Below are 57,671 nucleotides of genomic sequence, written 5' to 3' on the forward strand. Positions count from 1 at the left end.
AGCTGACAGACTCATTATACGCTCATGGTATAACAGCGATAACAGATTTAATGGCAAGCCACAAGCCACTGGATTTTATGGGTATTTATATATTAGCAAGAGAAAAAGGTTTAATGCAAGATGTTGTACTGTATTATATGTGGCATGATTTAAAAATAAATCCTATTTTAAATGCGGAAAATACGAATCGCCAAAATCCTATTCATATTGGTGGAGTGAAACTGTTTTCAGATGGAAGTGTATCAGGAAGGACAGCATGGGTCGATCCAGCTTTCCTTGGGGAAGAGAATAACTACGGCATATCAACTATTTCTAAAGAAGAACTATTAGAAGCTGCGGAATACGCTAGACGGCATGGTGTACAAATAGTGGTGCATGCAATGGGAGAACAAGCGATAGACTTAATCGTCGATACGTTTTATGGAATGGAAAGTTGGATTCAGGACGGTCCGTCGATACGAATTGAACATGCTGCGATGCCTACTGAAAAAGCAATAGAACGTGCTGCTGAAATGGGAATTGCTTTTGTTCCTCAACCTATCTTTATATACGCAGAAATTGAAAGTTACTTATCGAATTTGGGAGTAGAGCGTACAAAAACAACCTATCCAGTTAAAAAGATGCTACAAGCAGGTATACCTGTTGCATTTTCTTCCGACGCCCCTGCTACTGCATGGGCAGATCCTGTAAATCCTTTTATAGGTATGAAATCAGCAGTAACAAGAGTTGCTTATGATGGCACTGATACAGGAGAAGCAGAAAAGATTGATATTGAAACGGCTATTGAATTGTACACCCGTGGAGCCCAACAAATAACTCGTATTCCATACACGGGACAACTAAAAAAAGAGTTTGAAGCTAATTTTATCGTACTCAATAAAGATATTTTGGAAATTTCTGCTGAAGAAATTGATCAAGTAAATGTAGAAGAGACGTATGTTAAGGGAGTTCTAGTATATAAAAAATAATAATTGAAAAAGCCAAGAGTTTTATAAACTCTTGGCTTTTTCTTTATTAAATTAATCATTTAGAGCCTCCTAACGTATAATCACACACAAAATTAAAGTTAAAAGCGTCTCAATGCCATTTTGAAGCATCCTAAAAATTAACATAAAAAAGCGATGAAAATCAACTTTCCAACTAATAATTAAATAAGGTTCCCAAATACATATTTGGGAACCTTATTTTGTGATAAAATGGGAGGAGAAAGGGTGGAAATAATGCAAAGAGATTTACCGAAAATAGTAAAAGATTTTTTAGTCTATTTAACGACTATTAAAGGGAAATCTTTACGAACACGAAAAGAGTATGAATATGACATCACATTATTTTTAAGATTTCTAATAGCAGTAGAAAATGAATTAGACATAGCTAAAATCGACGAAATCTTTATTAAAGATATAACGATTGATTTTATAAAGGAAGTTACTTTGGAAGATATGTATTTATTTTTGGAATACTGTGAGACGGAGCGTAATAATAGTGCTGCTACGCGCGCAAGGAAGGCAGCAACTCTTAAATCCTTTTTTAAATATTTGAAAGGGAAAAGAAGAATGTTGGACGAAAATCCAGCAGAAGGATTGGAGACGCCGAAAATCGGTAAGAAAAAGCCAATATATATGGATCAACAAGAGGCAGAAATATTTATAGCAGGAATAGAAAAAAGCAAACATTACTTTCGCAATTATAGTATGATTATGTTCTTTTTAAATTTAGGTCTTCGAGTTTCGGAGCTATGCAGCTTAAATATTACTTCTGTCCAGGACAACCTATTGCATGTTATAGGTAAAGGTGATAAAGAACGTACTGTTTTCCTAAACAAAGCTTGTACCGTGTCACTTTATAAATATATGGAAAAGGAACGCCAATACATACAAGGAGCAACGACAAATGAAGCGTTGTTCCTGTCCCAAAAAGGAACTAGACTAACTCGTCAAACAGTTGCAAAAATCATCAAAAAAATCAACCAAGACTCCGGCTTAAACAAAGAAAAACTTACACCGCACAAGCTAAGACACACATCTGCAACTATTATGTATAAAAGCGGTGCAGATATTAGAAGTCTACAGCATATTTTGGGTCATGCCAGTGTATCTACTACCCAAATCTATACACATGTGGAAGATAAAGAAATGCGAAAAGTGATTGAAAACAATCCGTTCAATCTTTTAGGTTAATATAATTATATTATGTAAACTAACGGATATTGAATAAGGACAGACTTATAAAGCATAGGATGATAGTGCATAACCTATAAACATTTCTTAAGGGGGACCTCATTTGACGAATAAACAGTCTTCAGCACCTTTTGAAAAAATGATGATTGTTCGTACTGTCATACTATTAATTGCGTGGTTAAACCAATTTCTTGTCATGAAGGGGTATAGTCCGGTTAAGTTTTCTAACGAAGATGTAGAACTTGGGGTAACGTTTGGTTTTGCTTTTTTTGCTTCCATTTGGGCATGGTGGAAGAACAATGACGTGCGGTACAAAGCGCGAAGAAATACACAATATCTGAAAAATAACGGGTTAAAATAGTTGACTTCTGAGGCTGGAACAGAAGTATAAAATTTAATGTTTTCACTACAAATTTGTTTGTATGTATCTGCCAGTGAAATTCCATCCGTAATTCAAAATAATTATTCTATTTTTAGGTATAAATAATAATATTATGTGAACTAAATTCGTTTTAAAAATATTCTAGGCAAGTGATTCACTTGTCTAGAATATTTTTAATTATTTAATGTGTGTATTCGATAATTCCAAATCCGTCTGCTCCGATGCTAACTTGATTGTCTTCGATTATCGTATCTGAACTATAGAGTAAGTTATATTTTTTGCTTTTTTCAAGTGTAAATTTTTGTTCACTAGAACTTGGATTAAGTAAGACTAAAATAGATTTATTATCGTTATATTTTTTATATCCAAATATACCATTAATATCAGTAGGGTGCAGGAATGTTACAGAGCCTTCATTAGCTAGTAGTTTTTCTTTTTTTCTAAGTGCATTTAAAGTTCGGATATGGCTTTTTAGCTCAACCTGATGATTTTCTTCGTTCCAGTCCATGCATTTTCTACAGCCTGGATCTTGACCACCTGTGAGACCAATTTCGTCCCCATAATAAATACAAGGAGTGCCCATAAAGGTTAGTAGAATAGTAAATACTTGCTTCGTTTTATTAATATTATCCTCGCATTCAGTAAGAATTCTAGCTGTATCATGACTACCAACCAGATTAAACGTATAATTAGACACAGTTTTTGGATAATTGTAGTATACCTTACTCATATTCTCCACAAATTGTTTCGAATTAATGCTATTCTTTGCTAGGAGATTCAATACGTTCGTTTTAAAGGGATAATTCATTACAGCGTCAAATTGATCGCCTCTAAGCCACGGCATGGAATCATGCCAAATTTCCCCAAGGATATAAACATCCGGCTTTGCTTCTTTCACGACTTTTCTAAACTCACGCCAGAATGAATGATCTACCTCATTTGCAACATCCAGTCTCCATCCATCAATATCAAATTTATTAATCCAATAGGTACCTACATCAAGTAGATATTTTTTCACCTCAGGATTAGAAGTATTCAATTTAGGCATAGATTCAACAAACCCAAAAGTCTCATAATTAGGCTTCTCTCCTCCAACAATCGGAAAGCTGTGGATATGGAACCAATCCTTATAAGGTGAGTTTTCTCCATTAACTAATACATCTTGAAAAGGAGGGAAGTAGTAACCGCTATGATTAAATACAGCATCCAACATTACTTTAATACCTCGTTTATGACATTGGGCAATTAGTTCCTTTAATGCATCTGCATCGCCAAACTGAGGGTCCAATTCCATATATTCAATCGTATCGTATTTATGGTTCGAGTATGCTTTAAAAACTGGAGTAAAATAGATCCCATTTACTCCGATGTCTGTTAAGTGGTCTAAGTGCTGTGTAACACCTGCGAAATCACCACCGAAAAAGTTATTTACTGCTGGAGGTTCGCTTCCCCATGCTTTAACATTATCGGGATTTATAGAAGGATCACCGTTACCAAAACGCTCTGGGAATATTTGATACCAAACCGTATCTTTTACCCATTTTGGAGCATGGAACTGTTCATTTTCATGTAAGTAAGGAAAACAAAAGTAATAATCACTATCTACTGGTATACTGTCATAAAATCCTTTTTCAGTGTAAATTACTTCTTCGGCTAATGTATTTAACTTAAACCCATATCGTAATCTATTTGTTGCTGCAAAAACTTCTGTTTCCCAATAGTCATATAAACCATCATTACCAACCAAATTCATGGTAATCTCCGAATACTGCCATTGTCCATTGCTCCAAATATATGGATCACCCATTATTAATGAAACTGAATTTACATCATTTTGCTTTGTTTTGATCCGTATTTGAAGCGTTTGATCGTCTAGTAAATAAGCAAAATTATCGGTCGGTCGGTGAAAAATAGCTGTTTTTTCCATAACACATCTCCTAAAATTTATTTGCGTTTATTTTACTAAATACTTGTTAACAACAAATCACATGACAAGGGGAATTTGAGTTACCAATGAAATATTATAAAAATTTACAAAAAATAGATTGTTTCCTGCTTAAATAAATGTATAATAAAATCATAAGTTGTGCAATCGCTTTCATAGATTTATAGCATTATTATATTCTTCAAATCTTATAGAACCTAATAGAAGATTGATTAGAATATTTTTTAGTGTATTTATGATAGCGCTTTCTTTTAACTTGTTGTGCAAACGGTTGTCCAACTTAGGGGTTTAAAGTGTTCAAACAAAAATATAGGAGGGGTAAAAATGAAAAAGTCTTTAATTTTATTGTTTATGCTTATTATTACGGTTGCTTTACTTGTTGCATGTGGACCGAAAAGAGAGGAAGTAACTCCAACGAACAACGGTGAAAAAGACACAGACACTGGATCTGAAACTACAGAAGAACCAGCAAAACCAGAGAAACTGATCGTTTGGGAAGATACTGATAAATCGGTTGCACTTAAACCAGCAATCGAGTCTTTCGAAAAAGAATATGGTATTAAAGTGGAATTCAAAGAACTAGGTATGGCAGACAAAATGCGTGATCAACTCCGCTTAGATGGCCCATCTGGAACTGGTGCAGATGTAATAACTTTACCTCATGATCAAATCGGTCAACTTGTTACGGAAGGTTTGATTCAAGAAATCGAAGTTAGTGATGATGTGCTTTCAACTTTCAGTGAATCATCTGTTGGAGCGCAAAAGTACGATGGTAAACTTTACGGCTTGCCAAAAGCTACAGAAACACCAGTGTTTATATACAACAAGGCTTTGATGCCTGAAGCACCTGAGACAATGGATGATGTATATGCGTTTTCAAAAGATTTCTCAGATGGTAAAAAGTTTGGGTTCCTAGCATTATGGGATAACTTCTACTTCGCCCATGGTGTTATTGGAGGAATGGGCGGTTACGTCTTCCAAGAAAATGATGGAGCGCTTGATAGAGATGATATTGGTTTAAACAATGAAGGTGCTATCGCTGGAGCAGAATATATTCAAAAATGGTATGCAGAAGGTTTATTCCCTAAAGGAATTATTGGGGAAAGCGGTGGTTCAGCTAAAGATGGTCTATTCAATGAAGGAAAAGTTGCTTCTGTAATGGACGGTCCTTGGGCGTTCCAAAGTATGAAGGATGCAGGAATCGATATCGGTGTTGCAGCAATGCCAACACTTCCAAATGGCGAGCATATGAAAACGTTTATGGGAGTTAAAGGATGGCATGTGTCAGCTTTTACAGAACATAAATACTGGTCAACTAAATTAGTGGAATGGTTAACAAATGAAGAAAATGCAAAAATTCGTTTTGAATTAACGCAAGAAATTCCACCAGTTACAACATTGATAGAAGATCCAATTATTGCTGATAATGAAGGTGCAAAAGCAGTAGCACTTCAATCTCAATACGCTGTACCTATGCCTAATATTCCTGAAATGGCTGAAGTATGGGGACCTGCAGCATCTGCACTTCAAACAATTGCTACTGGTAAAGCAGAACCAAAAGCAGCAATGGATGATGCAGTGAAAAATATTAAAACAAATATTGAAACCAACCATCCGAATTGATAAGAAAAGCGCAAGCGCATGATCTTCGGAAATAGTCTAAGGTCGCGACATCGTGGGACACCGATAAGCGCTGGAAGGATTTAATGTAAAGGCGTTCTAAGCCTTCGCAAAATCCCGAAGCGACTCGAGGGGCTAGGCGCTGGAACTAGACAGACACCGAGTAATAAGCTGAAACTTTCTTATTCTCTAACAAGGCAAAGGCATGTTTCCTTTTAGGGAGCATGGCTTTGCTTCTATATTAGAATGTACATCGTTTACTTCATGTAATTTTGCAAGAAAATATGAGAGTATTCTCCTTTCATAGGAAAGAAGGAGGGGACATTTAATGAATAGTAATGTCACAACCAAACATAGAAAAAATGCTGGGTTATTATCTATCATCCCAGGCTTTGGACAATTTTATAATAAACAGTTTGTAAAAGGAATCATTTTCTTAGTATTAACAATCGCATTTTTTAGTAGCTTCTCTCAAACGCTAAACTGGGGATTTTGGGGCCTGATCACACTTGGAGAAATTCCAATTCTTGATCATTCCATATTCTTATTAATCGATGGCATTATTGCATTGTTGGTAGCTATCATCGGTCTTGGAATTTATGCATTCAATATTTATGATGCTTATAACAATGGAAAAAAACGCGATGAAGGATTCCTATTAAATAGTGTGAGGGAGCAGTATCATAATCTGTTGGATAACGGTTTTCCTTATCTATTGATTTCCCCTGGATTTTTATTATTAATCTTCGTAGTTATATTCCCAATTATCTTTGTAATCCTTCTATCATTTACAAACTATGATTTATATCATTCGCCACCTGCAAAACTGGTAGATTGGGTAGGAATTCAAAACTATATTGATATATTCAAATTAGATCTTTGGAGATCAACATTCTTTGGTGTGCTTGGTTGGACAATTGTTTGGACTTTTGGAGCAACAACATTACAGGTTGCAATAGGAGTCTTTCTGGCAGTTGTCATCAATCAAAAAGATTTAAAAGGGAAAGCATTTTTCCGTACTATATTGATCTTACCGTGGGCAGTACCCGCATTTGTATCGATTCTTATATTTTCGGGTATGTTCAATGAATCATTTGGTGTCGTTAATACGCAAATACTGAGTATGCTAGGCATCGATGCTATTCCTTGGATGACGGAGGAAGTATGGACTCGATTGGCACTGATCTTAATACAATCATGGCTAGGCTTCCCATTTATATTCGCGATGACAACTGGAGTGCTCCAATCTATTCCTGAGGAATTATACGAGGCTGCGAACGTTGATGGTGCCTCTCTGTTCCAGAAATTTCGTGGTATCACTCTACCAATGGTGCTATATGCAACAGCTCCTATTCTCATTACGCAATATACATTTAACTTCAATAATTTCAATGTTATCTTCCTGTTCAACGGTGGAGGTCCCGCGATACCAGGACAAAATGCTGGAGGAACGGATATCTTAATTTCTTGGATTTATCAATTGACGATGACGTCGGGACAATATGGAAAAGCTGCAGCAATTACAATGCTTCTATCACTTATCGTAGTAGCGGTAGCGTTATGGCAATTCAAACGAACCAATTCATTCAAAGAGGAGGATATGATGTAATGACTAATAAGACTGAAAGAATAATCAGACTGTCAGTTTCTTATCTTATTCTTCTAATTGCGGTGATCATAGTTATTTACCCGTTGCTATGGGTAATAGGTTCTTCATTAAACCCTGGGCAAAGTTTATCAGGTTCTACGATGTTTCCGGAAAATCCTACATTTAAACACTATATGGGCCTATTTGATACCGAAAAATCAAATTACGTTTTATGGTACTTAAATTCGATGAAAATTAGTTTAATAACGATGGTATTTGCGGTAATAAGTGTTGCGTTTACTGGTTATGCTTTCTCCCGCTACCGATTTATCGGAAGAAAAAATGGACTTCTTACCTTTTTAGTCCTTCAAATGATTCCAAACTTCGCTGCGCTAATTGCGATCTTTGTACTTGCTAATAGAACAGGTTTGTTAGATACGCATGCTGGGCTAATCCTTATTTATGTGGGTGGACAAATACCAATGAATACTTGGCTGATGAAAGGATATTTGGATACAATTCCAAAAGAACTGGATGAATCTGCGCGTATGGACGGTGCAGGTCATTTGCGAATTTTTTGGCAAATCATTATGCCATTATCTAAGCCAATCATCGCGGTAGTTGCACTGTTCTCGTTTATAGCTCCATTCGGTGATTTCATACTTGCGCGTATTATGCTACGCAGCGAAGAAAAATTCACAATGGGTGTCGGTCTATACGAATTAGTTTCTAAACAATTCGGGAATGAATTTACCACTTTTGCTGCGGGGTCCGTTTTGATAGCTATTCCGATTACAATACTTTTCCTTTCATTCCAAAAGTATTTTATCTCTGGCTTAACTGCTGGAGGTACGAAAGGTTAAATACCTTAATGAAAAGAAGTGATAAAGTATGAAAAAGAGTATTATTTTAAGCCTTTTCCTTTTACTCGTATTGACCACTATTAGTCCACAAACATTTTTCGCAAGTGTAGATCGAAAGCTGCAGGATGAGGTTATTTACATGATTATGGTGGACCGATTTAACAACGGTGATAAGAGTAATGACAAAGATGCTAATATCAACGATCCACTTGCGTATCATGGTGGAGACTTTAAAGGTATTACCGAAAAGCTAGATTATATGAAAGAAATGGGTTTTACAGCAATTTGGTTGACTCCCATTTTTGAGAATATGGATAAAGGGTACCATGGCTACTGGATAAAGGATTTTTATAAAACAAATGAGCATTTTGGTTCGATGGAAGACTTTAAAACACTTGTAGATGAAGCGCACAAAAGGGATATAAAAGTCATTCTGGATTTTGTCGTTAACCATGTTGGACCCAACCACGAGTGGTTAAATGACCCTTCTAAAAAAGACTGGTTTCATGAAAACAAGACCATTTCCAATTGGAATGACCAACAAGAAGTGGAAACAGGTTGGTTATATGATTTACCCGACTTAAACCAGGATAATCCAGCGGTTAGTAAGTATCTTTTAGATGCTGCCAAATGGTGGATTCAGGAAACAGATATCGATGGTTACAGACTGGACACAGTTAAACATGTTCCAAAGGATTTTTGGACCGAATTCTCAGCAGAAGTGAAATCAGTGAAAAAATCCTTCTTTTTAATAGGCGAGGTCTGGCATGATAACCCCAATGTCATCGTTAGCTATCAGGATACTGGTATCGATGGCTTTATGGACTTTTCCCAAAATGATGCTCTACAAACTGCTTTTGAAAAATCAAATCAATCACTGGGTTGGTTATTTTCAAATAATGATCGAAATAATAAACTTTTTAAGCGTCCGGAACTGCTTGGGCAATTTATCGACAATCATGATATGCAACGGTTCACTAATTTAGCTATTCAAAACAATCAGGATCCAGTAGCAAGGTTAAAGCTAGGCTTATCTTATTTGTTTACTGCTCCAGGCATACCAATCATCTACTATGGCACTGAAATCGCATTAGACGGAGGAAATGATCCAGATAATCGCCGTATGATGAATTTTGAGGCAGATGATGAGTTGATTGAGTATATTAAGCAACTTGGTGCAATAAGGCAGCAACAACTACCGCTTACTAGAGGAGAAATGGAGCTTCTAGTTGATGACGCAGGATTGACTGTCTTTAAGAGAACCTATGATGATGAAACAATAATAGTAGCAATTAACAATACTTCTGAAGAACAAAGCGTAGTGCTAGAAGAGATAGAAAAAGTGAATGAATTGCAAGGTTTATTAGCTGGGGAACTAGTTAGGTTAGATGAAGATGGGTATACGATTCAACTGGAAAGTGGCCAGTCCGAAATATATAAGCAAGTAAAAAACCAGGTAGATAATCGGTTACCATTAACTGTTTTGATAGGCAGTATTATTTTATTATTAGTAATCCTGTTAATTTGGTTCCAAAGGTCAAAACAAAAAAAATCGAAAAAATTATCTATTTAAGTGTGTTCCAATTTAACGGTTGTCGAAACATACGAAAGAATGAGCAGCACGAAAGGGAGACTCCAATCATGAAAGAAAAATGGTGGAAAGAAGCTGTCAGTTATCAAGTGTATCCAAGAAGTTTCAAGGATAGCAACGGGGACGGAATCGGTGATTTACGAGGAATTATTACGAAATTAGATTATTTGAAGGACTTGGGTGTTGATGTTGTTTGGGTAAGTCCTTTTTATAAATCTCCTAATGCTGATAATGGTTATGATATTAGTGATTATCAGGGCATCTCAGACGAGTTCGGGAACATGGACGATTTTGATGAATTATTAGAAGGAATTCATGCTAGAGGCATGAAACTGATTCTTGATCTAGTTATAAATCATACAAGCGATGAGCATCCTTGGTTTATTGAATCACGTTCTTCTAAAGAAAATCCGAAAAGGGATTGGTATATTTGGAAAGATGGGAAGGCTGGTCAAGAGCCGAATAACTGGGAAAGTATTTTCTCTGGAAGCGCGTGGGAGTTAGATGAGCAAACGGAGCAATATTATTTGCATTTATTTGCAACGAAGCAGCCTGACTTGAATTGGGAAAATACAGATGTGCGTTATGAGCTTTTCAAAATGGTCAATTGGTGGCTCGATAAAGGTATCGACGGTTTCCGTGTAGACGCAATTAGTCATATTAAAAAGCGTGATGGGTTCCCTGATATGCCAAATCCAAAAGGGGAACAATACGTTTCTTCCTTTGACATGCATACGAACCAAACAGGCATACAGGAGTATTTAAAAGAGCTGAAGGAACAAACTTTTGCTAAATACGATATTATGACAGTTGGAGAGGCAAATGGTGTAGGGATTGATGAAGCAGATGAGTGGGTCGGAGAAGAGAATGGAAAGTTCAATATGATTTTTCAGTTTGAACATCTCGGACTTTGGAACAAAGCGATAAATAACTCAGTTGATGTTATTGCTTTGAAACATGTGCTTACTAAATGGCAAAAAGGACTGCATAATAAAGGGTGGAATGCTCTATTCCTTGAAAACCACGATCAGACTCGCAGTGTTTCAAGCTGGGGAAATGACAAGGAATATTGGAATGATAGTGCTAAAATGCTAGCAGCTTGTTATTTCCTAATGCAAGGAACCCCATTTATTTATCAAGGTCAGGAAATTGGAATGACGAATGTACAGTTTCCTTCTATTCACGATTACGATGATATAGGCATGAAGAATTTTTATGATTTAGAAATAGCAAAAGGTCGACCTCATGAAGAAGTTATGCAAGTAATTTGGAGCAATGGCCGAGATAATTCTAGAACTCCTATGCAATGGGATAGTTCAGTAAATAGTGGATTTTCCGAAGGGGAACCATGGATGAAGGTCAATCCAAATTATAAGTCCATTAATGTGGCTAATCAACTAAACGATGAGAATTCTATTTATCATTTCTATAAAAAGATGATTCACCTTAGAAAAGAAAACCCCGTTTTTGTGTATGGAGAATATAATGTATTACAGGAAGACCATCCAGATGTGTATATTTATACGCGTGAAATCGATGATCAGTTTGCGATTATTTTGTGTAACTTTAGGCAGCATAATGCGGAAATATCATTAAAATATCTCCCACAGCGTAATACAGAACTACTATTAAATAATTATAGAGATGCACCGGAGCAGCTATCAGAAAATATTACGTTAAATCCTTATGAAGTAAGAGTATATTTATATAAGTGAATTATTATGGAGCAAGAGAGTGAGGAAATTTGAATGGCGATTACAATAAAAGATGTGGCGAAGCTAGCTAATGTTGCTCCTTCGACTGTTTCACGGGTGATTGCAAACAGTCCCCGTATAAGTGAAACCACGAAGAAACGAGTAAGGGATGCGATGGATGAACTAAAATATCATCCAAATTTTATTGCCCGAAGTTTAGCAAGTCAATCTACTAAAGTGATTGGATTAGTTTTACCTCACTCTTCTGGCGTGTTTTTTCAAAATCCATTCTTTTCAGAGGTCATACAGGGTCTGAGTGAGGGAGTGCACGACAACCACTACGCTCTTCAAATGACTAGCGGAAAAACTACGACTGATTCTTACGAAGGCGTCGTACAAATGGTAGAGGGTGGCAGGGTAGATGGCATTATTCTGCTTTACTCGATGATTGATGATCAAATTATGGAGTATTTAACGAAAAGAACATTTCCCTTCGTTGTTATTGGAAAACCGTATGACCTAGTAGATAAGATTACGCATGTCGATAACGATAATTATATGGCTGCAAAAGAAGCTACCGAATATATAATTGGACTCGGGCATAACAAAATTGGATTTATTGGGGGTAGCCCCAGTTTGACGGTAACGTTAGATCGCTTAAATGGCTATAAACAAGCGTTGAAGGAAGCTAATATTGATCTGAATGATGATTATATTATTCACGGTGACTTTCTTCGTGAAGGTGGACAGGAAGCAGTTAAAGCGCTTCTGAGAAGAACTATTCCACCAACCGCATTACTTGTAACAGATGATTTGATGGCAGTTGGTGTAGTGAATTCTTTGACGGAAATGCAAATTGATATTCCTACTGAAGTATCTCTCGTTAGCTTTAATAATGCTTTGTTTGCGGAGATGTCAAGACCACCACTCACTTCTATAGATATAAATATTAAAGAGCTAGGTTATCAAGCGGCTAGTAGCTTAATACAACTATTAAAGAATGAAAGTGAGCCAGTTAAACGGATTATTATTCCACATAAACTTGTGATTAGACAATCATGTGGTGTAGCTCCGATAAACTAATAAAAAGATACATATAATTAGTTTCAAATAATAATATTATGTAAACAAAATGCCGTTAGAATAGGAGAATATAAATGTTTTCTTTCAAGTTAAATGACAAAACAGTTTTAAAAATGCTCGATTTATCGGACACTGAACATTTGTTCGCATTAACTGTTCAATCGAAGGATACGTTGAGAGAGTGGCTTCCATTTATTGATTTTACGAGGACCTCGCAGGATACAAAGACTTTTATACAATCCACTATGAAGCAATTTAGTGAAAATAACGGTTTTCAAGCTGGTATTTGGTATGATGGGAACCTTGCAGGAGTAATTGGCTTTCATAAAATCGATTGGAATAACAAACTGACTAGTATCGGTTACTGGCTAGGTAATGATTATGTTGGATTAGGGTTAATGACCAAATCAGTAGAAGCTTTTGTAGACTATGCATTAGTAGATTTACGGTTAAATCGTGTAGAAATTCGTGCAGCTGTGGAAAACAAGAAAAGCAGAGCAATTCCGGAAAGATTAGGTTTTAAAGAGGAAGGCTGTGTAAGACAGGCAGAATGGCTTTATGACCATTATGTGGATCATGTTGTTTATGGAATGCTTGCAAGCGATTGGAAAAAGTAAAATATAAAACACTGGAGCAACTTAGCTAAAGTTGCTCCAGTGTTTATTTAGTTATAGGTGTAGTAATCTTGGGCATGAACAATATTAAATCCAATTGATTCATACAATGTTAAAGCATGTGCATTTTCGGTTTCTACCTCTAAATGAACCGAGCAGCCTTGAAGAGTATACTTTTTTATAATATGCTGAAGTACTTTTCGACCTATTCCTTTTCCACGGTTGAGGGGAAGTAGGCAAAATCCGTAGATCCAAGCTTCGTTATTCTCGACTTTTACTCTTATTTTTCCTACAGAATCATCTTGTACATCAATGATATACACGCTATTGTCCATTTCTGTGTCTACTCTGTTTTCTACTTCCAATGCACTTTTTTCATCTAATCCAAAAGATTCGATATTCAATCGTATGCGTAAAGGAAGATCCTTTTGTTCCGCTTTCCGTAAATGGAAGCCTGTAACTTCTTTTAATTCCTTTGGTTCCCACTGCATTTGATACTCAGAAAGGCTATAAATAGCATTATTACTTTTCAAAAATGCTTTTCCTTCTTCTGAACCAGCAGGAGCATTTAACAAAATTTTATGAAAACCCTGTAATTTTGCAAAAGCTATTGCTTGTTCAAATAACTTGGAGAAATGGTGTTTTCTACGTTCCCGTGGTTTTACCATGCCACAAACTTCGACTGTCGTGCCAAAGGGATACAAGCCTAGAAAAGCGATCAACTCCTCTTGATCATACAGTAGGAAATCATAATTATGGTTGGAACGAGTTTTTAACATATCCCAATTTAACTTAAGCTGAATATTGTCGTGCATTTCGCATTCTTTTTGTAGTGCTTCAATGTCTATTAATTGTTTAGTAGTTAACATAGAAACTCCTTTATGAATTAATGTTGTTCTTTATTAATATTATAACTAATCTACCTAAAATAATATGTTTTTTCTGAAAATAAAAACCAGGCAAAAGCCCGATCTTTTAAGCAACGCCCGCGGAAAGTGTCTACTGAAACAGATATCATTGGATTATTCGATTTTACTAGTCCCTTAAACCCGGTGTTAACGGGATAAAAAAACCGTTCAGTAGAGAATTTCTCTAATGAACGGTTCTTTTATCTATAAATTTTAATGCATCACTTGGACAATTATGAACAACCCTTTTGCTATCTTCTCTTAATGCACCATTAGGGTAAATCCATGGCTTTTTGTTTACATTAAAAACAGAGGGGAGGTATTTAATGCAGTTTGCGGCATGTGTGCATTTTGTGGGATGAAAGTAAATGTCTATTTCATCCCCGTAATATTTTTTATAACCTGCTTCTACTAAGTTTTTTTCTGTTTCTGCCATAGTTTACCTCCAATTTGTTTACACTTCGATAATTATAGGAAGTATCATAGGTTTTCTTTTTGTTCGACTATATAAAAGCTTTTCTATAGATTTTTTAATGTTTTGTTTTAGAACGCGTTGATTTCTATTTGTATCTCTTGTTTTTGTAATGGTAGATCGAACAGTTTGATTTACTTCATTAATAAGTTCCTCAGATTCGGGTCCATACACAAATCCACGAGAAATAGTGTCGGGTCCAGAAATTATTTTGTTGTTTGCTTTGCTGAGTGTGGTAACAATAACTAACATACCATCCTCTGAAAGTAATTTTCGGTCCCGTAAAATAATTTCACCAACATCACCGATACCAAAACCATCGACAAACACATTTCCTGCTTCTATGCTTCTCGTTTGGACTGCTTTTTCATTTTCGATATCTACTACGTCACCATTTTGAACAATGAAAATATTATTACGTTCTACGCCGACTGATTCTGCTAAACGCTGGTGGTGATGAAGCATACGATATTCACCGTGTATTGGGACGAAGTATTTTGGTTTCATCAAGGAAAGCATCAATTTTAACTCTTCCTGACAAGCATGACCAGAAACATGCATACCTGTGACATTCCCAGATCCGTAAATAACGTGAGCACCTAATGTATATAAGTTGTCAATAATTCTGGTAATACTCTTTTCATTGCCTGGTATTGGTCCAGCAGCGAAAATGACCGTATCTTCAGGAAGTACTTCTACTTGTCGATAGCTGGAACTAGCTAAACGAGACAAGGCGGCCATCGGTTCACCCTGGCTTCCCGTACATATTATCACAATATTTTCCGGATTCATTGTATTAATTTCATTTTGATTCACAAGCATACCTTCTGGAATAGTTAAATAACCTCGGTCCATTGCTACGGATACTACATTAACCATACTTCTACCTAAAAGAGCAATTTTCCTATTTGTCTTGATAGCAGCATCCACAATTGTTTGTACCCGGTGTACATTAGATGCAAACGTAGAGATAAAAATTTTTCTTGGAGCTTTTCTAAACGCTTCTTCTACATGTTCCGCAATTTTACGTTCAGACGGGGTAAAGCCTGGTCGTTCTGCATTAGTACTTTCTGATAGGAGCAGCAATACGCCATTTTGACCGAGCTCCGCCATTTTATGAAAGTCAGCGCTTTGTTCGTCTACAGGTGTCAGGTCAAATTTAAAATCTCCTGTATGTACAATTGTTCCTTGTGAAGTATGAAATGCAATTCCGAGACAATCTGGGATACTATGATTTACACGGAAAAAGGATGTTTTAATCGTGCCAAGTCTTAATTTGGAGTCCGAGTCTATTAAAAAGAGCTTCGTACTTCTAAATAAGCCATGTTCCTTTAATTTGATCTCAATTAAACCTAATGTTAAGTTTGTTGCATAAATCGGGATATTGAGTTGCTTTAGGAAATAGGGGATACCACCAATATGATCTTCATGACCATGTGTAATGATTAAAGCTCTGACTTTATCCTCGTTTTCTAATAGATATGAAATATCTTGGATAATTAAATCTATGCCTAGTAGTGTTTCGTCCGGGAATTTCGAACCACAGTCAATTACAACTATATCGTCATCCGATTGTATGACATACATATTCTTTCCAATTTCATTGACTCCACCTAACGCAAAAATAGATACTTTTGTGTTTACTGTATTCATATTTATCCTCCATTCAAAATTGCTATTCTAAGTATTACCTCATATGGTCGTTTTATAAGGGGCTTTTTAATTTACTTGAAAGGAGGGAGAAGGAAAGTGGTATAAAAAAAGAATGGTTGGCCGTGAACTATATCACGACCAACCATTCTTTTTAAGTTACTAACTCCGGAGGTAGGACTCGAACCTACGACCAATCGGTTAACAGCCGATTGCTCTACCACTGAGCTACTTCGGAATAGCAGATATGTTACAAAAATTATTATGAACTATTAGTTATGGGAATATACATCCTAATTTCCGTGAAAAATTTAATAAGAAATTATTTAACGATCAAAGCAGGGCAGTGTACTCTCTTCATCACTTTGTGACTAACGCTACCTAACACCATTTCTTGTAAACCATTCAAACCACGGCTCCCAATAACAAGTAGGTCTACTTTTTGTTCATTTGCATATCGCACTATCTCCGGACCAGGTGAACCTTTTAAAAAGGTTATTCTATATTTCACTTGCTCACTATTTAATAACTGTTCTACATTTGAAAGTTTACGTTTCCGTTCAAGTAACAATGATTCAGAGGATTGTGCATGCAGAATATCTTGCTTGGATTTGTCAAAATCTGTGACCATTACTACTTCAATAATAGAACTTGGTAAACACTTTGCTAATTTAATCGCTTCATAAGCTGCACGGACGGAGTTTTCTGAGCCATCAGCTGCTAATAGAATGTGTTGATACATAGCAATTCCTCCTTAATGTGAAGTAGTTATACCTAATAACTTTTGATAAAGCAGTTCACTTGCGGGATTCATCCCTTTTACCTTTACTATTTTACCTTGTTCTTCTAATTTAGAAACAACTTTAACTATTGCCCCTACCGAGGATTCATCCCATAAATGGCTACTCGATAGATCTATTGTAATTTGTTCGGCTGTTGCTTGTTCAATTGTTTGAACAAAATGCTGGGTAGATGCAAAGAAAAGGGGACCTTCAATAATATATATGCCATCTTGTTCTGTTATTTTCACCCTAGAGATAGAAGCAACAAAGAATAAAGCACTTAAAATAACACCTATTACAACACCTATAGCTAAATTATCTGTGTATACTACGATTGCCACAGTAGTAATCATTACAAGAGCGTCTGGACGAGGAGCTGTTACTAAGTATTTAAACGAACCCCAATCAAAAGTTCCAATACAAACCATAATCATTATCCCAACTAACACAGGCATCGGTATATCTACTACTAAATTACCTAATACAATGATTAAAAAGATTAAGAAAACCCCCGCAACTAGCGTAGAAAGACGACCTCGACCACCAGATTTCACATTAATCATCGATTGTCCAATCATTGCACAACCAGCCATGCCTCCAAAAAATCCTGTGATAAAGTTGGCAATACCTTGTCCTCGAGCCTCACGATTTTTGTCTGATTTAGTATCGGTCATATCATCTACAATCTGGGCGGTTAATAATGATTCTAGTAAACCTACAACAGCTAAAGCTAAAGAATAAGGTAAGATTATTTGAAGTGTTTCTAATGTAAACGGTACATCTGGGAGGAAGAAGCTTGGAAGACTTTGTGTTATGGTTCCAAGATCTCCAATTGTTTTTAGTTCGATTCCAAAAATAAATGTGATTGCCGTTAAAATGACAATCGCAATTAGTGGGGCAGGAACACCTTTTATAAAACGTGGTACTGTATAGACAATAACAAGAGTTACAGCGACAAAAACGTACGTGATAATTCCTTCACCTAAGATATGAGGCACCTGTGCCATAAATATTAAAATAGCCAATGCATTGACAAAGCCGATCATGACGGAATTAGGTATAAAACGCATGAGCTTAGCAATTTTAAAGACACCTAAGAAAATTTGAATGATACCTGTTAAAATAGTAGCAGCTAATAAATAATTTAATCCATGATCAGCGACCAAGTTGACCATTACAAGCGCCATGGCTCCAGTTGCAGCGGATATCATACCAGGTCTATCACCGACAAAGGCGATAATTACAGCAATACTGAATGAAGCATATAGACCAACCATTGGGTCGACTCCTGCGATGATAGAAAAAGCAATTGCTTCAGGAATAAGTGCGAGTGCGACAACAATTCCTGATAATATGTCACCTCTAATATTCCCAAACCATTGTTGTTGAATTGTTTGCATATAGGTTCTCCTTCGGATATAGTCAATAATAATGTGGTCCCAAAACCATTAGTTTTAGGACAATCTGTCATATCATAACACGACTTTTCCTAAAAGGGAATGTTTTCGGGAAAATGGAGGGAAAAATGAAGTACGGATACAAAAGACCATTAGTAAATGATGAAGAATCGAAGTTTCAGCTAAATGATATACCAAATATTGAAACCTATACAGAGCAACACCCACATATGAAAAAAAGACATGAATTAGATGCACTAGTTATGAAGCTCACAAGGGGTGATCACCTATATGTGCAAAATTTTGTGGTACTAGCGGATTCTTTAACACAATTTCAAGATTTGTTACGTGTATTTGAAAAAGACGAAGTAACTGTAACTTTTATCGATGAAGACGTTCAAAATACTGACATTTTAACAATGAAGCTGATAGAGTTACTTGAGATATTGACGGATCTACAAACAAAAATCAAACGCCATCAATCCATTTTCGGTGTACGTGAGGCGCAAAAGCAAGGAAAAATCATTGGACGTCCAAAAAAGTCGGATGATAATTTAAATAGAGCATTTATTATGTATGACAGCAAAGAATATACGCTTCAGCAGATTAAAGATGAAACAGGTATTAGTAAATCAACGTTATATCGCTATTTAGACCAGTTTAAGCATGAAAGCTAGGAAAACCCTACAACTTGAACCAAGATATGCTTAAAAGCTGTTAAATGGATAAATATAGCGAAAAAAAGAATAGTTTAAGGTGTGATAGCTATGTGGAAAATAATAAATGGAAAGTTAGTACAAACAGTTGATGAAACTAGAACGGAATATAAAACTCGAATAAGTGCTAGCTTAATAAAAAAACTTAAAATAATAGCACAAGAATCAAATTCGCATATTGGTTATTTATTAGAAAACGGGTTTGAAAATATATTAAACGAAAGTGAATTAATCTATGACAAGAAAAATAGACCGAAAGATCGCGTAGAATTTCGCACGACATGTGATAAGGATACGCTGGAAAGATTACGGTTATTTGCAAAGAGCAATAAGTTAAATTTGAATGATGTAATTGAGACAAGTGAAAGCTATATAAATTTAGAGGAAGTAAAAAATGCAAATTGGAGATATAGAATAGAAAAAGAATAAAAAAGAGTACTTAAGCTTCTTTATAAAATAGGGATGTGGTCATAATATATATTATACTAAGTTTCATCTCATATTAAAAGTATACTCGTAATAGTGAGATATCAGAGGAATTTTCGTACTTGAATACTGCTACTTTAATCTTTAATAGTGAAATAAAATTTAACTACTAATTATACCGAATATAAATTTGAATTCGCTGCGTTTTTTCTTTTGTCTTTTTAAGCCGTCACGTAAATCTGCTATTAAAACTGTTTTACCTATCCAAATTCTAAAATACAAAGAAATTGATTAGTCCTTTTATTCCTTTCTGTTCAAATTCCGTACCATCTTCTAATTCTGTTTCGGTTCTTATTAACCAGGAATTTCCTATTCCAAATTCAATGTATATCAAATATCAATTCACCCTTTATTCTTTAGCATTTGCCATTTCTTAAAGAAATATTTGGTGGAGATAAAATCATCTTTTAGGAACAAAATAACCTTTGTAAGGTGGTGTGAAAATGAGAAAAATCATTATAGTCCCTTCTGTTTTGCTCTTGTTGCTAACTCCAGCACAATATTCAAGTGCTGAGCCAGATTATTATCAGCCAGCTGAAAAATCTAAAGAAGAACTTATGATGGATTTGTTTTTTTCACTACTTTTACCAAATGTTCAAGAAGCAGTTTCTAATTACTACTCTGATTACCTTACCACCAGTCCTTTAGTTTATCCGTATCAAATCAAAATTTTGAAGATGGAAAGAACTAATGGCTATCGAGGTTACATGTTTTTAGTAACCATTGAAGTTACACCGGTCGTTGGACCGCATAATCCGGTAGGAAGAGATCAACTAACATTTTCAATAACTCCAAGTAAAATCTTGCTTAAAGAGTTTAAACACATGGAAACCTACGAGCTTCCTCCGAATTGGCAAGACATTATAAAGAAAAATTAACTAATGATAAGGTTTGAACCTTTGTCCCCTTTTGGGGATTTTTTTAATAGTCAAAATCACATTTAAATAAACCTTCACTTTATTTCCCTAAATATCTTGTATTCAATTCGGTTTCTCTAATCTCCCCTTCTACTTTTTCTACAAAATATGCCTTAGCTCTTGGTCTGGAGCTAACAGAAGCAGATAATGTTTCATTAATAAAGTGAAGAGCCACTCCATCATCTACTGCATAACCGTCCTTTAACTTTCCGGTTAAGATCGATTCGTGATATGCAGGTTTTCTTTTATTCTCTCCATCATAATGGGGACAATTACTCCCCTTTAGGAATCCTAAACAATCCAACTTATACAAAGGAGCATTCAAGGGATCAGTTAATCCTTCTTCAAACCAACAAATTGAACCGGCACTTAAACCCGCAAGTATAACTCCATTCTCATATGCTCTTTTCAAAACATTGTCCAGTCCCCATTCTTTCCACAAAACCAGCATATTTCTAGTATTTCCACCACCTACATAGATTACATCTTGTTCAAGAATATTTCTTTCTAAATCGGTATATTCTGGTTCAAATAACGATAAGTGAGAGGGTTTGCAAGGGAGAGTATTAAATGCATTATAATATCTTTCAATATAACTCGTTGCGTCTCCACTAGCTGTTGGGACGAAACAAACTCTGGGTAAATCTTTTTTCGTTTGAGCTAATATGTATGTATCAAGTAAAAGGTTTTCTGGTTCCATAGAAAAACCTCCGCCACCCATTGCAATAATCTGTCTCATTTGAAGCTTCCTCCTTTATTGTTCTTAAAATTTACCTAGATGAGGTACATTAAACTTCTCTTATAAATTATTCTTCTCTCACAATTACCATTGACGGCCGAATAATTTAAAATGGTATCTGCTAAATATCTTTAGCGCATTACAGGGATTATATCTACTATTTTTACATACTTTTATTTCATTTTAGTCTGTAGTAGTTTTTGTCCTACGTATAGACTGATGCAAAGCTATCTTTTTTTTCTCAGCAAAATCCATTCTACACATGGACCAATCAAAACTTGTTTTTTTAATTTTTTCAGTCAGATCCCATAAATTATCAATAATTCTAAGTTCTACATTTCTTTTTATAAGTTCAGCAAACAAATCATTGATCATCATTTTGTTGATTGGTACTTGTGTACTCTCACTGACAAAATAACCTGCAGCTCTATCTTGAAGATAAAAATCTGATGGATCAAATTCATATAAGAATAATTTGGTGTTCCTCATTCTATCAAACCAATTATGTTCGATTGCTACAACATGGGTTATTGTGTCTGATGAAAGGAAGTTACTTTTATCATGCACTGTTGTTTTTTCGGTACAATGATATGTTACCCTTGGACAATTTCGAGGAGTAAGATAATTTGGCAAACACTCTTCATTAATTGCCCAAACTAGGCCATTTCTCTGTTCAAGATCCTTTCTCTTAGGTAATCTTGGCATAAATATAGAAATATCATCTTCCTCACTTATATGAAACAACCTCATTTCTGCCATCCCCTTTCACCAATGCTATTTGAAGTTAAGATTTAGTATTTAGCATTATTGGACTTTGTCTAAGTTTTGTAGCCTGCTCAAACGCGTATGATAGTTTAATTAATTTCCCTTCGCTAAAAGCAGTACCTGCAAATGTAATGCCAAAAGGTTTTCCATTTTTCATATATCCAGCTGGTATTGCAATCGATGGATATCCAGCTTTTGCACAAATTGTTGATCCTATATAAGAAGGAAAAAGAATCGCATCAAGGTCATATTTTTTTAAAGCATAGTCAATACCCTGTTCTTGTGAATAATATAAATCTTCTAATTTAGCTACTAAATATTCTGGATTTCTTAAGGTATTAGGGAAAGATGCTCTTAGTTCCAATTTATTCTGTCCGTATTTTAATGCCTTATCTTTCATAGCCTTATTAAATTCAATTAACTCACTTATAGAATGAACAGGTAAATTAGATGGAAGCTGAGAAAGATAATTATCTAAACTATGTTTAAACTCATATAAAGTTACTCCCCAATTCCAATCTCTATGAAACGACGGTATATCGATGTCTTTAAGTATTTTAGCTCCCTGGTCACTAATCGTTTCTACAACATCATTAAATAAACGATCATCGTACTCATCCGAGTTTAGAAAATCACTAGATGCTTTATTAAATACACCGATTTTTGCTCCTCTTAGTCCGTTCGAATCTAAAAAAATGGAATAGTCCTGTTCCATTCTTCCTTCACTTTTATATGTGGCAGAATCATTCCTATCCACACCAGTTAAAGCTGTAAGTAAAATAGCTGCATCCGTAACAGTTCTTGCAAATGGACCCGCAGTATCCTGAGAGTAGGTAAAAGGAATAATTCCGCTTCTGCTTATTAAACCCACAGTTGGTTTAATACCTACCACGGAATTTTGGATGGCTGGGCTTAGAATGGAAGCATCTGTTTCTGTACCAACGGATAAGACAGTGAAATTTGCAGCAACTGAGACAGCAGAACCAGAGCTAGAGCCACCAACAAAAAGATCTGGATCCCCATAAGGATTTAATACCTGTCCACCTCTTGAACTGTAACCTGCCCACATTTCACTTGACATCCCGTTAGCTAACTCTGTCATATTAGTTTTTCCTAAAATCACTGCACCTGCATCACGGAGTTTTCCAACAAGGAATGCATCTTTGCTGGCAATATGATTTTCTAATGCAATAGTGCCAGCACTCGTATGCATTGAATCGCCGGTTTCAATATTGTCTTTTAAAAATACAGGAACTCCGTGCAATGGTCCCCGAATACCTTTTATTTTTCTTTCGTAATCGAGTGCCTCAGCTATGAAAATCGCATCTGGATTTATTTCAAGTATAGAGTTTAAGTTCTGTTCGTCCTGATCATACTTTGCAATTCTATGTAAATAATACATTACCAATTCTTTTGATGTTAAATCTCCATTATCCATAGCAGATTGTATTTCTTTAATCGTTAATTCTTCTGTGCAAAACTTATTAAAAATAATAGTCACAAATATTCCCCCTTGCTTGTCTATAAAATAATAATTCATAAAAGCAATAACTGTAAGAGAAAAATAAAAATAAAATCTTTATCAGGCTTTTTATTAACATCAAAAGCTTAACTTTTTCGATTAACTGCATCTTTAGTAAGCACAAAATTAATATAAAACCCCTTCCCTTCATCAAAAAAGTTCACCAACTATAAATGTGAAAGCGCTCTACATCCTATTTTATATGGTGAGGTTTTTAACTTCATTTTCTTTACAAATCTTTGGTTGAGCACGTAAAAAAAAGTCCAATCTTTCAGCATTAAAACTGACTTTATTAAACCCGAAAATAAGAATTTAGAAGAAACACAACAAATAATTACCCTAATGGTATACTCATTAGAAAAACCGGGTAATAGGATACCCGGTTTTTTAGAATAAAAGTTAGATATGCAGTTGATTGTAGCGAAGGTCGGACGCTTTCCGTGGGCACGGATCGAGCCTGTAGTCTCTCCCTCGTGCTGTCCCACTGGAGTCACCGACCTGGGCTACAATCAACAATAAGCCCTTTTATACAAGGAAAGTTCCATACAATATTGTATTTAAATGAAAGATTGATTTTAACATCAATCATTGGATTACAATTCTGATTAAAAAATTATCAGTAAATTTGCCTAATCTTCTTATGTTAAGAATAAGCCATGCTAAATCTCTCCGTATAGTACTATACATTAATTGATCTTCGTTACAGTTGCGATTCCAGCGATATAAGCGAAACCACAGAGAGTGATTCAAACGAACAAAGGACAAGAGCGCCACAATGTGATCGCAACGCCTTTGTGCCAACATCTTTTTTGCCTGAGGAGGCTCGCCCTTACCTGTGAAAGCACCCCTGTAAGGGAAATAAGTTACATTATTTATTCGAAAAGTACATTTATTACTATCACGATTTTAATATTACTACTTGTCCATAGTGATAATTCTAGTTATTTTGTTCTAAGTATACATAAACCGCCATCATTTCCTGTTTGTTTAACTCTCGAATTCGTTTGAAAATGAGCAAGTCTTCCACAAGTTCTGGCTGTATACTATCCGTAACAACATCCCTAACCTTCCCTGTCAGCCACGTATTTACTGCAATGCCTTCTACTTCTTCCTGCAGTCCCTCTTCATTGAGGCCCGTTTCATGACATTTCACACATGGAATAGTTAATTTATAGACGCCGTCATGCAAATTATCCTCCGTGATGGCTTTTTTTCCTTTACAGAACGGACACTGATGACTTTTCCTTATTTTATTAATATTAGTAACGAGTTTTTTATAACCAAAGGCTTCATAGACATAAGTAAGTTTATTGTATTTTCCATTTGTGAAATATTTATCAATAATATTTTCTCTAGTCTCTATAATGCCATCAAAATCACAGATAGTTACCTGATTTTTTTTGCTGATGGATTCAATATTGTCTTTAATATCGTCCCAAAATGGCAATACATTTTGCAATACTATTTCATAATTAGCGAAGCTGGCTAATTCCAACTCTAGCATTTTCAGGGCAACTTGTGTTTCCCTAGGAAGCAAAGAGACTTCTTCGCTTAACGTCATTTCACATCCCACTATTTCTTTCAATTTCACTAACTGTGGTAGTTCTCCAACTGTCTTAATCACTTCACCCAGAGGTTGCTTAATTATTTCACGAATATCCGTATCACCAAATTTTAGCTGTTTATGATGGTTTAACACGGAACCTTGGCAGATTGGACAAGTAATCATTTCTTTCGTTGCTTTCATTTCCTCTTTAATAACCGATTTCGAAATGAACATATACATCCCAATGATGCTATTAAAGCCTTGCCATGTTCTCTGCGTTTTTCCTGCTTTGTCATAGAATGACTTTTCCCAATACCCATATAAATACGTATGCTTTTCATCTGCCGTCATGTCATTAAAGCTTTTACTCAAATCATGTCCAAGCTCATTTTTAAGTTCTTCAAATAGGAATTGTAATTTTGGATATTGGTAATATTTTAATACTTCCATTACATCTGGATGCAACTGCCCATCCCAGAAAGGTACATTTTTGTCCTGAATAACAACATCAAAATCAAATTGTTCAATTACCCCGCGGCCAGAGCAACTTGCACAATGATTATCCTGGTTATAGAAGTCGAAGCTACGCGTATCTTTATTTGTAGGATGTGATGCAATAATATGATTGATCAAGCCACCAATTTCAAAAAGAAAGCTATATTGACTATACAAATGTCGCTCTAGGTCAATTGCAATGACAGGAGCAATTTTTTCAGATTCGTATTCACCGTATATTAAACGAGCCATAGAAGATAAGCTTTTTAAAATACCGCCCTTATAGATGTTTTCTGCTTGTTTAAAATAGCTAATCTGATTTTCTTTTAAGTGGTGAATCCCATTTTTCTGATGAACAAACGAAGGAATTTGTACAGGAGCAGCTATATGCTCGTTATCTTTCCTGCGATAATAATCATCATGACTGAGAACTTTCAGATGGGTAACCGGTGTGAGCTGTCTTTTCCCAAAATCCACGATAAAATCAGCGTTTTCTAACACATAGGCATTATGTTCTATCATAATCATAGAAACGGATTCATCCTCGAGAATAACCCTTACACTATCGATGAACTGATTTAATATGTTTTGTGATAGTCCCTTTGAAGGCTCATCAAAGATAAAAAGAGTATGTGGATTTCTATTGCTAGCAAACAGTTCAGAGACTAAATGCACACATTGAAATTCCCCATTTGATAAGGACTGTGTTTTTCTTTCTAGTGTTAAATAGCCAAGTCCTAGTTTGATCAATAAACTTAAGCGTTTATGAGCGATATCGTTATTAGGTAGTTCATCCATAATATCTTCAATCGAGCGTTCAAAAAGATCTTCTATATCGCCTTGGTATTTTGTTAGTTTCTTTTTTATATCTAGAAAAGTAGCTACAGTGGAACGGCTAGTAATGGATTGGTTTCTATTTTGTCCAACCATTACAAGTTTGTCTTTTGGATATCGCTTTACGAAGTCTTTGGCGATACACTCATTAACTAGTGTAGATTTACCACAACCAGATTCTCCCGTAAAAGTGACAATTCTATTTTTGGGAATTTGAATTTCAGCGATTTGAATATTACGGCTGAAAAGATCATGAAAGTGATAATATTCGGTAGGCATTTTCTCATTTCTTTGAGCTCTAATTGGTTTTGGACGTGGGGACTCCTCTACCAATTCACCACCATATTTTCCACTAACAGGTCCAAAGAATAGTTGCTTGTCGGTCGTGTCGAGCACTGTGTCTGAATGATCGATAAGCCATATTTGATTCTTAAAGCCTAGTTGTTTAATTTGCTCCAGAATTTTCAGCAGTGTTTCTTGATCGAGCCCAACGGAGATTTCATCAATGATAATGACGGTATTTTCACTAGCTGCCATGAATTCAGCTAAGTATAGTCGAGTTAGTTCTCCGCCCGATAACGTCCCCATAATCCGATTGATTGTTAAGTATCCAATATTCATCTGGATGATATTTTTAAGAATAAGCTGTTTTGCTTCACTTATATGTAAATCCTTTGCTAACGAAAGAATAGCTTCAATACTTAAGTTATTGATATCGGATATATTATGAGCTTTATTCATTAAATCTATCTTATATTGAAGTATTTCTGGCTTATATCGTTGGCCCTCACATTGTTTACATTCAACATTTTGGGTAGTACCACGTCCTTTACACTTAGGACACCATCCTAATTCATTATTAAACGAAAAAACCTCAGGAGAAAGATTAAATGCTTCCGCAAGTCGCACACGAATCTCTGTAAATACGCCTGTATGTGTTCCAATAGTTGAACGTGGATTAGAAGAAATAGATGATTTTCCCAGGAAAAGAACTAGAGGCATTTCTTCCATCTTGATGGCACTAAAATTCGTTTCCATAATATTTGGAAATAAATATTGATATTCAGCCTTAGGTAACAATGAAACGAGGCGTTTCTTGGATTCCTCCCCAATTGTTTGGCAAAAAGTTGTTTTACCAGATCCAGAAAGACCTGCAATTCCTAACGATGTATCTACCGGTAGTACAGTATCTAAATGGTTAATATTGTTCGCAATTAATTGTTTTATCTTCAAAGTGCTTTCCACTCCACTTCTACCATATTTCAAAAATAAGAAAGAGCACAATTCTATTTACTGAATTGCACTCTGTTGTGTAAGAATTTAATTTTACTATTCTGGTAATAATTTATCCAGTCTAATCAATATTAAAATTTTCGTCTTCACTTCTGTATTCTAATAAATCTCCAGGTTGGCAATCTAAAGCTTTGCAAATTGCTTCTAATGTGGATAATCGAACCGCTTTTGCCTTTCCATTTTTTAAGATTGAAAGGTTTGCCATCGTGATTCCAACCCTCTCTGAAAGTTCCGTCACACTCATTTTCCGTTTAGCGAGCATCACGTCAATATTTATAATTATGGCCATTTTATTCACCTCAGCTCAGACTATTAAATCATTTTCCTCTTTCAAATTGATAGCTTCTTTTAAAAGTCTTTGGAGAACTGCCGCAAAAACAGCAATCACCATCGAAGCAAAAATAGGGACCATCCCAACTATTATGAGACCTGGAGCGTCGTCTACCTCCGCCATTATATAAACGAATGGTAAGGCCACAACATACAAGCAGATAATGATGATGGCAGACCTTTTAATTTTGTTTAAAGCCTTCACAGATAAATCTGAAAATGCTTGGTTTTTGTCAATATAGCTGACAAGATTAAAAGATTGGTAGAGTGCAAAGTAAAATGGTACTGCTGATATATACATAACCAGTAACAGACCGTATACAACAAATGCCAAATCTGAACCCTTTTCTGTGGCTTCATTTGCTTCCATCGCTATCTGGGGCAGTAAAAATATACATAGAGCTAGAACTGGTAATCCCATAAGAATAACGGCTAGCTTCAAAAAGAGTGTTGATCCACGTTTCATATAAGCACCTCACTATTTATTATGCTCTCATTTTAACTCATTATTTATCGTTATACAATATATAATTGTTCTTAATCACTATTTTTTTATTGGTGTATGGTATTTTGAACTTGAGCTTAGCTACTTTTTCAATCATCCAAAAAGTCACTGAAATTAAGTATAGTTTTCTCCTTTAAAGCTAACTCTATAATGAAAGCTTAATAATGGAAGGAGCCTATTATTCCACATGAAAATTCAACTACCTTTCAATAAAAATAAAAAACGAACACCTGTAATAAAAGATGCTCCTAAAAAAGATATAGGCATGATGACTCCACTGAAAAGTGACTTTGTTCAATTGATAAAAGATGCAACAAATAATCCGGCTGACTTAATCATCAAAAATATTTCATCCAATCTTACGCTCGTCTATATTGACAAATTAGTTAATGAAGTAACTTTAAACGATCATATCATCTCCAATTTGCAGGATAAATCGATTGATACTCCAGACACTATAAAAACTACCCTTTCTATACCAGAGATAGATATTTCGACTCGATTAGAAGTGGTTATAAAAGCAATTGTAAATGGATCCGTACTTATCCAAGTAGAAGGATTTTCTGAAGTAATAATGGCTAGTATTCCTAAGCGTGAATTGCGAACTTTGACATCACCAGAAAATGAATCCCAAGTAATTGGGTCTCAAGTCGGTTTTAATGAAAGTCTTTCTACGAATATTTCCTTAGTACGACGTTATATCATGAGTCCAGATCTTTGTAACGAAAACTTCGCACTTGGAAAACGGACCAATACCTCTGTAGCACTTTTATACATGAACGGGATAGCAAATGAACAAATGGTTAACACGTTGCGCCAAAGAATTACGGATTTAGATATAGATGCATTACTCGATAGTGCGGTTCTAGCAGAAATGATTGACGATAACTCGATTACCCCCTTTCCACAAATGCTCCTGACCGAAAGACCGGACAGGTTTTGCGAGGGTCTTTTGAATGGGAAGTTGGGGGTTATAGTAGAAGGTAGTTCTATGGCGATCATATGCCCCCAATCATTTATTGAATTCTTTCAAAGTCGTGAGGATCAAAATTTAAGATGGCAAATTGCTACATTTGTTCGATTATTAAGGTTTAGTGCCATTCTTCTATCTGTATTTTTGACACCGATATATGTAGGGGCGCTGACCTTTCATTATGAAGTGATTCCTCTAGCCTTCTTGGTGCCACTTAGTGAATCGCGAGCTTTAGTTCCTTTTCCACCTGTATTTGAAGCATTACTACTTGAATTTATTATTGAATTACTAAGAGAGGCTGGAGCAAGATTACCAACAAAAATTGGTCAAACTATTGGTATCGTTGGTGGTATCGTAATTGGGACAGCAGCTGTACAAGCGGGAATAACTAGTAACATTTTGCTAATATTCGTTGCATTAAGCGCCCTGGCATCTTTCACAACTCCAAGTTATATGATGGGGAATGTTATTCGGTTCATTCGTTTTCCTATTATCATACTTGCAGGATTTTGGGGTTACTATGGAATTATGCTAGCCTTTTGTTTTATCCTTATCCATCTTTTGCGTCAAACTAGTTTGGGTGCACCATATCTGTCTCCTTTTTATCCTCCGAGATTGAAAGGTATGTCTGACAGTATTATTAGATTGCCTATACCATTCACGTCCAAAAGACCAGATATTACAAGACCAACTGATCAAGGAAAATTCAATGCTGAACCTGTAAAGCCTAAAAACACTTCAACAGAAGGTGGAAAGAATGGATAATTCAATACGACTTGAACCGAATGATATGTTTAATACATATTTACTGTTCTTTGTCATTCACAGTGCGCAAATTGGGGTTGGTGTACAAGGGTTTCAACGTATTGTGTATCAAAATGCAAAACATGATGCGTGGATTTCAGTAATACTGGCGGGAATTGCCACTCATATTGTCGCTTTTTGTATGATAAAAACTTTAGAAGCTTATGGCTCTAATGACCTCTATGGAATTCAGCAAGATATTTACGGAAAATGGTTAGGCAATTTTTTAAATGCTATTTATATTTTGTACTGTTCTATTGCGTTTTTCGCCGTTTTGCGAAATTATATAGAAGTTATTCAAGCATGGTTATTTCCTGACATAAGTACGTGGTTTCTTTCGGCTACATTAATTCTAATCACCATATATGCATTTACCGGTGGACTTCGTGTAATAGTCGGGATTTCTTTTTTTAGTGTCGTCCTTGCTCTTTGGATCTTCCCTATGTTAATTTTTCCGATGAAATTCGCTACGGTAGATAGTCTATTTCCTATTTTAGAGGCAAATGTTGGGTCTCTATTAAAAGGTGCATATTCCATGACATTTACAATTTTAGGTTTTGAGATACTAAATGTAATTTATCCCTTTATAAAAGACAAGAAAAAAACAAGCAAATATACACATTTAGCTTTGTTGGCATCTACATTTATTTACCTTTCCGTCATGTTGGTATCGATTGGGTACTACAGTGAAGGAAAACTACTTAGAACTGTTTGGGCGACATTAACATTATTTAGCTTTATCAGTTTTCCTTTTATGGAAAGATTTGAATTTGTGGCGGTATGTTTTTGGATGTTAATCATTTTGCCGAATCTTTGTCTGTATTTATGGGCAGCTTATCGCGGGGTAATACGTTTAGTAAATATAAGTGGTACGAAATTCGTTTGGATTTTCTCTTTCATTATTTTTTTAGGCACATTGCTCGTGGAGTCTCGTACCCAGATTAACATGATTAATAATCAAGTGGGTAAAGTGGGGTTTTATCTAGTGTTTGTTTATCCTATTCTCTTATATTTGTTAACCATTCTTAAAAAGAAATTTACTTCGCAGAAGGAGCAAACAAATGAGAACCCTTAGATTTTATGTCATCTTACTTCTTTTACCTAGCCTTCTTGCCGGATGTGTTGAAACAAATATCTTAGACAAAGTTGGGTTAGTTACTTTAGTTGGTTACGATGTGGGAACTGAAGAAAAAATCTCCACTACCGCAGTTGTTCGTGAAGTAAATCCGGAATTTCAAAGTAATGTGCAAGTAATTACAACTGAAAATAAAACTAGTAAAGGGAATCGAATGAAAACCAATCGTAAATTATCTAAAAAAATTATGGTCGGTCAAATGAGAGTAATCTTGTTAAGCGAAGAGTTGGCTAAGGATAACATACATCACTATATAGAGACAAACTTAGAAAATGCAAGTGTAAGTAATAGTCTTTATTTGGCCGTAGTGGAGGATCAAATGGCATCCTTACTTGAATACAAATATAAAAATATTGAAGATGTAGGGCAACATATTTATAGGTTATTAGAGCAAAACATACAACAGGAGCATATGATCTCATCCACTCTCCATGAAATTGCACATGATATGTATATGGCTGGGAATGATATTGCTATGCCAATCATAAAAAAAGACGAAGAGTTGGTAGGAATATCAGGGATCGCCCTATTTAAAGGAGATAAAATGGTGGGTAGACTCTCCGCGGAAGATAGCTTTTTTGTCAAGCTAATAAGGGATAATTTTAAGTCTGGTATATTTGAAACAGTCTTAGAAAAAGATAACATACCTAGTGACATTTTAAAAACCAAACCAAATGAAGTTTCATTAGCATTCGATGCAATTCGCTCAAAAAGAGAATTAAAGTTAGTCAATCCAACTACTCCCGAATTTGACTTGAATCTTAAAGTAAAAGCACAAATATTAGAAATTAATCCCGATGTTAATCTAGACGATCCCAAAAAAGTAGCAAAACTGGAAAAAGCGATCAGTAAAAATCTAACAAGTGATATATTAAGGATAATTGATTATGGTAAGAGTATTGAATCCGACGTTTTTGGCTTCGGCGAGAAATATAGAAGCTCTGTAAGAGGCTCTAATCTGACGAATGAAAAATGGCACGAACTATATAAAAACATGAAAGTAAATGTGAAAGTTGACTTTGTCATAATCAGGAATGGAGTATTTGAGTAATAACCAAGATTCGTTCATTTACCGCGATGTCAATCCATAAAAAAACGTTTAGATGTGGTTGTATCATAGAACAATTCTCTTCAAGGATGATTGGCAAGTTCGCAAAAGTAATCCGTCGAGTGATAGGTGGATTACTTTTTTGTATGTGAACTTACCTACTTTTACTCCACCCCAACTTTATCACTTCTGCGCTCTAATAATACAACATCGCGCCACACTCCATTTAGTTTCCCCATTTGTTTTCTCGTTCCTACTACTCCAAATCCGAATTTTTTATGTAAGTTAATACTTGCAATATTTTCTGGAAAGATCAATGCTTGGATTGTCCAGATTTTGTTTTGCTCACTGGATTCAATCACTTGTTGTAGTAATTGACTACCAACACCCTTCCCAGCTGCAACAGAAGCTATATAAATGCTTACCTCTACAACACCTGAATATGCAAGCATACTAGAAACTGGAGTTAATGCTACCCACCCTACTACTTCCCCATTCAGTTTAGCAACAAAACGGCATTTATTTAAATGATCTTTATCCCATTCCTCCCAAGTGGGAGCCTCTGTTCTGAATGTGGCATTTGCTGTTCGAATACCTTCTATGAAAATCTCTCTAACATAATCCCAATCGGAAGATATCATTTTACTAATAGTTATGTTTTGATTCATCAGTATTCCCCATTTCTCTAAATAAAAGCATTTCCAAGAAGGATTATACACCTTTGGAAATGCTTTTTAAAGAACTCTTATACAATTTGAATGCTGAATAATAGCCCAATATAAGCCACTATAACAACGAATAAACTCATGATAAAGGAAAATATGGCTGGCATTCTTTTGACGAATGAGAATAGGCTCAGTGCAAGAAAAACAGCAGATATACATAACAAGAGTATTCCATCTAGATTAAATACCATTTGAACCGCTATATTAGAAGAAACATTCCCATCATGAAACAGTAAAAATAATGAAGAAAAGCCCTCACTATTTATTGTTTCAAACAGACTATGTGGTGGTGATTGCTGACTCATAGCACCCGTAGCAGCAAAAATTAAAAGAAGTATAAAAAATTCTACTTTTGTCCACGGTCGAGCATCAAAATTTTCGTCTTTCAGTAGTCGTTTTTTCATGAGAATTCCATTTATAAACGCATATGCAATGAGTGGAATAATTAGCAGATGCTTGATCAACAGACTTTGTCCATAGGAAACTGTCCATGTATCAGGATAAGCTTCCAGCGGTGTAGAGAAACTCATTAAAGAAAATCCTGTTATGATAATTATTCCAAAACAGTATAATGCGGTTATATGAAACCATTTTAAGAACGATAACCAGTTATGCGTATTTTTGGAAAACCAAGTTGCTACAAACAGTATTCCAACCCAAATGACCACAGAGGCAAAGTGTAGGAAATGAATGATTAATCCCTTCGTGCTTTGAATAGAATTTGCATGACTTGACCAGCTTACACTTAAGATAAGTACAAAAACTAGTAAAATCCCTACAATCGAATACAAAACAGATTTCTTGCCATCAAAGAATAAAATATACAGTCCTAAGAACACCGTTACAATTAACATAAATAACCATGATTTACCTACCTCAAAGGTCAATAAAATATATTGCAGTGAATCAAATAAACCATAGTCTTCATATAAATAAATGAGCAAACTAATAAGTGGAACAAAAGAAAATAACGCTATGCCAATTACTGCAAATAATTTTAATTTTTTTGAAACAACAATAGAGGGAATTAAATCGTTTGGAAATAGAGATAAAATATAGCTCCCCATTATCAAAGCGAAGCACACATATAAAAGCGCCTCGCTTAAAGTTGTCAAAACAAACATCATTTTCTATTTCTCCGAGCCATCCACCAAGCAGCTAGTGCAATGATAATGACTAAAACTATAATAATTCCTACTGTAGAATTGGAACTCTCTTCCTCTTGTTCTGCTTCCACTGTTGTTTCCATTTCATTAGTGCTAGATTCAACCGGTTCTGCTTCATCAATTGTTTCAGTAGTTGGTTCTACTGCTTCAACTTCTTCAGGCGCTTCTAATACAAAATCAATTACACCTTCTATCGGATGACCGTCAGCCCCGATTATCTTCCAATTGATCTGATATGCCCCGTTTTCCAAGCGTTCAGTTACATTCCCAGATAATACGTTATTACTTACTGTAATATCTTCTACATTCACTGCGTCATTTGAGGAGTTCGTTAATGTGAAGGAGCTTGTTTCTTCTATCTTTGTTAAAAATGTAAGTGTAATCTCGTTTAGCTTTTCGGTTACCGTGCTACCTTGAACAGGAGTAGAGCTTTCCAAGCCAGTGTGCGCTAGTACATTATTGCTAACCAATAGTACAAAAGCAATTGTCATCCAGAATATTTTTTTCATAATTAACCTCCAAAAATTTGTACATAATTTATACCACACTATACTTATACCATAAAGCTATGAAGAAAGAATGTAGTTTGTATTTTCCGCAAACTTGAGATACCCTGTATGTGTACCACAAATTATTTATAGGAGTGATTTTAATGGCTAAATCGGCTGCCAAACGTAGACGGGAACACCTACTTCGTAATCTAGGCAAAGATGTGACAATAGCAAGAAATGAAGTTAATTTTAGTACACATGTCCGGATGACTAAATCGAAAAAAGAGAAACTACAGCAAAATTATAACAAATATAAAAAGCATTTCACAAAAGGTACAATACCTGATGGAAATGCTTTTTATTATGATACTGCTATTTTTGCGGCTTAATCAAGAGATTTGGTCTTATACGAGAGAGTCTCGTTTTTGGTTATAGATTCTCTTCATTTGTTTGTTTCCATACACGAACTAAGGGTCCATCTTTTTCGGTATCGATCACAAACGAACCATTCGAGTATCGATCCGATGGACGGAAAGAATTAACATCTATTGTTTCCTGGCCTTTTTCTGTTTCAATAATCACATGGTCATTTTTCTTAACTAATAAAACATCAAACACACGATGTGGATTTGTCTTAAGCTCTCTTAATGTAAGCACGCCTCGCTTAGCTCGAAGACCCGCTTCGATTTCACTTAATGCCATTTTTTTAACGGCACCTCTTTGCGTGATCAGCATAATATCTTCGTTGCTTTGAAGCGAAATTGGATTAACACTTACTACATAATCTCCGTCCTTTAGATTAATCGCTTTTACCCCTGCAGTTTTTACTCCAGTGATTGGCACTTCGTCTAAAGAGAAACGAACAGAATAGCTAGCATGTGTCGTGATTAATACATCATCCGATGGTGCTACTAGCTCTGCAATGATCATTTCATCACTATTTTTCAGGTTCATCGTTTTAATCGATTTTGCGTATCGTTGCACCACATAATCAGAAAGTAAGGAACGTTTAATCTGTCCATCTCTTGTTGCTGTTAAAACGCTTAAATCCTTGTCAAATGAATCAATACCCATTACTCGGATTATTTTTTCTTGTGAATCGAGTGGCACGATACTGGATATATGCTGCCCAAGGTCTTTCCAGCGTATATCCGGTAATTCATGCACTGGCTGGTAGATATAATTGCCCTTAGAAGTGAATAGCAATAGATGATTCTGCATATGGATTGATTCTTTAAACAGTAAATAATCCGATTCCTTAATAGCGAAATCTTGCCCATTAGAAGCTGTGTATGAACGTGTGCTCGTACGTTTAATGTAGCCGTCCTTCGTTACCGTTACATACACTTCTTCGTTTGGAATTAGGACATCTAAGTTCACTTTAATCTCTTCAATTTCATCTTCAATGACTGATCTACGCGGTTCAGAAAATTGTTTTCTTACAGCTAATAGTTCTTTTTTAATCACTTTCAAAAGTGCTGATTCCTTTGCAAGAATATTCTCTAATTCTTTCACTAATTTATTGAGCGTTTCTTCTTCATTTTGAAGCTCGGTAATATCAGTATTAGTTAAACGATATAATTGTAGGGAGACTATTGCTTCTGCCTGGGCTTCGGAGAATTCAAATAAGGCAATTAAGTTATTTTTTGCATCTCTTTTGTCTTTGGAAGCTCTGATTGCTTTGATCACTTCATCTAGAATCGATAGAGCTTTCATAAGTCCTGCTACAATATGGAGTCTTTCCTTTGCTTTTTTCAAATCAAATACTGTACGACGAGTCACAACTTCTTTTTGGTGTTCAATGTATGAATCTAAAAGAAGTGGTAAAGTCATCATCGTTGGTCTGCGATTATGAATAGCAATCATATTGAAATTATAAGTCACTTGTAAATCAGTATTTTTTAACAAATACTGAAGGATCCCATGAGCATCAATTTCTTTTTTCATCTCAATGACAATTCGTAAACCCGTGCGATCGGATTCGTCTCGAACCTCTGCGATTCCTTCAAGACGTTTATCATGTCTTTGTTCGTCTATTTTCTTCACTAAGTTTGCTTTGTTCACTTCAAAAGGAATTTCGGTAATAACAATTTGTTGCTTACCGCCTTTAATCGTTTCAATTTCTGTTTTGGAGCGAACGACAATTTTCCCTTTACCCGTTTCATAAGCTTTTTTGATACCCTCTACACCTTGGATAATTGCTCCTGTAGGGAAATCCGGTCCTTTAATAACAGTCATTAGCTCGTCGACTGTGGCAGCAGGATTTTCAATTCTCATCATGACAGCATCTAGTGCTTCGTGTAAAGAATGTGGTGGAATATCGGTTGCATACCCTGCTGAAATCCCAGTAGAACCATTTACGATCAAATTCGGAAACCTTGCTGGTAATACGACTGGCTCTGAGTCCGAATCATCAAAGTTCGGGATATAGTCAACCGTATTCTTGTTAATATCTCTTAGTAACTCATGAGAAATTGCAGAAAGTCTAGCTTCCGTGTAACGCATCGCTGCTGGTGGATCCCCATCAACAGAACCATTGTTCCCGTGCATTTCGACAGTCATATGGCGAAGCTTCCACTCTTGACTCATACGCACCATCGCTTCATAAACGGAACTATCTCCATGAGGATGATAGTTACCGATGACATTACCGACTGTTTTGGCGGATTTTCGGAATGGTTTATCATTTGTATTGCCTTCTTGGAACATCGCAAATAAAATGCGGCGTTGAACAGGTTTTAAGCCATCTCTAGCATCAGGTAGTGCACGATCTTGAATGATGTATTTGCTATAACGTCCAAACCGATCACCGATCACCTCTTCTAATGGCAAATTTTGATAACGTTCGGTTTGTGTCATGCTAATTCATCCTCCGTGTGTATTCTTTCATTTTCTAATATATTGGAATCATCTTCTAAGCTGAAGTTGACATTAGCTTCAATCCATTTGCGTCGTGGCTCTACTTTGTCTCCCATTAGCGTAGTCACATGTCGTTCTGCGCGTGCACCATCTTCAATAGTCACTCGAATAAGTGTTCTAGTATCAGGATTCATAGTTGTGTCCCATAATTGATCGGCATTCATTTCCCCGAGTCCTTTATAACGTTGGAGTGTATATCCTTTACCAATTCTTTTTGAAGCCGCTTCTAATTCTTTTTCTGTCCATGCATATTCGAAAACCTCTTTTTTACCAACACCTCTATATACTTTATATAGCGGTGGTAAAGCAATATAAATGTTTCCATTTTCGATTAACGGTTTCATATAACGATAGAAGAATGTCAATAAAAGTACCTGTATATGTGCACCATCTGTATCGGCATCAGTCATAATAACAATTTTGTCATAGGCAATATCTTCTATTTGGAATTCTGCTCCTACGCCACCACCAATAGCATGAATAATCGTAGCGATTTCTACATTTTTCATAATATCGGATAGATTTGCTTTTTCCGTATTGATTACTTTACCTCGTAGGGGCAGAATTGCTTGAAACGTACGATCTCGACCTTGTTTGGCAGATCCTCCAGCAGAATCTCCTTCGACTAAGTAAAGTTCATTTTTTGCTGCGTTTCTCGATTGAGCAGGTGTTAACTTACCAGATAACAATTCAGAAGGTTTACGTTTTTTTCCATTACGTGCGTCTTCTCTAGCTTTTCTCGCAGCTTCACGAGCTTGCTGTGCGCGAAGTGCTTTTCGTATAAGAGAAGATGCTAGCTCTGAATTTTCCTCTAAAATATATTGTAATTTCTCAGAAATGACGGAATCTACTGCGCTTCTAGCTTCACTAGTCCCCAGTTTACCTTTCGTCTGTCCTTCGAACTGTAGTATATTTTCTGGAATACGAATAGAAATAATAGCAGAAATACCTTCTCGAATATCGGATCCCTCTAAGTTTTTCGCTTTTTCTTTTAATAGATTGGTTTTGCGTGCGTATTCGTTAAAAACTCTTGTTAAAGCTGCTTTTGCACCTGTTTCATGCGTCCCACCATCACGAGTCCGGACATTATTTACAAAGGAAAGAATCGTTTCCGAATATCCGTCATTGAATTGAAAGGCAAATTCTACTTCAATTTCATCTTGTAAACCTTCCATGTAGAATACAGGATGCAAAACGTCTTTCTCTTCGTTCAAATAAGAAACAAACGCCTCTATTCCGGTTTCATAAAAGAATACGTCATGAGCTTCCGTACGTTCATCTATTAATTCGATTTTTAATCCTTTTAATAAAAACGCAGATTCTCTTAACCTTTCACATAATGTCTCGTAATTGTATTTCGACACAGAAAAGATACTATCATCTGGTAAGAACCGTACAGATGTACCAGTTTCTTTCGTTGTTCCCACTTGTGTTAAAGATTGAACAACTTTCCCACCATTTTCAAATCGTTGATGAAACTTTTTACCTTCACGATGTATTTCCACATCCACATAGGTAGAAAGCGCATTTACAACAGATGCACCAACACCATGCAGCCCACCACTTGTTTTGTAACCGCCTTGTCCAAACTTACCTCCTGCATGCAAAACGGTAAAAATAACTTCTGCGGTTGGTATTCCTGTTTTATGCGTCCCGGTAGGCATTCCACGTCCAAAATCACGAACGGTAATACTCTGATCTTCATGTATGGTTACGATAATATGATCCCCAAAGCCAGCAAGACTTTCATCTACGGCATTATCGACTATTTCGTAAACTAAATGATGCAAGCCTCTCGCATCCGTTGAACCAATATACATACCTGGTCTTTTACGAACTGCTTCTAAACCTTCTAAGACCTGTATGTCATCATCACTATAACTATTTACTGTTCCAACTTTACTCAAATACTTTCCCTCCAAAACAAAACATCTGTTCTTTATGCTTTCTTAAATGTACAAATGGATACGCGTTATGTCAATATTTTCAGTAGTTTACGCCAGAATTTAATTGTAAGGAAAGATTTCTCAGAATGCAAACTCCCTTTTCATGCATTCGCTATTTCGTGACAATATTCCTTCTTGACTGTCCCATTCAGTTATTGATTCTTTTTAATTGTATCACGTCTTCCACAAAGAATTGTAATCCTTTCGTGTTAGGGCATTGAATACTTACAAATGTACATGGTACACTTAAAAATGTTAAAGATTCTATTAGATTTATATTAAAGGAGTATACTATGATCATAATTCTTTTACTCTTACTCGCTTATCTTATTGGTTCTATTCCATCAGGTCTATGGGTTGGCAAACTATTTTATAATGTAGATATACGAGAGCATGGTAGTGGAAATTTAGGTGGTACAAACACATTTAGAACACTTGGTAAGAAAGCTGGTTTAATTGTTACAATAATGGACATTCTGAAAGGGACTGCTGCAACACTGCTAGGTTCTTTGACAATCTTTGAAGCAGCAAATATTCATCCACTCATCTTAGGTATTGTAGCAGTGGTTGGTCATATGTACCCCATCTTTGCTGGATTTAAAGGTGGAAAAGCTGTAGCTACCTCCGGTGGTATTTTGCTAGGTTATAATTGGCCTATTTTTGTTATTTTAGTCATTGGATTTTTGGTCGTTTTAAAATTGACGAAAATGGTGTCGTTAACTTCAATGATTTTAGCAATCGTTGCGCTTCTTTATAGTGTTATTTACTACTTTACGGTTGATAAGGATTGGCCTCTAATAATTATTGTGCTGTTACTGGGAATATTTATTTTTTATCGTCATCGTTCTAATTTGAAACGTATTAAAGCTGGTACCGAACCAAAAGTAACATGGCTTTAAAATCGATGAAAGTGTGGTGGTACGTATGAAAATACTAATTTCAGCTGACGCGATGAATTGGTTTCATAAGGAAATGGAAGCAGTAAAAGGCGACACCATTCGCTTTTTTGCCCGGTATGGTGGATCAAGTCCACTGCATGAAGGTTTTTCTTTAGGTGTTACAAAGGATACTCCATTTGAGCCAACAGTGACCTATAAAGTAGAGGAAATTTTATTTTTTATTGAAGAAACAGATGAATGGTATTTTGATGGTCATGATCTCTATGTAGAGCTAGATCCAAAAAAAGACGAACTAACATATGCATATAAAAAAGCGTAACCCTTTGTGGCTACGCTTTTTTACATGATTAGCGAAAGTAATGACTTCGTGATTCCATTCTTTTTACCATATCTTAATAAGGTTTTTTGGAATAAAGAATAGAAAATCAAGTACGAGGAGGAGATTAACCTGATCAGTAACCAAAGAAAAGATGAGCAAAAGCTTATACATAGTCTATTTCGCTCTAACTAAGGTTGGTATCTTCCTTTATGATCGAGTACATATATAAATCATCGAATTTACCACATGTATATTCATAATGTCTAAGTAACCCTTCTCTTTTAAAGCCTAGCTTTTCTACTAGTTTTTGTGAGGGAAGATTAGTCGGTTCAATTAATGCCTCAATTCTTTCTAACTGAAAGTGTTGATAACCGTACTTTACAACGGCTTCCAATGCTTCACTAGCTATTCCTCTACTCCAGTAATCTTTGCTTAATTCATATCCAACTTCAGCTCGATAATGTTTGGTAAGCATATTAAGAAAACCACAACTTCCTATAACTTTACCAGAGTCCTTTAGTGTAATTCCCCATCTAATTCCTGTACCTTCTATGTATATAGATTTATACCAACCAACTTCATCCAATACATCGTTTACTGTTTCAAAAGGTGATAACCCCATGGGTTTCACCACATCTTTATCAGATAAATATTGAAACATATCCTCAGCATCTTCCTCTATTACTTCTCTTAAAATTAATCTATTAGTTTCAAGAATTGGAAATTTATTTTGCACTGTATTTGCCACCTTCTACTCATTGTTTTGTTACTAATTCTAATCATCTTCATATAAAATATTGTCCTTTTCGGCTGCATTACTTTGAGGTTTGGTAGGAACTCAAAGCGTTTTTATAGTAATACCATCTATAATGCTTCGTTTTGAATTTTATTACCAGAAATCTTGTTAAAATTAAAGCGACCGTTGAAATAGATTAATACAACATAAGATTTTGTAGAACACGCTTAAATTCGACTTCTTACTCTAAAAAAGGATAATGATTGCTTTGTTCAAAAATATGTAAGGACGTTTCTGGAATTAATTTGCTCATTTCAATAGAGAAGTCCACAGGACACTGAACATCATGTCTTCCACAAAGAATGATAGTTCTTGTTTTGATAGCTGATAATTTGCGAGTTACATCAAAAATCAGCTGTTCTCTACTAAAAAAGTTTAATCTATTAGAAGATATTTTTTTCATGATATTTTTCGAAAAATATAGTTCATAATTTTCAGGTTTGAATAAGGATAATTGAGTTCTTTCTTTACTAAACACACTCCGCTCATCTTTTTCTAGGCTTTGAAGTTTTAAAAGTACCATCAATTCTTGCCTTCTCTTATATTTTGGATGCCCCTCATTATAAATACACTTACTAGAAGATGAGCTGCATTCTCTTGCAGAAGAGCTTACAAGTAAAAGAGATTTTAAAGAGGATGAAAAATGAATACCATATAGCACGCCAATCATTCCCCCTGTTGAATGTCCAGCGAATGTCCATGAAGAGAAACCCTTTGTTTTGCGAATTTCTTCAAGGTCAAGTACTGCATCTACCATGCTTAATTCATAGCCATGCTTTGCTTTGTCAGAGCTTCCTGCATCTTTTAAGTTAACTAAAAAAACTTTGTAATTGTCTGTAAATGTTTCGGCGAAATAGTCTCCAGAATTATTAAATTCCGAATAGTGATGAGTTATACAAACAGGTTCCCCCTCACCTTTTACAAAAACCTCAAAGTATCCACGGGAAGTTTTAATCATCTCTCTTTTCCATTTTGACATAATGAGTTTCCCCCTCTGTAAATCTATCTATTTCTTTTTCTACTAAACTGTTTACGTAAGTTTAAGTGTATTGCTTCCGCATCTTTATAATGAATTTAACATAAATATCCAACTCAACTAACTTCTTAGCGAGACTACAGTAGTGTTCTTAATAAAACTTTGTTAAATGAACAAGTAAAAACAGCCTGTGATTTCTCAATTTCACAAGCTGTTTTTATAAACTTTACTATTGATAATCACAAGTTTTTATTAAATCTTTCTAGCTGCTCCTTCAGTCCTTCTTTTTCCAAAATCTCTAATTCGTATTTACCGAATAAATCATAATGGGGAAAGCCTTCCTTGTAGTCGATCCATTCTGGCTGTAATCCATGCTGATTGCCCCAGGCGATTAACTTTTGGATATCATTGCAGCCAACTTTAGTGACAGTGTTACAGCCGGGAAATCGTTCGTCTATCCAATAATGGGTTAAAAAAGCAATTTTTCCGTTTTGAACGTCTTTTTTCCACGTATTTAATTCGTGTCGTTTTATACCAAATGCCATTTACGCATTCACCTTAGCTATTTCCGCATATTTTGCATCCCATGCTTCATGAACTTTTTTAAGAGATACAGGACGGAAGTTATCCTTTTTCACAATTACATGCTCAGAAGTTGCAGTACAAGCAACGGAACCATCTGCATGAACAATCTCATAGCCATATGTTGTACGGAGCTTACTATGTTTTTCAATCCATGTTCGGATCATAACGGTTTCCCCGTATTTAACAGGAGTTTTATAATTCACGTTTACATTCGTTACTGGGGATATGTATCCGTCCTGCTCCAGCCCTGCATACGAGAATCCTAAATCTCTGATGAGCTGGGTTCTGCCTATTTCTAACCAAATAACATAGTTCGCATGGTAAACGACCCCCATTTGATCAGTTTCGGCATAGCGTACTTCAATTTCTTTTTCACTTAAAAACATCTATGGTCACCTCAGTGCCTATTATACTAAAGAAAAATGAAAAAAACTGCTTAGGAAAACTCGTCGAATTAACCCTTGAGATAATTTTCCCCTTTAATAGATTCTAAAATGTTAGGCAATTCATTAATTGGTATAAGTTCATCAGCTGAAATAAACTTATTAAAGCCGATTTCCGTTATCTTCGTACCGAGCACATATTCCCCAACAACAATCTCTAGCAATTCTAAAGCTACTTCATAATAATCATCATTATCTTCCTGGAACCCTTTTATATAAAGCTCAAGGTAAAATGCTGGTAGTTCCGCATCATATGTATAGCTGAAAAAGACATCATCTCGCGTAAGTTCAATATCATTGCTGGTCGTTCCGTATTCATCATCATTTCGTTGGTTGAATGCAATAATTGTAAATCTGTCCATATGTGGAGCCGCACCTACTAATCGGATGACATCGGGAAAGTTTTTTCCGATGGAGCTAGCACTAATTGTAAATTCTCTTTTTTCATCGACCAATTGTTTAGGCATGGAAAAGACTAACTGTTTATTAACTTTGCTTATCAATTTATGTAAATCTCCAAAAAGCTTTTCTATATACTCATCCCGGAAATTATACAATTCTTTTTCATGGTCCTTAAAGTATTGCCAAAATGCTTCAACAGGATCTTTCTTTTTAAATAGATTCAAAAGCATGGAACTCCTCCTCCTTGTTCCTTTAAGTATAAACTAAATTAGCATCATTGTTTACATAGTAAAAAGTTCGGCTAGAATTACACCGAACCCCTCTTTTCAGTAACTATATTTGCCTCTTCCATAGCCAATTCATATAACTTCTTTTTATCAATTTTCCCTACGTCTGTTCGCGGCAATTCCTCTACAAAAATAATCTTCTTAGGAACTTTATAACTGCCTAAATAATTTTTGCAATGGGAGATTAACTCCTCCTCAAAAGAAAGCGTTGGAGCAGTTGGACAAACAAAAGCAGTTACGCATTCTCCCCATTTTTTATCCGAGACGCCTATAACTGCCGCTTCTCGAACATGCTTGTGCAACAGGAGACACTGCTCCACTTCCTGTGGATATACATTCTCCCCACCCGTAATAATCATTTCCTTTTTTCTACCGACGATATAGTAATATCCATCTCTATCGAATTTTGCTAAGTCTCCGGATCTTAACCAACCGTCTCTAAGCGTATGCTCTGTTTCATTTTCATTATTCCAGTAATGGGTGAATAAATGTTTGCCAGATATATAAAGCTCTCCAACTTCATCTACTCCACATTCAAGACCTTCCCCGTTAATAATTTTCACATCGTTGAATAGCATACTTTTCCCAACAGATCCTTTTTTACTATAAGCAAGAGACGAATCAATATAAAAATTATTAGGACCTGCTTCTGTTAATCCATATCCTTCTTTAAATAGAATCCCTTTCTCCTGAAACCTATCATAAATAGAATGAGGACATGGTGCACCACCTGCTAGAAAAACCTTTACCGTTGGAAAAGTAGCCGTTTTATAATACTCCGTCTCTAGCATGGTTTGATACATCGTTGGAACGAAAAGAGAAATGGTTGTCTTGTATGTATTTAACGCTCTCAACGCTTCCTCGGCTTGAAAACGACTTCCGATAACGACCGTTCCGCCAGCCATTAGAATCGGTATACATAAGGCATTAACCCCGCCTGTATGGAACATGGGCATATAATTTAACGTACAATCAGTATCATTGAGTCCCCAGCTGGTAATCGTATTCAATGCATTCCAGTTAACTGCATTAAAAGATAGAACAACCCCTTTTGGCTTCCCTGTAGTTCCTCCCGTGTAAATTATCATCCAAGGATCTGTAGCACTCCATTTAAGAAGAGTAGAAGGACCAACTGAAAATTCAAGTGTTTTCGTTATTAATGCTAATGATATATCCGAAAATGCTTCTCCAATGGGTTGATGCTCCTCATCACAAATAATAAGTACGGGCTTACAATCATCTAAAATATACTGTAGCTCTCTTTTACTTAAACGAAAATTAAGTGGTACGTATATAAGACCATTCATCCCACAAGCAAATAGAATGGCAAATAGTTCAATCCTGTTTTGAGACAAAACGACGATACGATCGCCTTTCCGATAATCCTGTTGCCGAAAATATTGTGACCACTTAGATATCTGACTGGTTAGCTCCTCGTAGCTCCATTTTATGCCTGTGCAACTATCAATAAGAGCAGTCTTTGTTTGACTCAGTGCTGCACGTTTATATATCCATGCTTGTTCTGTATACATATGGTACAGCCCCCTTATCACATCATAATACCGCCATCCACTTGTAATACATGACCATGCACATAACTGGATTCCTCCGAAGCTAAAAACAAATAAGCATTTGCAATATCTCTTGGTTCACCAAGTCGCTGTAAAGATACAACTGATTTCATTTGGTTAATAATGTTTTCTGGCATTTTCGCTACCATTGCAGTGTTTGTAAATCCAGGTGCTACTGCATTTACATTTATCCCTTTTCTTCCTAGCTCTTTTGCCCATGTTTTGGTCATTCCAATTACGGCAGCTTTGGATGCAGCATAATTTGTTTGACCCACATTTCCATATACACCACTAACTGAGGACGTATTAATAATTTTACCGTGACCCTGTTTCACCAAATGTGGAACCACTGCCTGTGTACAATTAAACACACCTGTTATGTTCACATGTAGTACGGTTGAAAAGTCCTCTGCTGACATTTTCGTTAGCATGGCATCCCTCGTAATACCTGCATTATTAATAAGGATATCTATTTGCCCAAAATGATTTATTGTTTGCTCTATTAGCGCATCTACGCTTTGCCTATTCGCCACATCTACTTGAATGAAGCTAACTTCATAGCCAAGTTTAGTTAGTTCTTTTTCTTGTGCCGCTCCTGCCTCAGCATCATAATCGGCTAATACAACCTTTGCTCCTTCCTCTGAAAATCGCTCTGCAGCAGCCAATCCAATTCCATTAGCGGCCCCAGTGATGATCGCTACTTTATCCTTTAATCTCATCGTCTGTCGTCCCCTTTTACTAAAAATGCTTCGATTCTGTTAGTAAGCTGCTCTAGATCATCAATTAATGGAGAGTGTCCACAATCGATTAATGGAATATACGTCGCATTGTCTCCTAAATCTGCAACAATCTCTTGCGTCATCTGTTCGGACACAACATAGTCCCGATCTCCTCTTAAAATAAGTACTGGTATAGTAATATTCCTTGCTTTGTCTGTACCTTCTGTTAGACCATTATTAGTACCGCTAATATTAAACGTATTTAGGGCATGGTACACATCTGCTAGGTTTCGTTGTGTCAGCATATCATCTAGATAGCTGTCATAGGCAGCGTCATCGGGTTGCTTATGAGAATAGATTGCTGCATTCCAGATCGCCTTTAGTCCATCTTTGTTCGCTGTATCATATAACCCTTGAACGATGAGCGTCTTATTTGGATCTTCTTCCACATCTTCAATGGTTTTTAGTCTGCGGTTTAGGTCTGGTGTACCGTCTTCTTGTACCCCATAGAATGGGTATCCTCTTGTCGATGCGGATGCGAGCAACACGAGCTTTTCACAGCGAGCTGGATGGTCCACTACATATTGCATACAAATTGCACCACCAGTAGACCAACCGATCAAATAGAACTTTTGTATATTTAATGCAACAATTACTTCACTTAAATCATCCGAAAAATCTTTTATTCCTTGAATTCGTTTGTGATAAGTCGATTCACCGAAGCCTCTTAAGTCAACTGCGTATATAGTAAATCTTTGATCCAACTTATCGATTAACACATCCCAATGCTTCGATGAGGTCATATTTCCATGGACGAGCACGATTGTTTCCTCTCCACCCGGACGTACTCGGTAAGCAATCTTCTCTCCATTTGACAGTGAAATATTAGGTAAACTCATATACACCCTCCTTTTATTGTCCCCATTTAATTACTACTGCTCCCCATGCATAGCCAATACCCGCGCTTACTAAAACTACAATATCGCCATTTTTTAGTTTTCCTGTTTGCTGCGCAAGCTCTAGCGAAATTATTTGATCCATTTGTCCAATGTGTCCGTAATCACTCAAGTAAATAGATTTCTCGCTCGTTAAACCTAATTCATTTAACACAAAATCGTGTGCAGACTTTTTCATGTGAAGAATGGCTAAATAGTTTATGTCTTTTTCGGAGTAGCCACTTTTCGTCAATGCATTTCTTATAACGAGTAAAAAGTTTTGCATGGATTTCTGTTCAAGTCTTGCTTTCATGCCTACTGGATCGATCACGTCCAACCGATAAAGTCCTTTTTCTAAATGCTCAGAGGTCAAAGGTTCCTTGGTTCCCCCAACAGGAACAAGTACATCCTCGGAAAAGGAACCGTCTGTTATTAAATCCGATTCTAAAATAGTATTCTCTGAATAGTTTTTCTTTAAAATCATTGCGGCTCCACCTGCACCTAGATTAAACATAAACCTTGTTCGGTCGTTCGTATAATCAATCAAATCACTGTTTCGATAACCACCTGCTAATAGTACTGTGTTTATCGTCGGATCTGATTGCATCAAGCTTTTTGCCACTTTAATGGCCATAATGGTCGTTCCGCAGCGTAAAGCAACATCGAACGCCCATGCATGATAAGCACCAAGCTCTTCTTGAATTTTTATAGCAGCTGTCCATAACGGATACTCTTTATGCTCTTCGCCAATATAAATGATTAGGTCAATGACTTTAGGATCTATATTTTCTTTTTGCAAAGCTTTTTCCGCAGCTCTAATGGCCATCGCTACCGTATGATCCTCTGGTCCAGGTATAGGCTTCTTTGTTATTCCCATTTTGTTTTTAACTACGAATATCGGTAAACCAGATTGTTCGGCAATTTCTTCAGCGGTCATCACACTTTCTGGAATATAAACACCTGTACTGGCAATTCCAATGGTCATTTTACTAACCCCTTTCTTTTAGGGGCAAGAGAAATTTTTATCGGATTCTTTTTCTTCCAAAACAAATGCTTAACAGTCCCAACAATTCCCCGAGGGAAGAAAATAACGGCTAGTATATATACTATTCCAAAGAAAATAATCCAACGTTCGAATATTGGATGTTCCTTGGCAAGACCAGATAAGTAATGCTGAGCTAACTCAATCACCCCTGCACCAATAATCGGTCCAATTAACGTTCCAACCCCTCCAATGATCGTCATAAGTAGAGCATCCAAAGTTATGTCCATCGTTAGCACACTTGTATTGACGAATCTTAGTGAAACAGCATAAAGAGATCCTGCTAAGCTGGCAATTACACCCGCGACAACAGAAGCTATTACTTTATAATGCAGTGTCTGGAAGCCTAAAGATTTCGTCCGTTGTTCATTTTCCCGTACGGCTATTAATACCCTTCCTAATGGGGAATCTACAAATCTACGTAAGAAGAGGTACACTAATACTAAACAGCCTAGAACGAGCAAATAATACATCATGCGATCTTTAAAAAAATCAGGTGCTCGAAAGGTAAATCCATCGTTGCCAAATGTTAACGTTCTCCATTTCTCTGCTAATACTAAAAACAAGCCAGAGACTGCCATTGTCAGCATGGCAAAGAAATGACTTTTCAATCTCAATGTAAGCAGTCCTACTAAAAAGCTTATTATTCCGGCAATACACATTCCTACCACAATTGATAAAACAAATATTCCAACGGTTGGTTCAAAACGATCGAGCATAATTGCAGTGGCATAAGCTCCCATCCCGAAAAACATCGCATGACCGAAAGAAACTATACCGGTATATCCTAGTAAAATATCATAGCTCATTGCTAGAATTGAAAAGATAAATATTTGAGTTAGTAAAATAGTCCATGTGCGAGAATCCGAAACAAAAGGGAAAACTGCTAAAGCAGCGACAATAACAAATAATAGTATTTTATTAACTTGGAATGCTGACTTCATTTTGCATCATCCTTTCGCTGTGAACAAACCTTGCGGACGGAATATTAATACGATTGCCATAAGCATCATATTGACCGCAAGCGATAAAGCTGGAACATAGTAAGCCATAAAGCTACCAGCAAGCCCTACTAGAATCGCAGCTAGAAGAGAACCTGGAAAACTGCCCATTCCTCCAATAACGACAACGATGAAAGCGAGAATAGCAAATTCCATCCCCATCTCCGCATAAATAACACCAGAATAGGGTGCCATAAGCACACCACTTAAAGCAGCTAATGCCGCACCTGCCATAAATACATATAAGAAAACTTTCTTAATATTAATTCCGAGCGCTTGCACCATTTCCTTGTTCATAACCCCTGCACGAACGACTAAGCCGATCTTCGTACGTTTTAAGATGAATTGGAAAATACCAAACACGATAAAACCGATGATAATGATAAATAATCGGTACTTAATAATGATTACATCGCCGATTTCCCAGCTACCTGCTAATAGTGGTGGTGTTTTAGCTGCGAGCTGATTTGGTCCAAAAACGACCTTCAGCATTTCGGATAATACGATCATAAATCCAAGTGTGATCAGTATTTGTTGTACATGATTTCCATACACAGGTTTAATAATGAGCTTTTCGGTTATAAAGCCGAGCACAACTCCTGTTAATATGGCTCCAAGTATTGCAAGGGTAAAACTATTTGTTAACCCATAAAACCAAACGCCTGAAAACGCACCCCAAGCAAAAAGTCCACCATGGGCAAAATTTAATACATCCATTAAACCGAATATTAACGTCAGTCCAGCAGCTAAAAGAAATATCAACATTCCCGTTGCTAAACCATTGATCAATAAGTTTATGAGTAACTCCATTTGATAACCTCCTTAGCCGATTCCTAAATACTTCCGTTTGAGTTCTTCATTGTCAATCAGTTCTCGCATAAGACCTGATTGAACTGTTTCTCCATCGTCGATTAGTGTGTATGTATCCCCAATTTTGCTAGCCATAATAAAATTTTGTTCCACGAGGATGATTGTAGTTTGTTTTTTCATTTCATTAATTGCTTCCATAACTTTTTCAATAACTACCGGTGCCAGACCTTTCGAAGGTTCGTCAATCAATAGCAATTTGCTTTCGTTCACAAATGCTCTTGCCATCGAGAGCATTTGCTTTTGACCTCCGGATAAATGACCGCCATCTTTTTTCCAATACTTTTTTAAATCCGGAAATAGGTCTAATACATATTCCTGTCTTGCTAAAGCTGCATCATCTTCTTTTCTCATAGCTACTTTCAGGTTTTCTTCCACTGTTAATGCACCGAAAATTCCTTGATCCTCTGGTACATACCCAATTCCGCCTGTGGCAATATCGTAGGTTGGATTCTTCTCAATCGATTTATTGTCAAATGTGATTTTACCCGAAGTGGCAGGAGTAAGGCCCATGATTGTTTTTAAGGTGGTCGTTTTTCCTGCACCATTTCGTCCAAGTAATACACTGACCTCACCGGCTTTTGCCTCGAAGGAAACTCCCTGTAAAATGTGATATTGGCCAATATGTGTATGCACATTGTCCACTTTAAGCAAGATGCTCATCGTATAATCCTCCTAAATAAGCATGTTGAACGGTTTCATTGTTCATAATATCCTTTGGTGTTCCGTCCGCAAGTAAACGACCATTGAACAACACCATGATCGAATCAGATAAGTCCATAATCATATCCATTTTGTGTTCGATCAGCAATATCGTTCTTTCACCCGTTTGTTTGATCTGTTTGATTACATCTAAAATTGCTGGCACCTCTTCTAATGACATCCCAGCAGTAGGTTCATCGAGCAGTAATACTTCGGTGTCTAAAGCTAGCAGCATAGCAATCTCTAACTTTCGCTTTTCTCCATGCGAGAGCTGTGTGGCAAATGCATTTGCTTTGCTTGATAGTAAAACGATTTCAAGTAACTTTTCTGCTTGGATTTGTAAATCCTTGTACGAAGTAAAATGACGGAAAAATTGATATCTAATTTTTTCTTTTGATTGAACTGCTAAGCGAACATTTTCTATTACTGTAAGATTCGGAAAAACGTTCGTTATTTGAAATGACCTTCCTAGTCCTTTTCTAGTTCGTGCAACAGAGGATTTTCCAGCTAGCGATTCCTCTCTAAAAAATACATCACCATTCGTTGGTTTTAGTTCCCCACTTATGAGATTAAAAAAAGTAGTCTTGCCAGCTCCATTAGGTCCGATAATCGATTTAAAATGCTTTTCTGGCACTGTAAAATTGACATTATCTACAGCAGTCTGCCCACCAAACTTTATCGTTAAGTTTTCTGTACGCAATATTGGTTCCATCCTTTAAGCCCCTTTCATAAATCACTCTCCATAAGATAGAGAATTTGCTCTATCCTATGGAGAGTGAGCGACCAAAGATGATTGGTCGTCACTTTCGTATTAGTTACTTATTATTTAATATTGGTGGCTCCGTTTCTTCTGGTGAGAGCTCTCTTATAAGAACTGGTACTGGATAGTCCACACCGTCTTGTTTTTCTAGCTTAATCGAATACAGAGTTTGCATTGCTTGATGGTCCTCAGGACGGAACGTCATTGTTCCTTTCGGCGTTTCAAATGACATACCTTCCATGATTTTGATTAATTCATTGGCATCTGCATTTCCTTCTGATTTTTTTAATGCTTCCACGATAGAAATTGCAGCAGTCATACCTCCTGGTGTAAACAGATCAGGCACTGCTCCGTTAAAACGTTTCTTATGTTCATCTACTAACCAATCATTAATTTCATTATCTGGTAGTGTGTGATAATAAACAGAGAAACCTTCCATTCCTACAAGTGGCTCCATCACAGAAAGTGCTGGAATATCAGGTGCTCCTGTAGAAATTTTGATGCCATTTTCCTGTAACTTCAAATCTGCTATTTGGTTCCAAGGTGAGTTAGCTCCTGCCCATACAACAAATAAGTAATCAGGTTTTGCTTGAATAATTTTTTGTAAATTTGACGTGAAATCTGTAGCCGCTGGATCTGCGAACTCTTCTACAACGACTTCTGCACCTAATTTCTCTGCAGCAGCTTTAAATGCAGCTACGCCGTCCCATCCAAATGAGTAATCTGGTGCGAATGTAGCAATCTTCACGCCTGGCTTAGCGATAGCCGCAGCACCTGCTACAGCATCCTGTGAAGAGTTACGTCCAGTTCTAAAAAGATAAGGATTAAATTCGGATCCAGTGATGCTGTCTGCTACAGCCGGTTCAACAACCATAATTTTTTCATATTCTTCCGCTAACGGAAGTACTGCTAGTGTATCCCCTGAGCTTGAAGATCCAACTAAGAAATCAACCTCATCTTCTTCTAATAGTTTCGTAGCTTTTTGTACTGCAACTTCTGGCTTCGTTTCTGTATCTTCAAAAACAACTTCAATTTTCTTCCCTGCTACTTCCATTGTCCCGTTCGTAGCGTATTCCAAACCTAGTTCAAATCCATTTTTTGTTTGCTTCCCGTAAGATTCTAAAGCACCGGTTAATGAAGCAAGTACCCCAATTTTAATCGTTCCACCTTCTTCAGTTACCTCTCCAGAAGTCGGCGTCTTTTCGCCCTCTGTATCCTTAGTTGTTGTGCTTTGTTTATCACTACAAGCTGCACTAACCAACAATAAAAATAAGAGAGTTATTAATAATTTCCACTTTCTAGCCATGTACATCCCCCTCAACAATTTTGTAAGCGTTACCATACTTCTGTTTCATCTTACAAAAGGAGAGTTACAAAAGAGTTACAAATAAATTCAGGCTCCCTTGAGCCTGAATTTATTTGCGAAGAGCTTCGCGCAGGAGCAAAAATCTTTGCTCTGAGCTTTTGCGAAAGAGTCAAAGATTTTCTGCATCGAGCTGTGCGCAGATGCAAAAGGTTTTACTGCGACGAGCTTGCGCAGGAGCAAAAGGTTTTGAACTTTCTGCGACGAGCTTCGCGCAGGAGCAAAAGATCTTGACCTTACTGCGACGAGCTTGCGCAGGAGCAAAAGGTTTTGAACTTTCTGTGACGAGCTTTCGCAATTGCAGCAGCTAAACCAGCTGCACTTACTGTTAGTTGGAATTTAAAGGACTCCAGTTGGAAAAATCGAGTTGCAAGTGGGAATTTTGGAGCGTTTAGTTGGAATAATGAACGGTTTAGTTGAAATAACATATTTTTCTCATCTACACTAAAAAAAGCAGAAAATTGCTTTCTGCTTTTATTCGTAGCCTGTAATCATTTCAAACATTTGAATGGTGGTAGGCATTGGTTCTATATTAAGTTCTTTCTCAAGTACTTCCACACAGCGATCAAACCATTTAACCGACTGGCTTCTGTTTTGTAGCTGATAGTAGGCAAACATCAGCAAACGGTAGGCTTCCTCCCAGGTTGGATCGTATGATAATAGTTTTTCCGCCCAATAGATTGTTTTCTCGAATTCTTTTAATCTCGTGTAGGTTTGAGAAAGTCTTTCCAAAACTTGAATGAATAACTGCTGTGCTTTGTCTCGCTCCGTGGAAATCCATTCAATCGCAATTCTGTTCTCAAATAGTTCACCTTTATATAGATGGATCGCTTTTAGTAACAGTTCTTTTGATAGTGGAGGAGAAATTTCCTCCATACCTTTCTGTGCAATATTATTAAAATCATGCAAATCACTTCCCACATTCGCATTTGGATTTAAACGGTACATCGACTGCTTGCGCAATATAAAATAGGATTCTTCCCTTGCCTGTCTGTTTGGTTCCAATACTTTCAACAAGGAATTCAGGGTAACCTTGAAATCTCGGTCTAGTTTTTTTGTATCGCTTTCTCCCCAAAGCATTTGTATTAATTCGTCCTTTGGAACATATCGATGGTTTTGTAAGTAAAGGTACATCATTAATTCCTTTGATTTATCACGTTGCCATTTGCGATCATTTACTTCTTCATTACCCATAAATAATGTGAATGGTCCTAATAGACGAAGATAAAGGGTGTAACCAGGATAATTAATGTCGTTCTGTATATTTAACCTGCTGATGATTTGTTGAACAGACTTATTGTCAGGATGAAGTTTATCAATCTTTTGCAAAATCGGAAAGTTACTTTGAAGATCAATCGGTCCAAAAACAGTTCGATTTAATAAAAAGAAATAATAATTATGCATCGCACATAATTCCATAAAGTGCTTAGCATGCTCTCCGAATGTAGAGCCATCATTTAACACATAGTGAATTCGCATTAGCCAATAATGCGAGATCATTTCTCCATATACATCCTCACAATTAGAGAAAAGCTCGTTAGCTTGTTTTAGATGTTCTACAGCTTCAATATATGCTTTATTTTCCAAATAGACGATTCCAAGACCTATTAATATATAGGCAGATAGCCAGTAGTCATTTACCTTTTTTGTCTCCCGTAAGCCTTTTTCTCCGTATTCAATGGCTTCGCGAAAAAAGCCTTGTCGTGATTTTAAAATAGAAAGTCCCATATATGGCTCTGCTTTTGCTCTCGAAACATTCAAGTCATCCATTTTTTGAATGGCTTGTAAATAGTATACTTCCGGTGTTTCAAGTTCAAATACATCCGTTAATACTTCAGAATGTCCAAGCCGTATCAAACCTACTGCTTCTACAAATCCAGACTTTTCCCGAATCCCTGTTTCAATTCCTTTATTGGCTGCTATTTTTGCTTGAGAAACTTGTCCAATAAGCGAATAGATAAAAGATAATAGCACATCGGTTTCCCGGTGAGAATCCGGTAAGCTATCCACATCTCTAGTCCTACCTTCTAGTAATTGTTGAGCTTCAATCAGCTTTCCAGTCCTCAGTAAAATCCTTGCATCTAAATTTCCTTCGGTTAAAAGTGCTGGATTAAGCTGCTCATTTTCAATCCAAGCTTTCGCATCGTTCGCTTTTCCTATATTGACCAAGTTTTCTGCCATCAACTGTTGCAAAAAAACTCTTTCTACAGGAGAGATGTCTTTGCCTTTTTCAGCCCACTCGATTGCTTCCTTTAAATAAGGCTGTGCCAACGCTGGTTGAATAGTATCCAGATAAATATGTGCGAGACCTGCATTAGCTCTACTAATATATAATATGTTTTCATTTTGGAAAGCTTTCTCTAAAGCAGCTTCATAGGAAAGTCTTGCTTTTTCATAAAAGGCCTTGTACCGATGACACTCCCCCTCGTAATAATAGAGTTCGTAAAAGTGATCACGCATCGCTTTTGATAACTGATCTGCTATCAGATCGAGCAACCAATCAAATTGTCCGGCTTTGATCATTTTCGGTGCAAAGATAGTGACAAGCTCCGCTAAAAAGCGTTCATCATTAGCTTTTACCGCATGATGAATGGCCTGTACGATGTTTTCCTTTTCCTGAAAATAACTAGCAGCTCTTCGATGCGTTTCATAAAAGGCATTTATATCCTTTTGTTTTGATTTTGTTTCTAAAAACTGTTGGAAAAGCGAATGAAATCTAAACGTATTAGAATCACCCAATGGCTGGATAAAAGCATGACTACCAGCAAGGCGTTCCATACTTTTTGCTTCTTTCTCATCAAAAAAATCTTGAATATCAGTTACTGTAAATAACGGAAAAACACTAAAATTTATAAGAGATTGCTGATCTTCTTTTGATAACAGCAAAAACACTTCTTCTAATAAATAGGAAAATAAGTCGTTCAATGCAGGGTTTACTAGCTGGCTAATTTGCCTGTTAGACTCTGCTAGCTGCATAGCAATCAGCTGAATGGCGATAGCCCAACCTTCCGTCAGTCTCATAATTTCGGTAGCGTCATGAATGGATATAGGTTTATCAAAATAGTCCTCAAAAAAGACAAGTATTTCTTCCTCTGTGAACATTAGATCACTTTCCGTAATTTCGACCAACTGCCCACTCAGCTTTAACTTTAACAGGATAGACCATCTTGGTCGCAATCGAGTGGAAACAACAACATGAATATTGGGAGGTAGAAACTCTATTATCTTTTCCATTATATAATTGATATGAAACACATGGTCAACCAGATGGAAATCATCGAGCACAATAGATAATGGCTCATCTATATTGGCTAATTCATTACTAAATAGCGAATATAATTGTTGAAGCTCGGATCCTTTTGGGTAAGCTGAAATGAGGTCTTTAGTTTTAAAGCTTCTTCCGAACGTCGGTACAATATTTTGTATGCTACTAATGAGATGGCGAAGAAAAGGAAGGATGCCGTCGTCTTCCTCCGTAATGGAATACCAAGAATAAAGTCCTCTCGAATCTGCAAAATACTGAGCAAGTGCGGAGCTTTTACCATATCCTGCTCCGCTATGTAATAAGGTTAACTTCTTATGTGTATTCGTTTTTAGTTTCTTCATCAATGAAGCTCTTCTCATATAAGTAGAAGACGGTACTGGCGCACTTAATTTGGACAAAATTATGGTAGGCTGATCCATCTTTTACCTCCTAGTGAATGACAATTACCTGTTAGTTTAATCCTACCACAAAAATATTTTGAATAAAATAACAATTCGAATATTTCAGTAGTTTATACACAAGGAGATATTTAGTTAAACAAGAAAAAAGAGCTGTCTAAGCAGCTCAACGATAGAAAATGTATATAGAGATCAAACAATAATTATTAAGATCTTACTG

The 57,671-nt window shown here is 36.2% G+C and carries 52 protein-coding genes, 1 tRNA gene and 1 pseudogene (1 of these 54 cut by a window edge); 19 read left to right on the top strand and 35 right to left on the bottom strand.

What is annotated here, in order from left to right; translation table 11 throughout:
• The 3 genes from ACIQX2_RS08470 to ACIQX2_RS08480 form a co-directional block, all read left to right on the top strand.
• Positions 1–968: the 3' portion of an amidohydrolase gene (locus ACIQX2_RS08470; protein ID WP_402848558.1), read on the top strand. Its footprint begins 616 nt before the window's first position; only the last 968 of its 1,584 coding nucleotides appear in the window; its start codon lies off the left edge, out of view; the stop codon is at positions 966–968.
• Positions 969–1,220: 252 nt separating this feature from the next.
• A complete protein-coding gene (locus ACIQX2_RS08475; protein ID WP_402849174.1) occupies positions 1,221–2,177 on the top strand; it encodes a tyrosine-type recombinase/integrase in 957 nt (318 codons plus the stop codon).
• A gap of 103 nt (positions 2,178–2,280) precedes the next feature.
• Positions 2,281–2,538 carry a phage holin gene (locus tag ACIQX2_RS08480; protein WP_402848561.1) on the top strand — a complete coding sequence of 86 codons (258 nt, stop codon included), beginning with the start codon at positions 2,281–2,283 and terminating at the stop codon, positions 2,536–2,538.
• A gap of 202 nt (positions 2,539–2,740) precedes the next feature.
• On the opposite strand, the gene ACIQX2_RS08485 is transcribed toward ACIQX2_RS08480, so the two are convergent.
• A complete protein-coding gene (locus tag ACIQX2_RS08485; protein ID WP_402848564.1) occupies positions 2,741–4,486 on the bottom strand; it encodes a glycoside hydrolase family 13 protein in 1,746 nt (581 codons plus the stop codon).
• A 342-nt stretch (positions 4,487–4,828) separates the two neighbouring features.
• Between ACIQX2_RS08485 and ACIQX2_RS08490 the strand changes: the two genes are divergently transcribed.
• The 7 genes from ACIQX2_RS08490 to ACIQX2_RS08520 all read left to right on the top strand — a co-directional run bounded on the left by ACIQX2_RS08490 (position 4,829) and on the right by ACIQX2_RS08520 (position 13,560).
• The gene (locus tag ACIQX2_RS08490) at positions 4,829–6,127 is read left to right on the top strand and encodes an extracellular solute-binding protein (protein ID WP_402848567.1); all 1,299 of its coding nucleotides are present in this window, start codon (positions 4,829–4,831) and stop codon (positions 6,125–6,127) included.
• A 325-nt stretch (positions 6,128–6,452) separates the two neighbouring features.
• Positions 6,453–7,733: a carbohydrate ABC transporter permease gene (locus ACIQX2_RS08495; RefSeq protein WP_402848570.1), complete on the top strand. Its 1,281-nt coding sequence runs from the start codon at positions 6,453–6,455 to the stop codon at positions 7,731–7,733.
• Positions 7,733–8,575, top strand: a complete 843-nt coding sequence (locus tag ACIQX2_RS08500) for a sugar ABC transporter permease (protein ID WP_402848573.1) — start codon at positions 7,733–7,735, stop codon at positions 8,573–8,575. Before ACIQX2_RS08495 ends, ACIQX2_RS08500 begins: the two co-directional genes overlap by 1 nt.
• Before the next feature lie 28 nt (positions 8,576–8,603).
• Complete coding sequence (locus tag ACIQX2_RS08505; RefSeq protein WP_402848575.1) at positions 8,604–10,148, top strand: alpha-amylase family glycosyl hydrolase; 1,545 nt, start codon at positions 8,604–8,606, stop codon at positions 10,146–10,148.
• A 68-nt stretch (positions 10,149–10,216) separates the two neighbouring features.
• Positions 10,217–11,881 carry a glycoside hydrolase family 13 protein gene (locus tag ACIQX2_RS08510; RefSeq protein WP_402848578.1) on the top strand — a complete coding sequence of 555 codons (1,665 nt, stop codon included), beginning with the start codon at positions 10,217–10,219 and terminating at the stop codon, positions 11,879–11,881.
• A 33-nt stretch (positions 11,882–11,914) separates the two neighbouring features.
• Positions 11,915–12,943 carry a LacI family DNA-binding transcriptional regulator gene (locus ACIQX2_RS08515; RefSeq protein WP_402848581.1) on the top strand — a complete coding sequence of 343 codons (1,029 nt, stop codon included), beginning with the start codon at positions 11,915–11,917 and terminating at the stop codon, positions 12,941–12,943.
• Between the two features lie 74 nt (positions 12,944–13,017).
• Positions 13,018–13,560, top strand: coding sequence for a GNAT family N-acetyltransferase (locus tag ACIQX2_RS08520; protein WP_402848583.1), 543 nt, complete (start codon positions 13,018–13,020; stop codon positions 13,558–13,560).
• Between the two features lie 47 nt (positions 13,561–13,607).
• On the opposite strand, the gene ACIQX2_RS08525 is transcribed toward ACIQX2_RS08520, so the two are convergent.
• The 6 genes from ACIQX2_RS08525 to ACIQX2_RS08550 form a co-directional block, all read right to left on the bottom strand.
• On the bottom strand, positions 13,608–14,426 hold the full coding sequence (locus tag ACIQX2_RS08525; RefSeq protein WP_402848587.1) for a GNAT family N-acetyltransferase: 819 nt from the start codon (positions 14,424–14,426) through the stop codon (positions 13,608–13,610).
• Between the two features lie 223 nt (positions 14,427–14,649).
• Complete coding sequence (locus ACIQX2_RS08530; protein WP_402848590.1) at positions 14,650–14,901, bottom strand: (4Fe-4S)-binding protein; 252 nt, start codon at positions 14,899–14,901, stop codon at positions 14,650–14,652.
• Between the two features lie 18 nt (positions 14,902–14,919).
• On the bottom strand, positions 14,920–16,590 hold the full coding sequence (locus tag ACIQX2_RS08535) for a ribonuclease J (protein WP_402848593.1): 1,671 nt from the start codon (positions 16,588–16,590) through the stop codon (positions 14,920–14,922).
• A 163-nt stretch (positions 16,591–16,753) separates the two neighbouring features.
• A tRNA-Asn gene (locus ACIQX2_RS08540) sits at positions 16,754–16,825 on the bottom strand.
• 84 nt (positions 16,826–16,909) lie between these two features.
• Positions 16,910–17,329 carry a universal stress protein gene (locus ACIQX2_RS08545; protein ID WP_402848596.1) on the bottom strand — a complete coding sequence of 140 codons (420 nt, stop codon included), beginning with the start codon at positions 17,327–17,329 and terminating at the stop codon, positions 16,910–16,912.
• Between the two features lie 12 nt (positions 17,330–17,341).
• Entirely contained in the window at positions 17,342–18,769 is a 1,428-nt protein-coding gene (locus ACIQX2_RS08550; RefSeq protein ID WP_402848599.1) for a SulP family inorganic anion transporter, read from the bottom strand.
• Positions 18,770–18,894: 125 nt separating this feature from the next.
• Here ACIQX2_RS08550 and ACIQX2_RS08555 point away from each other — a divergent pair, with 125 nt between their 5' ends.
• Together ACIQX2_RS08555 and ACIQX2_RS08560 are read left to right on the top strand one after the other, a co-directional pair.
• Positions 18,895–19,443, top strand: coding sequence for a helix-turn-helix domain-containing protein (locus ACIQX2_RS08555; protein WP_402848602.1), 549 nt, complete (start codon positions 18,895–18,897; stop codon positions 19,441–19,443).
• A gap of 90 nt (positions 19,444–19,533) precedes the next feature.
• The gene (locus ACIQX2_RS08560; protein ID WP_402848605.1) at positions 19,534–19,911 is read left to right on the top strand and encodes an rRNA methyltransferase; all 378 of its coding nucleotides are present in this window, start codon (positions 19,534–19,536) and stop codon (positions 19,909–19,911) included.
• 159 nt (positions 19,912–20,070) lie between these two features.
• Here the strand turns inward: ACIQX2_RS08560 and ACIQX2_RS08565 are convergent.
• Positions 20,071–20,302: pseudogene (locus ACIQX2_RS08565) on the bottom strand (DUF3977 family protein).
• Between the two features lie 109 nt (positions 20,303–20,411).
• On the opposite strand from ACIQX2_RS08565, the gene ACIQX2_RS08570 reads away from it, so the two are divergent.
• Positions 20,412–20,846: a DUF3888 domain-containing protein gene (locus ACIQX2_RS08570; RefSeq protein WP_402848608.1), complete on the top strand. Its 435-nt coding sequence runs from the start codon at positions 20,412–20,414 to the stop codon at positions 20,844–20,846.
• Between the two features lie 79 nt (positions 20,847–20,925).
• Here ACIQX2_RS08570 and ACIQX2_RS08575 read toward each other — a convergent pair whose 3' ends face one another.
• The 6 genes from ACIQX2_RS08575 to ACIQX2_RS08600 form a co-directional block, all read right to left on the bottom strand.
• Positions 20,926–21,624: a Type 1 glutamine amidotransferase-like domain-containing protein gene (locus tag ACIQX2_RS08575; RefSeq protein ID WP_402848611.1), complete on the bottom strand. Its 699-nt coding sequence runs from the start codon at positions 21,622–21,624 to the stop codon at positions 20,926–20,928.
• Between the two features lie 183 nt (positions 21,625–21,807).
• Entirely contained in the window at positions 21,808–22,383 is a 576-nt protein-coding gene (locus ACIQX2_RS08580) for a DUF6886 family protein (RefSeq protein WP_402848614.1), read from the bottom strand.
• Between the two features lie 25 nt (positions 22,384–22,408).
• Entirely contained in the window at positions 22,409–23,890 is a 1,482-nt protein-coding gene (locus tag ACIQX2_RS08585) for an amidase family protein (protein WP_402848617.1), read from the bottom strand.
• A gap of 958 nt (positions 23,891–24,848) precedes the next feature.
• Positions 24,849–28,019, bottom strand: coding sequence for an ATP-binding cassette domain-containing protein (locus tag ACIQX2_RS08590; protein WP_402848619.1), 3,171 nt, complete (start codon positions 28,017–28,019; stop codon positions 24,849–24,851).
• A 121-nt stretch (positions 28,020–28,140) separates the two neighbouring features.
• Positions 28,141–28,368, bottom strand: a complete 228-nt coding sequence (locus ACIQX2_RS08595) for a helix-turn-helix domain-containing protein (protein WP_402848622.1) — start codon at positions 28,366–28,368, stop codon at positions 28,141–28,143.
• A 15-nt stretch (positions 28,369–28,383) separates the two neighbouring features.
• Positions 28,384–28,875, bottom strand: a complete 492-nt coding sequence (locus ACIQX2_RS08600; RefSeq protein ID WP_402848625.1) for a DUF2975 domain-containing protein — start codon at positions 28,873–28,875, stop codon at positions 28,384–28,386.
• Between the two features lie 226 nt (positions 28,876–29,101).
• On the opposite strand from ACIQX2_RS08600, the gene ACIQX2_RS08605 reads away from it, so the two are divergent.
• Genes ACIQX2_RS08605 through ACIQX2_RS08615 form a run of 3 tightly spaced genes read left to right on the top strand, consistent with a single transcriptional unit; the run spans position 29,102 to position 32,877 of the window.
• Entirely contained in the window at positions 29,102–30,652 is a 1,551-nt protein-coding gene (locus ACIQX2_RS08605) for a spore germination protein (RefSeq protein ID WP_402848628.1), read from the top strand.
• Positions 30,645–31,766, top strand: coding sequence for a GerAB/ArcD/ProY family transporter (locus ACIQX2_RS08610; RefSeq protein WP_402848630.1), 1,122 nt, complete (start codon positions 30,645–30,647; stop codon positions 31,764–31,766). Before ACIQX2_RS08605 ends, ACIQX2_RS08610 begins: the two co-directional genes overlap by 8 nt.
• A complete protein-coding gene (locus tag ACIQX2_RS08615; protein WP_402848633.1) occupies positions 31,753–32,877 on the top strand; it encodes a Ger(x)C family spore germination protein in 1,125 nt (374 codons plus the stop codon). The genes ACIQX2_RS08610 and ACIQX2_RS08615 overlap by 14 nt, the downstream gene beginning before the upstream one ends.
• Before the next feature lie 161 nt (positions 32,878–33,038).
• On the opposite strand, the gene ACIQX2_RS08620 is transcribed toward ACIQX2_RS08615, so the two are convergent.
• The 3 genes from ACIQX2_RS08620 to ACIQX2_RS08630 form a co-directional block, all read right to left on the bottom strand.
• Complete coding sequence (locus ACIQX2_RS08620) at positions 33,039–33,542, bottom strand: GNAT family N-acetyltransferase (RefSeq protein ID WP_402848636.1); 504 nt, start codon at positions 33,540–33,542, stop codon at positions 33,039–33,041.
• Between the two features lie 77 nt (positions 33,543–33,619).
• A complete protein-coding gene (locus tag ACIQX2_RS08625; RefSeq protein ID WP_402848639.1) occupies positions 33,620–34,726 on the bottom strand; it encodes a copper resistance D family protein in 1,107 nt (368 codons plus the stop codon).
• Complete coding sequence (locus ACIQX2_RS08630; protein WP_402848643.1) at positions 34,723–35,274, bottom strand: copper resistance CopC family protein; 552 nt, start codon at positions 35,272–35,274, stop codon at positions 34,723–34,725. The genes ACIQX2_RS08625 and ACIQX2_RS08630 overlap by 4 nt, the downstream gene beginning before the upstream one ends.
• Positions 35,275–35,417: 143 nt before the next feature.
• Between ACIQX2_RS08630 and ACIQX2_RS08635 the strand changes: the two genes are divergently transcribed.
• Entirely contained in the window at positions 35,418–35,645 is a 228-nt protein-coding gene (locus ACIQX2_RS08635) for a hypothetical protein (RefSeq protein ID WP_402848646.1), read from the top strand.
• A 40-nt stretch (positions 35,646–35,685) separates the two neighbouring features.
• Here ACIQX2_RS08635 and parC read toward each other — a convergent pair whose 3' ends face one another.
• Both parC and parE read right to left on the bottom strand, forming a co-directional pair.
• Positions 35,686–38,115 carry a DNA topoisomerase IV subunit A gene (gene parC, locus ACIQX2_RS08640; RefSeq protein WP_402848649.1) on the bottom strand — a complete coding sequence of 810 codons (2,430 nt, stop codon included), beginning with the start codon at positions 38,113–38,115 and terminating at the stop codon, positions 35,686–35,688.
• The gene (gene parE, locus ACIQX2_RS08645) at positions 38,112–40,082 is read right to left on the bottom strand and encodes a DNA topoisomerase IV subunit B (RefSeq protein ID WP_402848651.1); all 1,971 of its coding nucleotides are present in this window, start codon (positions 40,080–40,082) and stop codon (positions 38,112–38,114) included. The genes parC and parE overlap by 4 nt, the downstream gene beginning before the upstream one ends.
• A gap of 332 nt (positions 40,083–40,414) precedes the next feature.
• Here parE and plsY point away from each other — a divergent pair, with 332 nt between their 5' ends.
• Positions 40,415–41,020, top strand: a complete 606-nt coding sequence (gene plsY / locus ACIQX2_RS08650; protein ID WP_402848654.1) for a glycerol-3-phosphate 1-O-acyltransferase PlsY — start codon at positions 40,415–40,417, stop codon at positions 41,018–41,020.
• 25 nt (positions 41,021–41,045) lie between these two features.
• Positions 41,046–41,339, top strand: coding sequence for a HesB/YadR/YfhF family protein (locus tag ACIQX2_RS08655; protein ID WP_402848657.1), 294 nt, complete (start codon positions 41,046–41,048; stop codon positions 41,337–41,339).
• A gap of 184 nt (positions 41,340–41,523) precedes the next feature.
• Here ACIQX2_RS08655 and ACIQX2_RS08660 read toward each other — a convergent pair whose 3' ends face one another.
• The 16 genes from ACIQX2_RS08660 to ACIQX2_RS08735 form a co-directional block, all read right to left on the bottom strand.
• Positions 41,524–42,075 (bottom strand): GNAT family N-acetyltransferase, encoded by a 552-nt coding sequence (locus ACIQX2_RS08660; protein WP_402848660.1) that lies wholly within the window; start codon positions 42,073–42,075, stop codon positions 41,524–41,526.
• Between the two features lie 241 nt (positions 42,076–42,316).
• Positions 42,317–43,114, bottom strand: a complete 798-nt coding sequence (locus ACIQX2_RS08665; RefSeq protein WP_402848663.1) for an alpha/beta fold hydrolase — start codon at positions 43,112–43,114, stop codon at positions 42,317–42,319.
• A gap of 236 nt (positions 43,115–43,350) precedes the next feature.
• Positions 43,351–43,656 carry a hypothetical protein gene (locus tag ACIQX2_RS08670; protein WP_402848666.1) on the bottom strand — a complete coding sequence of 102 codons (306 nt, stop codon included), beginning with the start codon at positions 43,654–43,656 and terminating at the stop codon, positions 43,351–43,353.
• On the bottom strand, positions 43,657–44,082 hold the full coding sequence (locus tag ACIQX2_RS08675) for an acyl-CoA thioesterase (RefSeq protein WP_402848668.1): 426 nt from the start codon (positions 44,080–44,082) through the stop codon (positions 43,657–43,659).
• A 68-nt stretch (positions 44,083–44,150) separates the two neighbouring features.
• Complete coding sequence (locus tag ACIQX2_RS08680; protein ID WP_402848670.1) at positions 44,151–44,771, bottom strand: hypothetical protein; 621 nt, start codon at positions 44,769–44,771, stop codon at positions 44,151–44,153.
• A gap of 77 nt (positions 44,772–44,848) precedes the next feature.
• Positions 44,849–46,360 (bottom strand): class I adenylate-forming enzyme family protein, encoded by a 1,512-nt coding sequence (locus ACIQX2_RS08685; RefSeq protein WP_402848673.1) that lies wholly within the window; start codon positions 46,358–46,360, stop codon positions 44,849–44,851.
• Positions 46,361–46,377: 17 nt separating this feature from the next.
• The gene (gene fabG, locus ACIQX2_RS08690) at positions 46,378–47,118 is read right to left on the bottom strand and encodes a 3-oxoacyl-ACP reductase FabG (RefSeq protein WP_402848676.1); all 741 of its coding nucleotides are present in this window, start codon (positions 47,116–47,118) and stop codon (positions 46,378–46,380) included.
• The gene (gene phaZ / locus ACIQX2_RS08695) at positions 47,115–48,017 is read right to left on the bottom strand and encodes an intracellular short-chain-length polyhydroxyalkanoate depolymerase (RefSeq protein ID WP_402848678.1); all 903 of its coding nucleotides are present in this window, start codon (positions 48,015–48,017) and stop codon (positions 47,115–47,117) included. Before phaZ ends, fabG begins: the two co-directional genes overlap by 4 nt.
• A 13-nt stretch (positions 48,018–48,030) precedes the next feature.
• Positions 48,031–49,038 (bottom strand): 3-oxoacyl-ACP synthase, encoded by a 1,008-nt coding sequence (locus ACIQX2_RS08700; protein WP_402848681.1) that lies wholly within the window; start codon positions 49,036–49,038, stop codon positions 48,031–48,033.
• A complete protein-coding gene (locus ACIQX2_RS08705; RefSeq protein ID WP_402848683.1) occupies positions 49,035–50,039 on the bottom strand; it encodes a branched-chain amino acid ABC transporter permease in 1,005 nt (334 codons plus the stop codon). Before ACIQX2_RS08705 ends, ACIQX2_RS08700 begins: the two co-directional genes overlap by 4 nt.
• A gap of 6 nt (positions 50,040–50,045) precedes the next feature.
• Positions 50,046–50,906 carry a branched-chain amino acid ABC transporter permease gene (locus tag ACIQX2_RS08710; RefSeq protein WP_093061108.1) on the bottom strand — a complete coding sequence of 287 codons (861 nt, stop codon included), beginning with the start codon at positions 50,904–50,906 and terminating at the stop codon, positions 50,046–50,048.
• A 12-nt stretch (positions 50,907–50,918) separates the two neighbouring features.
• Complete coding sequence (locus tag ACIQX2_RS08715; protein WP_402848687.1) at positions 50,919–51,626, bottom strand: ABC transporter ATP-binding protein; 708 nt, start codon at positions 51,624–51,626, stop codon at positions 50,919–50,921.
• Positions 51,610–52,377, bottom strand: coding sequence for an ABC transporter ATP-binding protein (locus ACIQX2_RS08720; RefSeq protein ID WP_402848690.1), 768 nt, complete (start codon positions 52,375–52,377; stop codon positions 51,610–51,612). Before ACIQX2_RS08720 ends, ACIQX2_RS08715 begins: the two co-directional genes overlap by 17 nt.
• 103 nt (positions 52,378–52,480) lie before the next feature.
• Positions 52,481–53,731, bottom strand: coding sequence for a substrate-binding domain-containing protein (locus ACIQX2_RS08725; RefSeq protein WP_402848692.1), 1,251 nt, complete (start codon positions 53,729–53,731; stop codon positions 52,481–52,483).
• A 293-nt stretch (positions 53,732–54,024) separates the two neighbouring features.
• On the bottom strand, positions 54,025–54,216 hold the full coding sequence (locus ACIQX2_RS08730; RefSeq protein WP_402848695.1) for a hypothetical protein: 192 nt from the start codon (positions 54,214–54,216) through the stop codon (positions 54,025–54,027).
• Positions 54,217–54,262: 46 nt separating this feature from the next.
• Positions 54,263–57,472 (bottom strand): AfsR/SARP family transcriptional regulator, encoded by a 3,210-nt coding sequence (locus ACIQX2_RS08735; RefSeq protein WP_402848698.1) that lies wholly within the window; start codon positions 57,470–57,472, stop codon positions 54,263–54,265.
• Between the last annotated feature and the right edge of the window lie 199 nt (positions 57,473–57,671).

Source organism: Psychrobacillus sp. NPDC096623 (assembly GCF_044762655.1).
Taxonomy (GTDB): Bacteria; Bacillota; Bacilli; order Bacillales_A; family Planococcaceae; genus Psychrobacillus.

Bases quoted from the DNA above. Each gene is read 5' to 3' on its own strand.
- ACIQX2_RS08475 (WP_402849174.1), top strand. From the start codon at position 1,221: ATGCAAAGAGATTTACCGAAAATAGTAAAAGATTTTTTAGTCTATTTA.
- ACIQX2_RS08485 (WP_402848564.1), bottom strand. From the start codon at position 4,486: ATGGAAAAAACAGCTATTTTTCACCGACCGACCGATAATTTTGCTTAT.
- ACIQX2_RS08490 (WP_402848567.1), top strand. From the start codon at position 4,829: ATGAAAAAGTCTTTAATTTTATTGTTTATGCTTATTATTACGGTTGCT.
- ACIQX2_RS08495 (WP_402848570.1), top strand. From the start codon at position 6,453: ATGAATAGTAATGTCACAACCAAACATAGAAAAAATGCTGGGTTATTA.
- ACIQX2_RS08500 (WP_402848573.1), top strand. From the start codon at position 7,733: ATGACTAATAAGACTGAAAGAATAATCAGACTGTCAGTTTCTTATCTT.
- ACIQX2_RS08505 (WP_402848575.1), top strand. From the start codon at position 8,604: ATGAAAAAGAGTATTATTTTAAGCCTTTTCCTTTTACTCGTATTGACC.
- ACIQX2_RS08510 (WP_402848578.1), top strand. From the start codon at position 10,217: ATGAAAGAAAAATGGTGGAAAGAAGCTGTCAGTTATCAAGTGTATCCA.
- ACIQX2_RS08515 (WP_402848581.1), top strand. From the start codon at position 11,915: ATGGCGATTACAATAAAAGATGTGGCGAAGCTAGCTAATGTTGCTCCT.
- ACIQX2_RS08520 (WP_402848583.1), top strand. From the start codon at position 13,018: ATGTTTTCTTTCAAGTTAAATGACAAAACAGTTTTAAAAATGCTCGAT.
- ACIQX2_RS08525 (WP_402848587.1), bottom strand. From the start codon at position 14,426: ATGTTAACTACTAAACAATTAATAGACATTGAAGCACTACAAAAAGAA.
- ACIQX2_RS08530 (WP_402848590.1), bottom strand. From the start codon at position 14,901: ATGGCAGAAACAGAAAAAAACTTAGTAGAAGCAGGTTATAAAAAATAT.
- ACIQX2_RS08535 (WP_402848593.1), bottom strand. From the start codon at position 16,590: ATGAATACAGTAAACACAAAAGTATCTATTTTTGCGTTAGGTGGAGTC.
- ACIQX2_RS08545 (WP_402848596.1), bottom strand. From the start codon at position 17,329: ATGTATCAACACATTCTATTAGCAGCTGATGGCTCAGAAAACTCCGTC.
- ACIQX2_RS08550 (WP_402848599.1), bottom strand. From the start codon at position 18,769: ATGCAAACAATTCAACAACAATGGTTTGGGAATATTAGAGGTGACATA.
- ACIQX2_RS08555 (WP_402848602.1), top strand. From the start codon at position 18,895: ATGAAGTACGGATACAAAAGACCATTAGTAAATGATGAAGAATCGAAG.
- ACIQX2_RS08560 (WP_402848605.1), top strand. From the start codon at position 19,534: ATGTGGAAAATAATAAATGGAAAGTTAGTACAAACAGTTGATGAAACT.
- ACIQX2_RS08570 (WP_402848608.1), top strand. From the start codon at position 20,412: ATGAGAAAAATCATTATAGTCCCTTCTGTTTTGCTCTTGTTGCTAACT.
- ACIQX2_RS08575 (WP_402848611.1), bottom strand. From the start codon at position 21,624: ATGAGACAGATTATTGCAATGGGTGGCGGAGGTTTTTCTATGGAACCA.
- ACIQX2_RS08580 (WP_402848614.1), bottom strand. From the start codon at position 22,383: ATGGCAGAAATGAGGTTGTTTCATATAAGTGAGGAAGATGATATTTCT.
- ACIQX2_RS08595 (WP_402848622.1), bottom strand. From the start codon at position 28,368: ATGGCCATAATTATAAATATTGACGTGATGCTCGCTAAACGGAAAATG.
- ACIQX2_RS08600 (WP_402848625.1), bottom strand. From the start codon at position 28,875: ATGAAACGTGGATCAACACTCTTTTTGAAGCTAGCCGTTATTCTTATG.
- ACIQX2_RS08605 (WP_402848628.1), top strand. From the start codon at position 29,102: ATGAAAATTCAACTACCTTTCAATAAAAATAAAAAACGAACACCTGTA.
- ACIQX2_RS08610 (WP_402848630.1), top strand. From the start codon at position 30,645: ATGGATAATTCAATACGACTTGAACCGAATGATATGTTTAATACATAT.
- ACIQX2_RS08615 (WP_402848633.1), top strand. From the start codon at position 31,753: ATGAGAACCCTTAGATTTTATGTCATCTTACTTCTTTTACCTAGCCTT.
- ACIQX2_RS08620 (WP_402848636.1), bottom strand. From the start codon at position 33,542: ATGAATCAAAACATAACTATTAGTAAAATGATATCTTCCGATTGGGAT.
- ACIQX2_RS08625 (WP_402848639.1), bottom strand. From the start codon at position 34,726: ATGATGTTTGTTTTGACAACTTTAAGCGAGGCGCTTTTATATGTGTGC.
- ACIQX2_RS08630 (WP_402848643.1), bottom strand. From the start codon at position 35,274: ATGAAAAAAATATTCTGGATGACAATTGCTTTTGTACTATTGGTTAGC.
- ACIQX2_RS08635 (WP_402848646.1), top strand. From the start codon at position 35,418: ATGGCTAAATCGGCTGCCAAACGTAGACGGGAACACCTACTTCGTAAT.
- parC (WP_402848649.1), bottom strand. From the start codon at position 38,115: ATGACACAAACCGAACGTTATCAAAATTTGCCATTAGAAGAGGTGATC.
- plsY (WP_402848654.1), top strand. From the start codon at position 40,415: ATGATCATAATTCTTTTACTCTTACTCGCTTATCTTATTGGTTCTATT.
- ACIQX2_RS08655 (WP_402848657.1), top strand. From the start codon at position 41,046: ATGAAAATACTAATTTCAGCTGACGCGATGAATTGGTTTCATAAGGAA.
- ACIQX2_RS08665 (WP_402848663.1), bottom strand. From the start codon at position 43,114: ATGTCAAAATGGAAAAGAGAGATGATTAAAACTTCCCGTGGATACTTT.
- ACIQX2_RS08670 (WP_402848666.1), bottom strand. From the start codon at position 43,656: ATGGCATTTGGTATAAAACGACACGAATTAAATACGTGGAAAAAAGAC.
- ACIQX2_RS08675 (WP_402848668.1), bottom strand. From the start codon at position 44,082: ATGTTTTTAAGTGAAAAAGAAATTGAAGTACGCTATGCCGAAACTGAT.
- ACIQX2_RS08680 (WP_402848670.1), bottom strand. From the start codon at position 44,771: ATGCTTTTGAATCTATTTAAAAAGAAAGATCCTGTTGAAGCATTTTGG.
- ACIQX2_RS08685 (WP_402848673.1), bottom strand. From the start codon at position 46,360: ATGTATACAGAACAAGCATGGATATATAAACGTGCAGCACTGAGTCAA.
- fabG (WP_402848676.1), bottom strand. From the start codon at position 47,118: ATGAGATTAAAGGATAAAGTAGCGATCATCACTGGGGCCGCTAATGGA.
- phaZ (WP_402848678.1), bottom strand. From the start codon at position 48,017: ATGAGTTTACCTAATATTTCACTGTCAAATGGAGAGAAGATTGCTTAC.
- ACIQX2_RS08700 (WP_402848681.1), bottom strand. From the start codon at position 49,038: ATGACCATTGGAATTGCCAGTACAGGTGTTTATATTCCAGAAAGTGTG.
- ACIQX2_RS08705 (WP_402848683.1), bottom strand. From the start codon at position 50,039: ATGAAGTCAGCATTCCAAGTTAATAAAATACTATTATTTGTTATTGTC.
- ACIQX2_RS08710 (WP_093061108.1), bottom strand. From the start codon at position 50,906: ATGGAGTTACTCATAAACTTATTGATCAATGGTTTAGCAACGGGAATG.
- ACIQX2_RS08715 (WP_402848687.1), bottom strand. From the start codon at position 51,626: ATGAGCATCTTGCTTAAAGTGGACAATGTGCATACACATATTGGCCAA.
- ACIQX2_RS08720 (WP_402848690.1), bottom strand. From the start codon at position 52,377: ATGGAACCAATATTGCGTACAGAAAACTTAACGATAAAGTTTGGTGGG.
- ACIQX2_RS08725 (WP_402848692.1), bottom strand. From the start codon at position 53,731: ATGGCTAGAAAGTGGAAATTATTAATAACTCTCTTATTTTTATTGTTG.
- ACIQX2_RS08730 (WP_402848695.1), bottom strand. From the start codon at position 54,216: ATGTTATTTCAACTAAACCGTTCATTATTCCAACTAAACGCTCCAAAA.
- ACIQX2_RS08735 (WP_402848698.1), bottom strand. From the start codon at position 57,472: ATGGATCAGCCTACCATAATTTTGTCCAAATTAAGTGCGCCAGTACCG.